Below are 57,671 nucleotides of genomic sequence, written 5' to 3'. Positions count from 1 at the left end.
AAAGTCATCGGCTTTCAGGTGGCCTTCCAGACGCTCACTTTTATCTGCGTCTTTAATGCTTGCCATATTGATGCTAAAGTTACCTCCGGTTAGTTTTTTGCCGTCAAATACCAAAGCACCTGATTGAAGGTCTATGGTTCCATTATGACTTCCTGTCAATTTTTTTCCTACCCAGGTGAGGCTGGATTTTGCAGGGTCAACTTTGTAAGAAACTGGTTTTACCGGCGCTTTGAATGCTGAAGTGGCGACTACAAGCAGTAGTACAGCTAATGATGTCAATTTTGATTTCATGGTCTTTTTTGGATTAGTGTATAAACTAAGAACCAGTCTTAGCCTTTTGATACATTTAGAAGGCAAATGTATCAAAAGGTTTAACTGGTTAAATTGATCGTCAGTATGATTTTTTTGTTACCTGAAGCTTAGGCGAAACTTTCTTCATAGCTCTCGATAGGAGGGCAGGCGCAAACCAGGGATCTGTCGCCAAAAGAATCATTTACCCTGCCTACTGAAGGCCAGAACTTGTAAGCCGCAACATACGGAAGCGGGAAAGCTGCTGTCTGTCTGCTATAGCTATGGTTCCATTCATCTCCGGTCACTACTGTAGCAGTATGCGGTGCATTTTTCAATGGGTTGTCTGTTTTGTCCAGGCTTCCATTCTCAACAGCTGTGATTTCATTTCTGATCGCGATCAGGGCATCACAGAAACGGTCCAGCTCATGCTTCGGTTCGCTCTCTGTAGGCTCGACCATCAATGTTCCTGCAACAGGGAAGGAAACTGTTGGTGCGTGGAAACCATAATCCATCAAACGTTTGGCAATATCAACGACCTCAATTCCGAAGTTTTTGAAACCACGGCAATCCAGGATCATTTCGTGTGCGCAACGTCCGTTTACACCTGAATATAGCACTGGATAATGCTGCTCCAGACGTGCCTTCATGTAGTTGGCATTCAGGATGGCATATTTAGTTGCGTTCGTAAGTCCATCAGCACCCATCATGGCAATGTAAGCATGAGAAATGATCAGGATAGAAGCAGATCCCCATGGAGCAGAAGATACCGCGGGAATAGATTTGCCTTTGTCAATGTCTACAACTGCATGTCCCGGAAGATAAGGAACCAGGTGTTTAGCTACGCCGATCGGACCCATACCAGGACCACCGCCACCGTGAGGGATACAGAATGTTTTATGTAAGTTCAGGTGACAAACGTCGGCACCGATGTTGGCCGGACTGGTTAGGCCAACCTGGGCATTCATGTTTGCGCCATCCATATATACCTGTCCGCCGTTCTCGTGAATGATGTTACAGATATCGATGATACTTTCTTCGAATACACCATGTGTAGAAGGGTAGGTTACCATCAGGCAGGAAAGGTTCTCTGCATATTGCTCAGCCTTCGCTTTCAGGTCATCTACATCAATGTTTCCATTTTCCAATGATTTTACCACAACGATCTTCATGCCAGCCATTGCTGCAGAAGCAGGATTGGTACCATGAGCCGAAGAAGGAATCAATGCGATGTTACGGTGATCGTCGCCACGATCCTGGTGGTAAGCCCTGATGACCATCAGGCCAGCATATTCACCCTGCGCACCGGCATTTGGCTGTAAGCTCATCGCAGCAAAACCGGTAATTTCACTCAGCCATCTGTCCAGTTCGTTGAATACAGTATAATAGCCAGCTACCTGATCTGCAGGAGCAAATGGGTGTATCTTACCAAACTCCGGCCAGGTTACAGGGATCATTTCTGTAGTTGCATTTAGTTTCATGGTACATGAACCTAAGGCAATCATCGAATGGCACAGAGAAAGGTCTTTGGTTTCCAGTGATTTGATGTAGCGCAGCATTTCATGCTCAGAATGATGTGCATTGAATACCGGGTGGCCCAGATAAGCAGAAGTACGTTGCAATGCAACAGGAATTACTGTTTCTATATTTTTAACATCTGCCAGCTCTACTGCATCAGCAGCGATTGCTTTTACTTTTGAAAAGATCTTAACCAGCAAAGCAACATCTTCGAGGGAAGTGGTTTCATCCAAAGCGATGGTAACAATGCTGCCATTGTAGTGCAGGTTGATCTCATTATCGATACATTCCCTGTGGATAGAATCTACCAGGTTACCTAAATCTAATTGTATGGTATCGAAATAAGCATTATTCAGTTGCTTGTAACCAATTTGCTCCAGCGATTTAGCCAGGGTAATGGTCAGACCGTGTGTACGTTCTGCAATCAGCTTTAAGCCTTTCGGACCATGATACACGGCATAGAAACCAGCCATGATGGCCAATAATGCCTGTGCAGTACAGATATTTGAAGTCGCTTTATCCCTGCGGATGTGTTGTTCCCTGGTCTGTAAAGCCATGCGCAGCGCATAGTTGTTATTGCTGTCGATGGTTACACCAATGATACGTCCCGGAATAGAGCGTTTGTATTCGTCTTTAGTTGCAAAGTAAGCAGCATGAGGACCACCAAATCCCATTGGTACGCCAAAACGTTGCGTGGTACCTACTACAATATCTGCACCCCATTCCCCCGGAGGAGTCAGCAGGGTCAGGCTCAGCAGGTCAGCTACTACCGTTACTTTTACATTACTTTCATGTGCTTTTTGAGCGAAGCCTGTATAATCAAACACTTCACCATTACCGGCAGGGTACTGGATGATCGCTCCAAAGAACTCTTCATTCAATACTGCAGACTCATGGTTACCGATGACCAGCTCAATTCCAAATGGATTGGCACGGGTTTTCAGGATATCGATAGTTTGAGGGAACAACAATTCAGAAACAAAGAATTTAGTCCCTTTTTGATTTTTACGCAAACTGTATTGCATGAACATGGCTTCAGCAGCAGCAGTACCTTCATCAAGCAAAGAAGCATTCGCGATTTCCATACCTGTCAGGTCGATAACCATGGTCTGGAAATTCAATAAGGCTTGTAAACGGCCTTGTGCAATCTCTGCCTGGTAAGGCGTGTATTGGGTATACCATCCCGGGTTCTCCATGACATTGCGCAGGATCACACCAGGAGTAAGGGTGTCATAATATCCCTGACCTATATAAGATTTGAAGACTTTGTTTAAAGAAGCCGTCTGTTTCAGGCTGCTCAGGTAATCTTTTTCTGATTTCGCTGCCGGCAAGTTTAAAGGCTGCTTCAACCTGATCTTTTGAGGTACTGTTTGTTCGATCAGCTCGTCAACAGAACCAACACCAATTGTAGTTAACATTGCACTGGTATCGTCCGAATTCGGTGCAATGTGACGGTCTTTAAAGTCTTCTTGATAATGAATGTTTAAGCTCATGTGGTCTTATGAATAAAAAGTTGCGCAAAGGTAATAAAAAAACCTTTTAACACCACATGAGCTGGCTGTATTAATGGTGTTGCAACTGCTTTAAATACATTTGAATGGTATTCTCCAGACCCAGGTAAAGTGCGTCGCTGATGAGCGCATGTCCGATGCTCACTTCCAGCAGTCCGGGAATGCTTTCCGCAAAGTATTTCAGGTTGTGGAGGTCGAGGTCATGACCTGCGTTGATCCCTATCCCGAGTTCATGTGCTTTATGTGCTGCTGCTACATATGGCACGATGGCTTTTTCCCGGTTGTCGTAATAATTGTGAGCATAAGCTTCAGTATACAGCTCGATGCGGTCTGTTCCGCTCAAAGCAGCGGCTTTTACCATGTCTACCACAGGATCTACAAAGATAGACACACGGATGCCGGCAGATTGAAACAGGGCAACCATTTCTTTCAGGTAGTCTGCATGTTTAATGGTATCCCAGCCATGATTGGAAGTGATCTGTCCTTCTGCGTCCGGTACCAGGGTCACCTGCGCGGGTTTATTGGCCAGTACCAGGTCTACAAACTTCTGTTCCCTGCAGTTGCCTTCAATATTGAATTCCGTGGCGAGCACTGATTTCAGGTCATAGACGTCCTGGTAGCGGATATGGCGTTCGTCAGGTCGGGGATGCACTGTAATGCCTTCTGCACCAAATCTTTCACAGTCCCGGGCTACCTTAACCAGATCAGGGTTGTTGCCTCCGCGACTGTTACGGAGGGTTGCGATCTTGTTGATGTTCACAGAGAGTTTTGTCATGCCGGTAAAGTTAAAAAATTAACATGTGTTTAAACTACAGGTTTTATCGAAAAATTATCTTGCTAGCCAAAGCAAGTTGGAATTTAAATTGTTGTATCCCTAAATGTTAAAAATGAAGATCACCGAATGTAAGCTGTATATATGGCTGATTGTTCTTATTGTTGTCCTGAGTGGTACTGCTCTTTTTGGTGAACTGATGGAACCCGATGCTGCCCTTTATGCGGCTATCGCCAAGACCATCGTATTGAAAAATGACTGGTTGAATTTATACGTACACGGCCTCGACTGGCTGGATAAACCACACCTTACCTTCTGGCTGGCTGCGATTTCTTTTAAGCTTTTTGGATTTTCTGCCTTTGCCTACAAGTTGCCTTCCTTCCTCATCACCCTGGTGGGAACCGGCTATCTCTATCTTTTAGCAAATGGGATTTACGGCAAAAAGACGGCGCTGATCAGTGTCATCATTTTCCTGACTTCCCTCCATATCCTGATCTCCAATTTCGATGTAAGGGCAGAGGGCTACCTGACTGCTTTTGCAACGGCTGCAATTTATCATTATTACCGGGCGCAACAGGCCAGCTTCCGGCACATTGTTTTGGGCTCTTTTTTTGCGGCCTGCGCGGTGATGATCAAGGGGATTTTCGTACTCATTCCGATCGCCATTGCTTTCATTGTGTATTGGCTGATGACGGGTAAAAAAGCCGAATTTTTTAAAATTAAATGGTGGCTGGCTGTATTGCTGGTCTTCGTCTTTATAGGTCCCGAGCTGTTTGCGCTGTATCAGCAGTTTGACCTGCATCCGGAGAAAGTTGTTTTTGGCGAACAGGGCGTATCGGGGATCAGGTTTTTCTTTTGGGATGCACAGTTTGGGCGTTTTTTTAACAATGGCCCAATAAAGGGCAAGGGCGATGTCTCTTTCTTCCTGCACACCAATATCTGGGCTTTCCTGCCATGGTCGATCTTGTTTTTCACAGCAGCATTCCAGCTTTTCAAAAAACGCATCCGTCAGGAAATGCCGGATGAAGCAATCTTGATCTGGACGAGCGCGACCGTGACTTTTCTCCTGTTCTCCTTTTCTAAATTTCAGCTTCCACATTACATCATTATCATTTTTCCGCAGTTTGCCATCATTACTGCAGTATACCTGGTCCGCCTGCAGGAAAAGGGGCTGCTGATTTTTTTGAAGATCCAGAATGCGCTGTTGATTATTGTATTTCTGTTGCTCGCAACAATTGCCTATTTCTTCGAGTTCTCTGGAAAAGACCTGTGTATTTTGCTGCTGCTGTCATTGGCGCTGATTGCCTTTGGCGTATTTAGGGAGAAGACAGTGCATACGGTTGTTGTGCGAAACAGCATCCTGGCGACCGGACTGATGTGTTTTCTTTACCTTTTCTTCTATCCAGCTCTTTTAAGATACCAGTCGGGTATGCATGCTGCCAGATGGCTGAACAAAAATAAACCTCAGGCAAATAGGGTCGTGTTCATGGACGCCCATGCTTTCGCTTTCGATTTTTACAGCGAAGGTGAGCTTAGCAATGCTTATGATGAAGCCACGCTCAGGAGATTAAATGACGAAAAGCGTGTAGTGGTTTATGCTTCTGCCACAGAACTCGACCGGTTGAAAAAAGCTTTCCGGGTGAGTATCCTGCAGGAATTCGAATATTTTCGCATTACGAAGCTGAAACCTAAATTTATCAATGCAAAGACCAGGTCGGCCGTTTTGGGGAAAACCTATTTGCTGAGCATTCAATAGACCGAAAAATCAATCTGTATACGCTTCAAATTTATTTAGCAAGGTCTGGATCTAAAATATTTTGTGCTGAACTGTGATTTTTTGCATGTTGCTGCGAATAATGTAGTATAGATAAAATGATAAAGACTTGGCGGATAAAAGAGAGCAATTCATTGAAGTATTGAGAGATCACCGAAAGATCTTGTTTAAAATCATCAATGCCTATTGCAAGGATAAAGATGATCAGCAAGACCTGGAGCAGGAGATCCTGATACAAATCTGGAATGCCATGGATCGTTTTGATGGAAGATCAAAACTGTCGACATGGATTTATAGAATTGCATTAAATGTGTCGATTTCACATTTTAGAAAAGACCATCGCCGTAAAGAGGGACAGATTGCTATAGATGAAAGCGTGTTGCAGCTTGTAGATGATGCCAGCCTGAATCCTGACCTGGAAGCGCAAGTACATTTTTTATATTGCTGCATCCGGGAACTGGATGGACTGAATAAAGCGCTGATCATCCTGTATCTGGAAGGTAAAAGTTATAAGGAAATTGCCGAAATACTCGGAATCACCGAGAGTAATGCCGGTACCAAAATAGCCCGGGTCAAAAAGATATTCAAAGAAAAATTCAAACAAAATAGTTATGGAAAAATCTGAAATGCACGATCTCTGGACGGATCACGGAAAGCAATTGGAGACAGCGCTTAAGTTGAATGAGACCCTGCTCAGGAAAATGAACCTGGATCAGGCAGTTGACGGGTTTAAGGAGTTGCTAAAGGTTTCTGTATTGGGAAGAAATATGGCTTTTGTCTATTTTTTAATCTCGATGCTGCTTGGAGGTACAATGATCAATCAACCGCAGTATTTTTTGAGCCTTCTTTTGGGTGGTTTAGGTATGCTTGGTTCTTTTGCATACCATCTTAAAAATACCGCTAAGTTTACGAGGCTAAATGTTTACGAAATTCCGGTTATTGAACTTCAAAAAGCGATCTCTGAATTTAGGATCAGTTCCATCTCAGCCGGGCGGTACGATTTTGGAATAGTAGTGTTGTGGCTGACAACCATACTTCCCGCCTGTTTAAAATTGATCACTCATGTAGATGTCTATGGAAATCATTTTTACGCAGGTTTTTATTTCCTTATCATAGCGGGCATGGCATTGGTCTTTTATCCACTGAATTTGCGGACTTACCATAAAATGTATGGTGAAAAACTTAGTCATGCGGAAAGATTACTTGCGGAAATCATGGCGTTCAAACGTTAATATACGTGATGCAGAATTGAAGCAAAAAAAAGGGGCAGCCAAATTTGACTGCCCCTTTTTTTAATTTCCGATACTTTAGTATCTGTAGGCTTCAGGTTTGAACGGACCTTCAACAGGTACGCCAATGTAATCTGCCTGGTGCTGATCAAGTACATCCAGTTCCACACCGATCTTAGCCAGGTGCAAACGTGCTACTTTCTCATCCAGGTGCTTAGGCAATACATACACTTTGTTTTCGTATTTACCTGGGTTCATCCAAAGCTCCAGTTGAGCTAAAGTCTGATTGGTAAATGAGTTGGACATTACGAAACTTGGGTGACCTGTAGCGCAGCCTAAGTTTACCAGACGGCCTTCAGCCAACAGGATGATGTCTTTACCGTCAATGGTGTATTTATCTACCTGAGGTTTGATCTCTACTTTAGTATCTCCGTAGTGGGTATTCAACCAGGCTACGTCGATCTCATTGTCGAAGTGACCGATGTTACAAACGATAGCTTTGTCTTTCATCACTTTGAAATGCTCAGCACGAACGATGTCACAGTTACCTGTAGTGGTTACGATGATGTCAGCTTCTAAAACCGCAGTAGCGAATTTCTTCACTTCATAACCTTCCATTGCAGCCTGCAGCGCGCAGATCGGATCAATTTCAGAAACGATCACACGTACACCCTGTGAGCTCAAAGATTCAGCAGAACCTTTACCTACGTCTCCATAACCAGCTACTACAGCTACTTTACCAGCCATCATGATATCAGTAGCACGACGGATCGCATCTACCAATGACTCACGGCAGCCATATTTGTTGTCAAATTTAGATTTGGTTACCGAGTCATTTACGTTGATTGCAGGTAAGTGCAACGTTCCGTTTTTCATGCGCTCGTATAAACGGTGAACACCTGTGGTAGTTTCCTCAGAAAGACCTTTGATGTCAGCAATCAGCTCAGGGAAGCGGTCAAAGACCATGTTGGTCAAGTCACCACCATCATCCAAAATCATGTTCAATGGCTGACGCTCAGGACCGAAGTGTAAAGTTTGTTCAATACACCAGTCGAAGCTCTCTTCATCAAGACCTTTCCAGGCATATACCTGGATACCAGCAGCAGCAATAGCAGCAGCAGCGTGATCCTGAGTGGAGAATATGTTACAGGAAGACCAGGTTACTTCAGCACCCAGGGCTACCAATGTTTCAATCAAAACTGCAGTCTGGATGGTCATGTGCAGGCAGCCGGCAATGCGGGCACCTTTCAAAGGTTGTGATGGACCGAATTCTTCGCGTAAAGACATCAGGCCCGGCATTTCTGCCTCTGCCAATCCGATCTCTTTGCGGCCCCATTCTGCCAGTGAAATGTCCTTAACTTTGTAAGGAACGTAAGTTGTCTCTACTGATGACATATGTTAATTGTTTTAAATTCAGCTGCAAAAATACTAAAATTGATCTGGTTTTATGTTTTTGGACGGTAATAAATTCTGGGGTTACATGATGGTGTTAATCCCGAATGCTACTGATTTTCAGTCATCAAAAAGTAAAGTATAAAAAATCAAACCCGTATTAATATTTCTTGTTATATTTTCATCACATATGAAGGGCTCGAAGGTTTTGCTAATTGAAGATACACCAGATCTGGTGTCGGTCATCCTAAGGGGACTTAGTGAGGAGGGGATTGAGATCAGCGTTGCTGCTGATGGGATAACGGGTTTGGAAATGGCCTTTAAGTATGATTTTAACCTTATTGTACTGGACATCATGTTGCCTGGTAAGAATGGGATCCAGGTCTGTAAAGAGATCAGAAGCCGAAATTCGGATGTTGCAATTCTCATGCTTACCGCGCTTGGGAGCACAGAGAACATCGTGACAGGATTGGAAAGTGGTGCGGACGACTATCTCGTAAAACCTTTTAAACTCGAAGAACTCATTGCCCGTATGCGCACCCTCATCAGAAGGAGCAGTAAACAAATCACAGTTACGGATCGCATCACTATTGCGGATCTGGAAATCAATACCGCATCCAAAACGGTGACCAAAGCTGGAAAACCTGTAAATCTGACTGCAACAGAATACCGTTTGCTGGAGTACCTCCTCAAAAATCAGAATAAAGTGCTGTCGAGAATCCAGATCCTGGAAAATGTATGGGACATCGATTTCAACATGGGGACCAATGTGGTTGATGTATACATCAACTACCTGCGGAAAAAGATTGACAATGGCAATGATATTAAGCTGATCCACACTGTATTCGGTATGGGTTATATCTTAAAAGAGGAAGTAGTGAATGAAGCTTCAAAATAAACTTACCCTTTTATTCTTCTCTATCGGGACCATTGGTCTGATCCTTTTCCATGCCGCCATCTTTTATTTTGTTTCGGAATTCAATTTTGAAGACTTCTTTAAACGTTTGCAGGCAAGGGCCAAACTCGCAGCAGAAATCAATATCTATCCCACTGAAAAGTCTGCGGCTTCGCAGGAGATGCGTAACCGGTACCTGGAGAAGATGGAAGATGAAGAAGATTTCGTCGTAAAGGTAGGCTCACTGGACCGAATGCAGTTCGACAGGCCGATCAGTTTACCGGAAAGCTTTTATAAGACGATTGCTTCTAAAGGTAACGCCCGTTACAATAAGGACAATCATTTCTATTACGGACAACTATTTAAGACACAACATGGCAATTACATCGTTATTGTCACGGCTTCAGACCCCTATGGTTTCCAGGAACTTGAAACCCTCAGAAAGGTATTACTGGTCGTATTTGCCATCTCGGTATTGCTGACTTATATCGGAGGAAAGGTCTTTTCTCATTATTCTGTGCGGCCGCTCCGGGCGGTGATCCGCAATGTTAAGAACATCTCCGCCAACAACCTCCACTTGAGGCTGGATGAACTCAAGGGTAAAGATGAGATGGCCGAACTGGTGCATACCTTTAACAACATGCTCAACAGATTGGAGACGGCCTTCTCCACACAGAATAATTTTGTCAGTAATGCTTCGCATGAATTGAAGACACCATTGACCATCATCACCGCTGAAATAGAGCTGATGCTTGCCCAGAAAGGAATCAGCCCCGAGACAGAAGCTTCAGCAAAAATGGTACTCTCACATGCAGAGAAACTGGGTCACATCATTACCAGTCTCCTCGGTCTGGCACAGACCGGATTCGATGGCAAAAAACAGAACTGGCAGAGGATCCGTATTGATGAACTGATCATGACCGTCGCCGATTCTGTAAAAAAGATTGATCCTGAAAGCGTGATCCAAATTGATTTTTCTTCTCTGCCGACTGACGAAGCCTTGTTATATACCGAAGGAAATTCGAACCTGCTCCAGCTCGCGTTGAGTAATATCGTAGGCAATGCCTGCAAGTACTCCAATAACCAACCAGTTGCGATCAGTGTGAAAGTTGAAAATAAACGCATCGTTGTTGCCATCAGCGACCACGGCATCGGTATCCCTGAAAATGAGCAGCAGCATATATTTGAACCTTTCTTCAGAGCCTCCAATACCAGCGATTTTGAAGGACATGGAATTGGACTGCCGCTGACTTTGAACATCATCAGGCTGCATAAAGGTTCCATTGGCATCCGCTCAGAAGAGCAGATCGGTACCGAAATGCAGATCATACTGCCTATCTCTAATGAGATTCTAATAAATGGGTAGTTTTTGAGGGCTAAACTCTAATGACATTCTAATAGGCTTCTTATAGGGCTTTAATGACTCTGGACTAATATTGTATCAATAAATAATTGATCATTAATCCTTTAATCAAAAGTCATGAAAACTATTCTTATTCCAACCGATTTTAATGCCTCAGCCTTAAATTGCATCCCGGAACTTTGTACCAGCATGAATGAAAAGGAATTAAATATAATTTTCGTTCATCTCTTCAGGCTTTCCGATTCCATCACGGACCTGCTCATGCTATCCAGAAGATCAAGAGAGTTCGAGCAAGTCAGCGACGATTTCCACAGCCAATGCTTTGAACTGAAAAAGCAATATCCCATGATCAAATCCATCAGGATTGAATTCTTCTATGGCAGTACGCTGAGTATGTTCAAAAACTTCCTGGAGGCCAATGACGTAGACTGTATCCTGCATCCGGATTTTTGCACCTGCGAAAAATTGAATAAAATGAGTATTGATCCCTCAAGCCTGGTGGCTAAATCGGGATTACCTACAGTAACCATTTTGAAGACACAAAAAGAAGTACGTCCTCAGCCCGCTCCTGCATTGGAAGAGGAGCGTTTGATGGCGGTTTAATATTGAATTGATCACCTTTTAAAACATTACCTATATGCTGTTAAAAGAAAATATACCCGCGAAATACATCTTTGGGAAGATCGGAAAGGAAATCATGATCGTAGCCGTGTACGCTACGCTGATCACGATGTTATACAGTAATTTTCACATCACGCGCATCTCCATCCCCATCGCTGTACCCACCATTTTGGGTACAGTAATTTCATTGCTCCTGGCTTTTAAGTCCAACCAGGCTTATGACCGTTGGTGGGAAGCACGTACACTTTGGGGCGCAATCGTCAACGACAGCCGCTCGCTTACACGGCAATTGCTCACCTTCGTCGACAATCCTTACGGGGCCGAAGACGAGAAAGCTTTCTGTGAGCGCATGGCCAGGAGGCAGATTGCCTGGTGCTATGCCCTGAGCAGGCACCTCCGCGGACAAGATCCATTGGAGGGACTGGGAAGACTCATCGGTGCCGATGACCTCGAATACATTCAGCGTTATAGCAACATCCCGGTGGCACTTCTCGAACTGCAGGGAAGTGATCTGCGCAATGCCTTCAAGCTGGGCTGGATCAACGAATTTCAGCAAGTACAGATGGATAAGACACTTACCAACTTTTCTAACCAAATGGGTGGCTGTGAACGGATCAAAAATACGGTCTTTCCGGTCACCTACAGTGTGTACATCCACTTCTCCATCATTCTGTTTGTCATGTTGTTGCCTTTCGGACTGATCGAGTTCTTTAGCTTTGCGACCATTCCTTTGGTGATTGCCATCGCTTGTTCGTTTTTCCTGATCGAAAAGATGTCCATTCACTTGCAGGACCCCTTTGAGAATAAACCTACGGATACCCCTACAACGGCCATTTGCATGACCATAGAGCGTGACATCAAGCAGATGCTGAAAGAAAATTACAGACAAGAAGAAAAGGTTGGAGCCCATGCCGGCAAGGCCAAGATGTATTATATCCTGTAAATGAGTACCCCCGCCTCATCATCCAAAGGTAAAAACTGGGGCGAGGGTCTTTCTATGCTTTGATGCTAATCAGCGGTATCCTATCTTTGTCGTGTTAAAGAATTAAAACAGAAGATATGTATCCAGAATATTTAGTTGAACCGATGCGTGCAGAACTGACTAAGGTAGGTTTTGAGGAATTGAAAACTGCTGAAGATGTAGATCAGGCCATCACTGGCGAAGGCACCGTATTTGTTGTAGTCAATTCGGTATGCGGTTGCGCTGCAGCCAATGCACGTCCGGCAGCAAGACTGGCGGCCGCAAATGAAAAACATCCTGACAAACTCGTTACCGTTTTTGCAGGTATGGAAAAAGACGCAGTAGACAGGGCCAGAGGTTATATGATGCCTTTCCCTCCATCTTCTCCATCAATGGCTTTGTTCAAAGACGGTAAGTTGGTACACATGATCGAGCGTCACCAGATCGAAGGTCGTCCGGCTCAGATGATTGCCGACAGCCTGATCGGTGCATTTGATCAGTACTGCTAGTCAGAAAACATAAAAAAAGGCGATCTGCATGCAGATCGCCTTTTTTATGTTCAGTTATCGACTATTGTTTTGCGGCTACACGCCAGATCGTACTGCTCACATCATCTGCGACCAATAGCGCACCATCTTTTGCCACAGCAACGCCGACCGGGCGGCCATAGACATCCCCTTTATCCGCATCAGCGATGAATCCGGTCAGGAAATCTTCCGGCGGACCACTTGGCTTGCCATTTTTAAAGGGTACATAGGCTACTTTATATCCTGAAAGCGCAGAGCGGTTCCAGGAACCATGCTGACCGATAAAAGCGCCTCCCGTATATTTCGCCGGAAACTTACCGCCTGTATAGAAAGTCAGTCCCAATGAAGCGGTATGAGCGCCAACCGGCACATCCGGTGCGATGCTTTTCTCTACCATATCAGGTTGCTTACCTTTCCACCTGGGGTCTTCGTTTTTACCAAAATAAGCATAAGGCCAGCCATAGAATGCGCCTTTCTTTACACTGGTGATGTAATCTGGTACAAGATCATCGCCCAATCCGTCGCGTTCATTTACGGCTGTCCACAATGCACCTGTACCTGGTGCCCAGGCCATGCCCACAGGATTCCTCAATCCGCTTCCGTAGATGGTTTCTCCAGTTCCATCCGGATTGATCTCCAGGATTGCAGCCCTGCGTACCTCGTGCTCCATGCCATTTTCACCCACATTGCTTCCTGAACCTACAGATACATAGATCTTGGAGTTATCGGCATTGGCAATCAGGTTGCGGGTCCAGTGGTTATTGTAGCCACCAGCAGGCAGCGTAAGGATCTTTGTCCCTTTTGCGGTAATCTTGGTGTCGCCTGCCTGATAAGGATATTTCCATACCCCATCTGTATTGGCTACATAAAAGGAGTTGCCGATGATCAGTACCCCATAAGGCTGATTGAGTCCGGTGAGGAAATTGCTTTGCAGATCCGGCACACCGTCATTATTGGTATCTCTAAGTAAGACTACGGTATTTGCACTTTCACCCGCAACTTCTGCTTTGGCTTTGCCGGTGATGGCATTGGCTACTTTCTCTTTTAAAGAGCGTTCGGAGTTGGACAGAACTACAAACACATCGCCATTTGCCGCCACATAGATGTTCCGTGGACTCTTATAATCTGTGGCAAACCGGGTCACGGTAAAGCCTTCGGGAGCCACAGGAGCTTTGTCGGCCGGCCAGCCGATCACCTTGCTGAACTTATTTTTAGAGGCATTGGTATCCGGAGCGGGCAGGCTGAGCGCTTGTGTGGTATCCATCGTGCTGCTATCTGTTGCCAGGCTATCTGATGAACCTTTACTGCTCTTATTGGAGTTGCAAGCTGCCAGCAATGCTGATGAAACTAATAAAATTGATGCTACTTTCATGTGATAAAAAAGATTGATTCCCCTTTATAACAGTAGCAAAGCCAAGTTGTTTAGCTTGTCCGAAAAGGATCAGTACTCCAGTGTGAGCATCAGCGCGTTGTTGCTCAGCGCCTCCAGTTCCAGGGTTTCGGTATCCCAAAGCGCCAGGCCATCCTGGGCATGCAAGAGCCTGCCTTCTACTTCAAAAGCGCCGGCTACAACATAACAGAACAGCAAACTATCTTTTTCTTTGCGGTAGATCGTTTCGGCGCGGCCATCAAACTGTCCTGCACTCAATTTAAAGGGTAGTCCGGCATCCACAACTGCGGCACTGAGCTCGACGAGCCGATTGGGCGATACCCCCGGTGCAAGATCCAGCATCAGCGTAGAGGACTGGGAAATGTCGGCCGCCGAGATCCAAATCTGGATCAGGCTGATGACTTCTTCGGTATAGGGATTGCCAATACGGAAAAGGTGATCGGCCGGACATTTACGGACCAGCACCTGGCCTACAGGGACGTTCATTTTTCCAGTCTCCACATCGGTATATTCCAGATCTCCGGTAACCGGGATCAGGATCACATAGCTGGGCTTGCTTACTTCCATTTCCAGCTGCGCTGTACCCGCGAGGTTTTCCTCATTGAAGAGGTAAAGCGGGCCCAATGCTGTTTTGTGGGCATTGAAATAGGAACCGAAATTAAAGATGCAGTTTCTTTGGAACAGCGGGCTTTCGATCTGGCCGCGCTGTTCACTCAGGTATATTTTTCCGGATGAATGTTCCATCTTGCTATACATTAATTTTCATGGTCAGTGCAAAGCCATCGGTCAGGCTTCCGGTTACGGATGCCACCTCAATTTTCAGCATGTCGTCACTGAACACATTATCATTGGCATTAGTGGTGTATCCAGACATCCCTTTTTTATAGCCGTTCACCAGTGTCACGGCCGAACCTGAACCTTCAGGAAAGGCAATCTGTGTTACCTTCAGGGAATTGCCCGCAGCGCTGTACACATGCACATGAATGTGGGTAGCCCTGCCTGTATACCAGCCGGGAAAGATACTGGTGAAGGTCACCAGCCCATTGGCATCAGTCACCTGTCTGCCCCTTAGAAAATGTACCGACTGGTAATTGGTCGACTGCATGCCGCTGCCGCCATATTCCGAGTAATTACCTTCTGCATCGCAATGCCAGATGTCTACAATAGCACCCGCCAGTGCAGCACAATTGCTCGCGGTATTGATCGTGATCTTTGCCGTCATTTTATAACCTGTGCGGCCGTCGGTGATGTCGCTCCTGGTATAAGAGGAAGGTACTTTTGTGGGAAAAGGTCCTTCAGTTTCCGTAGGTGCTACGGTACAGGTGGTATTTCCTGTTCCCGAATTCGTTACCGTACCGGTACCCGAGGGGTCGTCAATAGCAGATGAGCTGTATTTCTTGCAGGCTTCCAGTATGGCCGGTGAGGAGATGGCGCCAATGATGAGACTCTTTAAAAAAACCTTTCTTTCCATTTTCTTCTTGTTTAGATGTGTTGAAATCCCTTTTGATCAGTATCCGGTTTTGATTCCGGTTGATGAGCTAAAGATGAAAAAACACGCAGTCAAATGGAATGAGGTATCGATAAATGGCAGGTATGTGTCGATCAATCAGGGCTTCAGCCATTCCTGCATCAGCTGCATATAGCTGTCGCCAATGGGTAGTTCATTTCCAGCACGCAATTGGACTTTGCGGTTGTGCAGGGACTTGATCTGGTCTATGGACACAATAAAGCTGCGGTGGATTCTCCTGAACTGTTTTTCCGGCAGTTTCTCCAGGATCTTCTTCAAAGACATCAGGGTGGCGACCGGTTTTTCATTCAATTGATGGATGGTCACATAATCCCCAAAGCTCTCGATATAGCTGATCTCCTCCAGTACAATACGTACCAGTCGGTATTCCGAATGCACATAGATGCTGTCGCTGCTCGCCGATTTTGGGTTCTGTTTGTATTGATGATAATCGATGGCCTTATTGATGGTCCTGGAAAACCGCTCGAAGTCGATGGGCTTCAGCAGAAAATCCAGCGCATCAAGTTCAAAACCCTCATACGCGAAGTTTTTATAGGCTGTAGTAAAGATCACCATAGGCCGTACATCCAGTGACCTCACCAGGTCTATGCCGGTAATGTCAGGCATATTGATATCGATGAAAAGTAAGTCGACCACATGCTTCTTTAAGTATTCTGCACCATAGATGGCATCTTCGAAAGTATGCAGCAGCTGCAGGGCCGGAAATTTGGAGGCATAGGTTTTGATCAGTTCCAGGGCCAGGGGCTCATCGTCTATGGCGATGCATTTGAGTGGTGACATCAGATCTCTAGTTTTAGTTGAACGGTAAAAAGACCCTCGCCTTTTTCTATTGTCAGTTCGTGCTTTCCGGGATAGGCATGCTGCAGCCTTTGCCGGGTATTTTGTATGCCGATACCGGTACTGTTCAGCTTTGCATTTTCAGAGAAGTCCCTGTTTTGTGCAAAGAACACCAGGTGTTCATCAGCGATGCTGACTTTGATCAGGATGGGTGATGCGGTTTGCTTGCTGATGCCATATTTAAAGGCATTTTCCACGAATGTCATGAGGATCAGTGGGGCAATTTTATGCTGCAGGGCAAGGCCTTCCACCTGGTAATCGATGGGCGTTTTCGCCCCAAGTCGCAACTCCTGCAGGCCGATGAAATTGGCAATGCAGTCCAGTTCATCCCGAAGGGGTACCAGTTCAACGGTGATATCGTCGGTCATGTATCGCATGATGTTCGAGAGTTTCATGATGCTCGGCGCGGTATTCGGATGGTTGGTGACTGCCAGGGTATAGATGTTGTTTAAGGTATTGTACAGAAAATGTGGGTTGATCTGTGCTTTCAGGAAAGAAAGTTCCGCTTCAGCACGGTCGGCCTCTGCTTTGATCGCCTTTTTTTGGGTAAGGTGCAACTGCTTATTGATCTCAATAGCCATGGTAAGCGCAATGACCATAATGAAAAGGAACACACTCACGATGTCGAAACTGCGGATGTCCTTTTGCTGCGGGCCCGGAGCCCTGTTCCTGAAATGTTCGTTTGGAGCGGGGCTGCCTTCCGGATGTGGCATGGGCCGCGGAAAAGGCGCCGGTTGATTGTGAAACTGGGAAGGTGGGTGCAGATCTGTTCTGGGCGCACCTGGCATCTCCCTGTTGCCCCGGGCAGCCCTGGACTCTTGATGCAGCGACATGAGTTTGTCGAAGGGTTTCAACAGGTAGACCCCGATGAACAGCAGCGCCACGATGCTGAAGAAAAGGGTGTACCGGCCCTTTAAATACAAGTGGGGGATCAGTACAAAACTGGAAAGGTAAAAGATCAGGAGATAGGTGCTGCAAAAAATCCAATAGCTCGGAGTTCCCAGGACATTTAGGGAATTCTCGCCGACCTGTTGTTCATTAAACATAAAGACCACTGGCAGGCTGAAAAACAAGATCCAACCTGCCATCTGGGTAATCAGCTTTGCTGTTTTCAAATTATTCACCTTTAAAGATGACTAATAATACAAAAAAGATATCAAATGTTTCGGTGAATGAGCCGATTGTGCCGTTGAACCTCTATGTAGAGGGCTTGGTCTTCCAACTGAGTCGCTCAATACCATTCCCATAGCATTTGCGTGCCATCTTCGCAAGATCTTCGCTAAAAAGTACTTTTAGCGCGGATGCAGTGGGAATGCAGTGAGGATGGTGTGGAAATGACTGAAGGAAGCCCCGTTTTTCATTTACTTCAATACAGCAGGACCGGATGGTAGAGTAGGAAATTTTCACTAAATTAGTCCGGGGAATTAATCGAATGGCTGCTTATAGTGCGCTTACTGATCAGGAATTGATTGCTGCAATGCAGCACAGCGACGCCGCATTCGATGAAATCTACGAGCGGTATTGGTCGGTGCTTTACCGTTCAGCCTTCAATGTGCTCCGGGATAAAGAAGCCGCGATGGATGTCATTCAGGAGGTTTTCATCTGGTTCTGGGAGCACAAGGGCAATGTGCAGATTAATTCCATTAAAGCTTATCTGCTGACTGCCGTGAAATACAAAGTGGCCAATTATATCCGCAATGGAAAGGTTCGGGAATCCTTTTACGACCGCATTCCAAAGGTAGAATTGGACACGGAATTTCCAGACGAACAGCTTGAGCTGAAAGAATTGAAAGAAATGATCAATAATTTTGTAATGGAATTGCCCGAACGCTGTCAGGAAGTCTTTAATATGAGCAGAAATGAGCATTTGAGCAACAAAGAAATTGCGGAACGCTTAGGGATCAGCGAAAAAACGGTGGAAAATCAGATCAATAAAGCCTTGAAACGCATTAAGTCCAGTTTGGTCAGGTCTTCAGCCTTCATAAATCTCCTTTAATAAAAAAGTTTAAATATTTTGTGATTTGGCGTAGGTGTTGAGGGCTTGAGCAGTGCCTTACTCATATACAGCCAAAAAATGCAAAAAGAAGGACTAAGGGAACTGCTGAAAAATATTACTGAGGGAAAAGCAAGCGATCAGGAGATCCGCTTGTTCAATCGGTACTACCGCGCTTACCAGGATGAGGATTCCGAATGGGATTCCGTAGAGATGGGAGCACAGCAAGAAGTTCATGATGAACTGAAACGGTCGATCCTGCAGCGCATCAAACCGGTAAAAGTAGTGCCCTTCTGGAGAAAGCCGCTGCCGGTTGCAGCAGCAGTGGCGGCTGTGTTGTTGATCAGCTCTGCGCTATTCTTTACAAGAGGCGACGACCGGGATCAGATCCTTGCTGGTAAAAATACGGCCATCCTGACGCTGAGCAATGGAAAGAGCATTCCTTTAAGTGAAACTAAAAACGGATTGGTCATTGATGCTTCGAAAATCAGCTACAATGACGGTACATCCGTTGCGGCCTATGTCGGTTCAGACAGCATGTCCACTGCCGGATTGAAGATCAGTACCCCGAGAGGGGGAACCTACGAAGTCATTTTGGCGGATGGTACACACGTTTGGTTGAACGCTGCGAGTAAACTGGAGTTCCCGGCGCAATTCTCCGGTAAACAACGTCTCGTGTCATTGACCGGAGAAGGATATTTCGAGGTCGCCTCCAATAAGCAAAAACCATTTAAAGTACTTTCCGGCGGACAAGCTGTAGAGGTACTGGGTACGCATTTCAACATTAATGCTTATGAAGATGAGCGGGCGATCAAGACCACCTTATTGGAAGGCTCGGTCGTTGTCAGTTCGGATTCAGGATACGAATTGCTCAAGCCAGGGGAGCAGGCGGTCAATGCCAATAAGCACATCAGTGTTTCCAAAGTGAACGTCAGCATACCTGTGGCCTGGAAAAACAAACAGTTCCTTTTCGAGAGGGAAAGCATACAGTCCATTATGCGCATGGTAGAGCGCTGGTATGATGTGGAGGTCAGCTATTCGGCTGAAATTCCGGAGGAAACCTTCAGTGGCGGGGTGTCGCGCTTCGATAAATTGTCGGAAGTACTCAAATCCCTGGAATCAACAGGAAAGGTAAAATTTGAAGTAAAAGGAAGAACCGTCCATGTGTCCATGTAAGGACAGCTTAGCATTGATTAAACCTAGTAACAGTATATATTCACCTAAACCAAGACAAATGATTAAACCACTACGACAGAAAAACTAACCGAAAAAAAACCAGACTTCATGAAAAGCCTGGTTTAGATTGGCTACGGCCGATGAAAAAATCAACCGTTTAACCCGCATGATGCCCCTGCTTCGAAACTAAAGGCATCTGCATAGAACCAACAACAAATGTATAGAATTTATACCAGGAAACGCGGTGTACTATCACCCGTACGCCATAAAATTTTGCTAATTATGCGATTAACCACCGTAATATTACTAGCATCACTACTTCAGGTAAGCGCTTCAGGATTAGCACAGAAGGTTAGCATGACGAAATCCGGTGCTTCCCTGAAATCTGTTTTAAATGAAATCACCAGACAAAGCGGCTATATTTTTCTGTATAGCGACAATGTCATGAAGCAGGCGATCCCAGTGGATATCAAAGTGAGCCAAAAAGAACTACACGAGGTGCTGGATGTGATCTTTGACAACCAGCCATTGAACTACAGCATCAATAAAAATACGATCACCGTACGCGGAAAAGAGCAGCCATCTGTACTGGAGAGCGTCAGCGACTTCTTTGCCGACAGGCTCATACGAGGCCGTGTGCTGGATGAGACAGGAATGCCACTTGCTGGCGTGAATGTGAAAGCTAAGGGCAGTGGCAAGGGTGTGGTGACCAGCGGCAATGGGGCTTTTGAAATCAATGTAAGTGATGATAAGACCGTACTCGTATTCTCTTATGTGGGCTATGTGACGAAAGAAGCTGTTGCAAATACAGGAATGACCATAACCCTGGTTGCTGAAACCAATAAACTGGAAGACCTGGTTGTGGTCGGTTACGGCACGACAAAAAGGAAAGACCTGACGGGTTCAGTTGCCTCCATCAACCTCGCAGAAGTACGTGACGTACCTTTCGCTACAATAGACCAGGCGCTGACCGGTAAAGCAGCGGGTGTGCAGGTAGTACAGGCCGATGGCTCTCCGGGTGGCGTGGCCAAGATCAGAATCCGTGGCGGAACCTCTTTGATGGGCGGGAATGATCCCTTATACATCATAGACGGTGTACAGGTGCAGGTACAGAACCGCTTTCAACAAACAGCATCTGATATTGTGAGTCCTGTGGATAGAGGAGGCGATGACGATCCGAACAATACCATATCTGGAGCTTTTGCACGTGGCTTGAACAGTCTGGGCGGACTTAACATCAATGACATTGAAACTATCGATATCCTGAAAGACGCCTCAGCTACCGCAATTTATGGCTCCAGAGGAGCGAATGGTGTAGTGATCATTACCACAAAAAAAGGAAAGGCCAACCAAAAGCCCAGCTTTGAAGCAAATGTATACAATGGATTCAGTATGGCTGAGCATGAAAAAGTACTCAACCGAGATCAGTTTGTGATGATCATGAAGGAAGCAGCACAAAACTTGAACACTGCGAGGGCACTCGTTAATCAAGCGCCTGATGGAGTAGCTACTCAGATTGTAAATGATCCGAATTTTTTTGGTCAGGGCAGCACTGACTGGATGAAGCTGGTGACCCGTACCGGTCTTACTCAAAATGCAGATTTGTCTGTAAGAGGAGGTGGTACCGGTTCTCGATACTATACCTCACTTACCTACAATAAGAACGAAGGAACCGTATTGGGTACAGACTATAGAAGAATTGCAGGGAAGGTGAGTTTAGACAACGAGATCAGCGATAGGTTTAGGGTAAATACTAACTTAGATTATGGCTTTACGAGCAATAACATTACCAATGGGCTTTACACACAGGCACTTTTTGCCCCACCGACATTTGAACCTTACAATGGGGATGGTAGTGTTAAGATTCTTGATCCCGCTTCTGTTGGTGCTTACGCTTATCAGGGTTTCCAGAATCCATTGTTACTATTAAAAGGTATCAACCGCTCTAATGCAATTTTTGCAATCGGAAGTCTTGCCGGAGAATATGATATTTTTAAGGAATTAAAATTCAGAAGTTCTGTTGCCGTCAATTATAACAATTATCGTCAGAACAATTATGTACCCAGTACAGTAGCTGTAGCAACTCCAAACGGAAGTGGCAGCTCTGGGAATGGAACTGCGACCCTGTCCCAATCCGAGCAAGTCAATACTTTTTTACAGAATACCCTGACTTGGGATAAAGAGTTTAATGATGACAATAGAATCAATGTAATTGTGGGTACAGACTGGCAGATTACCAAGTCTAACACTTTTTCAGCTAGTGGTCAAGGTTTCCCTGATGATACTTATCTCAATAATCTTTCTTCAGCGGCTGTCACCCTGCCTGCAACAGGAACAGCGAATCAGAATTCCCTTCTTAGTTTTTACCTACGTGCAAATTACAGTTTGATGAACAAGTATTTGTTTACGTTCACCGGAAGGTCTGATGCCTCTTCTAAGTTTCCAAAAGCAAACCGCGTGGGGTACTTCCCTTCAGGTGGTCTGGGCTGGAGAATTTCTCAGGAAAAGTTCCTAAAGGATGTAAAATGGATCAATGAGCTCAAATTAAGGGCTAGTGCCGGTTATACGGGGACGCAAAATATTGCCGACAATCTTTTCTACACCTTGTATTCACCAGTTTCTTATGCAGGCCTAAATGGACTTTCGCCAACCCAACTCGGTAACTCCAGGTTGAAATGGGAATCGACCTTACAAAAAGACGCTGGTATTGATTTTTCATTGTTCAATTCACGGTTAAGCGGGGAGTTTGGTTACTATGAGAAAACTACCTCCGGGATTTTATTCCCAACTGCTGTAGCAGGTACATCTGGTTTTGGCCAGGTCACAGCCAATATTGCTAAAATCCGTAATAGGGGTTTGGAATTGTCATTAAGCGGTGACTTTGTTCGTGGCAAGAATTTTCAATGGTCAGGTACATTAAATGTGTCTGGTAATCGCTCGAAGGTATTGGCTTTGTCAGATGATATTGAAGATCCCGCAAATCCAGGTGTTTACCGCTTCGGAAATACAGTACTCAAGAAAGGTCAGCCTGTAGGCTTGCTATATGGACGGGTGTTTAAGGGAATTCTTAAAACTCAGGCAGATGTAGATGCCTACGCTGCTGCCAGCCCTTCTTATTACCCATACCTGGGCATTGGAGATGCAAGTTACGAGATCGTAGAGAATTACATGGGGTATCAAGGTTTTACCTATTTCAAAGACGACATTATTGGGCGTGCCGAACCAAAATTCTATGGTGGCTACACCAATCGTTTTGGCTATAAAGCTTTTTCATTGACTACCCTGACCACTTTTTCATATGGTAATGATATTTATTATCTCGCTGATATCCAAAGTCGTGATGTTTCTCAACGTCTGAATAAAAACGTTCGGATTCTGGATCGCTGGACACCAGAAAATCCTAACGCAAGTAGGCCACGACTGCTGATGGGACAGAGTTCGTATGCTTATGCCGCCAGCGACAATGTATATGACGCATCATTTATCAAATTAAAATCTGTCACACTGGCCTACCAGTTTCCGAAAAGCCTAACCGATAAATTGAAGATTAATGCTGTTTCTGCTTACGTCTCAGGAACTAACCTACTCACTATAACTAACTATCCGGGCGTAGATCCTGAGGTCAGCAATGATCCATATAGTCTGATAGGGGGATATAGCGATCCAGGAGGATACCCCTTTGTGAGACAGATTAGTTTTGGCTTAAGGGTTGGCTTGTAAATGAATTATTCTAACGATTAGATATAGAACAATGAAAACATTATATAGATTATTTGCCGCAGGTTTGGTCATCCTCAGCACTTACGGCTGTGAAAAAAACCTAAGTGCACCTCCAAAAAATGCTAAAGTAGAGGGCAACACCATTATAGATCAGGCGACTTCGCAAATTGCACTAAATGGTGCTTATTACAATTTTGCAAATGCAACAAATATCAAGACCGGATGGCAACAACATCAGCTCCTGCCGGCACAATTTGCAGGTTATATGGGCTATGGTTTCGGTAGCATGCCTAACGAAGTAAACATTACGGAACAAAGTTCTGGAACCTATTGGCAGGAATCTTATCAGGCATTAAATGCTGCAAACGGCGTGATTTCTGGCATAAACAAGTTATCTGATGCAGCATTTTCAGGTAACCGTAAAAAGGAAATGCTGGCAGAAGCAAAATTCATTCGGGCATATGCGCATTTCAAAGTATTGAGCTATTATGCAGAGTGGTACAAGATAAGCAGCACACAAGGCGTTCTCCTAAGGGATGAGCTATCCACCTTAACCAATATCCTCAAAAAGCGGAGTACGGTAAAGGAAAGTTATGATTTTATCCTGGCTGATCTGGATGAGGCGATTGCAAACGGACCCGAGAGCAATCCCAATTACTATGCAACTAAATGGGCGGCTATGGTTTTGAAGATGAGGGTGCTGATGAATCGTGGAGCTTCAGGAGATTATGCAACAATCATCCAGCTGGCAGATCAGCTGATCCAAAATCCAGCTTATGCCCTGGAATCCAGTCAGCAAAACTTGTTCCGTGTGGCTGGTCTAAGCAGCAAGGAGGTGATTTTGGGTGTGAAACCTCAGCAGTTGCAGGTAAGCGACCCTTACAGCAAGACCCGGCAATATACACCTGGTGCATCTGCATTATACGTAGCGAAGCAAGCGTTGAAGGATTTGTACAATGGAGATCCACGACAAAGCTGGGTAGTCGGTCCAGCTACACCATACCAGCAGTATTCACCCAATACTTATTTCTTCGCAAAATATGTACAAGCTGGCGGGGCGCCGAGTATAGTGACTGAGACAGACTATGTATTTCGGCTTACTGAAGTTTATTTGCTGAAAGCAGAAGCCATTGTGAGATCAGGAGGCAGTCTTGGTCAGGCAAAAACGCTGGTTCATACCATCCAGGAAAAAGGGGGGCTGACGATTGCAAATGCACCTTATCTGGCTGTTGATGCCGCGAATAGCGCAGCGACATTGCTGGTGGAGATCTATAAAGAAACTTCACGCAGTATGGTAGCTGAAGATGGTAGTGAGTGGATGGCTTTGCTGCGCCTTCCGTTTGAAACAGTAAAGCAGCTGAAGCCTTCGATCACCAATCAAATTCAGTACATCATCCCTGTTCCACAAACAGAATTTGTCTATAACCCACAGTTTGGAGAGCAAAATACAGGATACAGTGCCAATTAATCTTCACTATTGATATGAAACATCACATTTTAACATTTTTGTTGGCCAGCACTGCACTTACAGTGATTGGGCAGGACAGAGCATTTATACTCAAGGGCAGCATTAGCGGCCAAAAGTCGGGGCAGTTAAAAATTGCCTATGCTACCGGCAGCGATCAATACACTCAAGACAGTACCCTGATCAAAAATGGTACTTTCGAGTTCAAAGGAAAGCTAAAGGAGCCGGTGATGGTTTACCTGACGGGTGCAACCAAAAGCAGGAATATGGATGATCCCAATTCTGCAAGTTTTTTCATAGAGCCCGGCCAAATGTTATTGAGCCTGAAAGCCGGGGATTTTAGAAATTTAAAATTGAAGGGGTCTAAAACCCAGGATGAATACTTCGCATTGGAGCGCTTAAAGGCACCCATCAACCTGGAATTAAAGCCAATTTCATTAGCTTACGAAAAAGCCAATGAAGCTTATATGCAGGCAAGAAAGGATAAAAAGCCGGAGGCTGATCTGGATGCACTTAAAGAAAAAGCATCGGCTATACGTGATCAGTTTGAGCCTTTCAGCGAGCGTCAGGGTAAAATTGACATGGAATTCATCAAAACTCATCCCAATTCTTACCTTTCTGCTTACTTGTTACGCTGGAAAGTTTCTTCACTGGCGGTATCTGAGGCAAAAGCATTATATGCTCAACTGTCTGAAAATATAAAACAAAGCAGTTACGGTAAAGCAGTTCAGGATGAAATCAAAAATTTAGAGGGAGGCTCTCCGGGAGCCAAAGCAACCATGTTTGCTGCTACAGATATCAATGGTCAGCCTTTCAATCTGTCAGATTACAAAGGAAACAAATATGTTTTACTGGATTTCTGGGCCAGCTGGTGCGTACCTTGTCGTAAAGGAAATCCACATTTATTATCTTTATACAGCAAATACAAAAATAAGGGACTGGAAATCGTTGGTGTTTCAGATGACGACAGTAATGAAGCCGCCTGGAAAAAGGCAGTAGAACAAGATCAAATCGGAGTCTGGAAGCATGTTTTGCGTGGACTTAAGCGTGTTGGAAATGACTTTGACCGCTCAGGTGATCGCAGCGATGCCTATGGCATACATACTTTACCGACCAAAATCCTGATCGATAAAAATGGTATGATCGTAGGCCGGTATGGAGGCGGGGGTGAAAATGACGAAGCAATGGATAAAAAATTAGCTGAAATCTTTAACTAAAAATAATCATCATGAAAGCATTTAAAAAATTAGCACTCGCCGGCATCTTTTGTTTTGCCGGAACAACCTACGCTCAGCAAACTAAGCTTACTGGCGATATCACAGGCCTAGGAGATGTAGATTTGAAAATCTACTACTATGAAGGTGCTGAACAAAAAACTGGCGACATCAAAACCAAGGATGGAAAGTTCAGTTGGGTGGCCAACATGCCTGATGCCCAAAAAGTGACCATCATGTTCCCGCGAAGGGCGGCCTGGGTTTACCTGGAGCCTGGGAATATATCGATCACAGGAACGGCCGATTCATTGCATGCCCTTAAAGTGAAAGGTTCTAAAACACAGGCAGAGGCAGATGCATTCACGGCTTCGCAAAAGCCTATCGACGATCAGATGGATCCATTGTACCAGAAATATGGCAAAGGCAGTAAAGAAGAGCAGCTTGCGCTGGAGGAAAAACTGGCAGGTCTTAAAGCACAGAAACGAGAACTTACGAACAAATATATTGCCGTACACCCAGAGAGTATGCTGAGCCTCAGTATGGTGACTGACCGCGCTGGTATGGGCAGCTACAAAGATGTACAGTCTGTTTTTGAACTGCTGGGCCCTAAAGCCAAAGCAAGTGCAGAGGGCAAGCGACTGGCTGAACGCCTGACCGTATTGAAGCGCAGCGCTATTGGGGAGCCGATGCTGAACTTTACACAGAATGACACAGAAGGTAAGCCAGTTTCTTTTGAGGCATTTAAAGGTAAATATGTACTGGTTGATTTTTGGGCCAGCTGGTGTGGACCTTGTCGTGCCGAAAACCCGAATGTGCTGAAGGCTTACAACACCTATAAAGACAAGAACTTTACAGTACTGGGTATCTCACTGGATGATAAAGGCGAGAACTGGAAAAAGGCGATCAAAGATGATGGTATGCCCTGGACGCAGCTTTCCGACTTGAAAGGCTGGAAAAATGAGGTTTCCACCTATTATGGCATCATGGGGATTCCGAGTACCCTGCTGATTGATCCTCAGGGTAAAATCATCGCAAAAGACCTGCGCGGTGAAATCTTGAATAAGAAACTGGAAGAACTCTTTACCCAAAAATCTAAGTAATGAAAAGTACATGGATTTATTTGGCTTTGCTGATGACCATGCCATAAAACAAAAACAGGGTATTGAATTTCAATACCCTGTTTTTCGTTAGTAACGTTGCTTTTCCAGCTCCATCTGGAGTTCTTCCTTCGCATGTTTTACACGTTCCATCCATTCAGGAGCCTTCTCCTTGATGTTATCTACAACCGATCTTCCGGTTTCGTCTTTTTTTGTTACATATTTAATCGCTCCGTATACTGCGGCGCCAATTAACGCGGTTTTGAATAGTCCCATTTTTTCAAAGATTAATGTACTGGAATAACAAGCTAGAAAACAAAAGGTTTGAATAAACTATTTGCTAAGGCTCATTGTTGGATTCTATGAATAAGGCAATAAATTGCTAGGTTTACCACGATAAATAAACACACATGCTAAGTACCAACATTAAAGAAGCCACTAAGGCAGCCCATCAGGACCTTGAAAAAAAGGTGGTGCTGAAATTAAAAGCAGTGCGCAGCCATTTAGATTATGCCGATGTATTGAAACATTTTTATGTTTACTTCAATGCGGTGGAGCAGGCCATAGCTCCTTACATTACGACAGAACTGCTGCCTGATCACGCGGAAAGGCGGAATTCCTCTTATCTGAAAAAAGACATCGAAGAACTGGGCGCTGATACCAGTGATCTTCCTGAAGCTATAGCCCCTGAGATCAGCAATACCTTACAGGCATTAGGTGCCATGTATGTGATGGAAGGCTCCATCATGGGTGGGCCGATCATCGTACAGATGCTGGCCAAATACGGTGTAGATAAAGGTGTCTCCTTTTTCTCCGGTTATGGCGAGGCCACTGGTCAGATGTGGGGCAAGTTTGTAGCTGTAATGAATGCAACGGCACAAAACGAAGCTGATGAAGCCATTGCCATAGCAGCGGCCAATGAAACCTTCAGTAGATTTGGGGATGTGTTTACATCCACTGAGCAGCTGAGCTCTTAACAAAAATCAGATCTTTTCCACATTTGTTGAATTACTAACATATTTAGCATTAGTTTTGTTATAACAAAACTAATGCTAATAAAAGTAGTTTATTAAAATTGTGGTATATGGAAGCGAAATCAGAGATCCTGGACAAGCTAAAGCGGAACTTACTGCTTTGGCAAGGTTTTAAACCTGCTGAACTGGCCCGGGCCGAGCAGATCGGACTGGGTGAGATAGAGGACGCTTTCCCCGCTAAGGTATTTCCCAGAAAGGCCATCCATGAATTCATCTGCCTGTCGCCGGATCAGGCTTCGGCAACGGATGGCTTCATTGCAGGCTTATTGTCTGTTCTGATGGCAGATGGGGCGGCCTGCGTATGGGTAGGAACCCGGCGCAGACTTTTTCCATCTGCCCTGGCCGCTTTTAATGTAGCGGCCGACCGCATTATTTTTATTGATCTTCAGTCAGAGCAGGAAGTGCTCTGGGTGATGGAAGAAGCATTGAAGTGCGAAGGCCTGGCTGCGGTAGTGGCGGAAGTAGACGGCTTGAGCCTGGTCAATTCCCGCAGATTACAATTGGCAGTAGAGCAACATGGCATCCCTGGCCTCATCATCCGGAAAGATGAACGCCGGATGGCCAGTACGGTTTCTACTGCAAGGTGGCGTATTGCCCCCTTACCTTCCCAGGATGAAGAAGGTCTGCCTGGTGTTGGTTTTCCGCGCTGGCAGGTACAGCTGCTGAAAGTGAGGAGTGGTCAGCCCGGAAGCTGGATCCTCGAATGGCAGGGCGATGGTTTTGCACAATTACCCGCCTCTGCCCATCAAATCACTGCCCAGCCGCTTGAAAAAATCGGGTAAACATGCAAAAGCGTTTCATGTCCATATGGTTTCAGCACCTGCTGGCGGACTGGCAGTTGATCCGTCGCCCGGAACTCAAGGATCTTCCTTTTGTTTTTGCGGCGCCTGAACATGGACGTATGGTCATTACGGCTGTCAGCCCTTTGGCGGCGGGTTTTGGTGTGGAGACAGGGATGCGTGCTGCAGATGCCAAAGCGATCTGTCAGGAACTGGAAGTATTGGATGATAAGCCCGGACGCGCAGCGAAACTCCTGAATGGGCTGGGCGCCTGGTGCATCCGCTATTCGCCCATTGTTGCCCTGGATCCTTTTAGAATGGACGGGCTCTTTATGGACATCAGTGGCTGCGCGCACCTCTGGGCTGGTGAGCGGGGATACCTGAAAGAGATCGTTGCCCGTTTAAAAAGCAAGGGTTATGCGGTAAGGGTGGCGATAGCCGATACCCCCGGTGCTGCCTGGGCGATCGCCCGCTATGGCAAGTTGACGCCGCTGATTCCTCCCGGTGCTCATGTGGAAGCGATACAGGTCCTGCCGCCGGAAGCACTCCGGCTGGAAGCGGCCACTTTGGACAAGCTGCGTAAACTGGGCTTCTATCAGGTAAAAAGTTTCATTTCCATGCCGCGTGCTGTGCTGCGCAGGCGGTTTGGAGCAGGCTTCCTGCTTCGGCTGGCCCAGGCATTGGGTACAGAGCCGGACGTTTTACAGGCACTGCAATTGCCGGTGGAGTTCTCAGCCCGCTTAGCCTGTCTGGAACCGATCAGGACCCGTACGGGAATTGAACTGTCCATCGACAAATTGCTTGAAGAACTCTGCTGGCGCTTGCGGGCAGAAGGGCAGGGACTGCGCTCGGGCCTGCTTCGGGGGCACAGGATGGATGGCAAGATTGTACAGGTAAGTATAGGTACCAGTGCGGCTTCCCATAGTGTGAGCCATTTGTCGAAGCTTTTTAACCTGAAAATCGACCAGATCCGCCCCGGCTTGGGCATCGAGTTGTTTGAGCTGGAAGCCAGTAAAGTAGGGCCTGTAGCTGTTCCCCAGGAAGCGCTTTGGACCGTCAGTCCGGGCATCGACAGTCAGCAGCTCTTGCAGCTGATCGACCGCATAGCGGGTAAGGTAGGTGCGGCTGCCATCAACCGTTACATCCCTGCCAGCAGTTACTGGCCGGAGCGCTCCACAGCGGCTGCGGCCTCCATAACAGAAGTGAGGCTCGGCGATTGGAGTGTCGACAAGCCCAGGCCCACTGAACTTCTGGAGCGTCCGGAACCCGTACAGGTGATGGCACTCATCCCGGATCATCCACCCAGGTTTTTCATCTATAATGGCGAGCAGCATAAGGTCATCAAAGCAGATGGGCCCGAGCGCATTGAGCGGGAGTGGTGGCTCGATCAGGGTGAGCATAGGGATTATTACCGACTGGAGGATGAGCAAGGCCGGAGGTTCTGGCTCTACCGTTCCGGACACCACAACGCTGATAAAGGATATCAGTGGTTTCTACATGGATTTTTTGCCTGATGGTTATGGAGTACAGCGAATTACAGATCACATCCAATTTCAGCTTCCTGCGGGGTGCTTCCCATCCCCATGAACTGGCTGCACAGGCCGCTTTGCTGGGCTATAAGAAAATAGCGCTTACCGACCGCAACACCCTGGCGGGAATCGTACGCGCACATACCGCTGCAACAGAAAGCGGACTGGGCTTCATTCCTGCCTGCCGGCTCGACCTGCTGGATGGCCCCAGTCTCCTGGCTTATCCCACAAATAAAGCCGCTTATGGCAGGCTATCCGCCTTGCTGAGCCTGGGAAATCTGCGTGCAGAAAAAGGCGAATGCCGGCTCTTTAGGGCCGATGTCTATGCCCATAGTAAAGACATACTTTTTACCCTGATTATGCCAGATCAGCTGAACCGCAGGTTTCAGTTTGAGCCCGACTTTCTCAGTGCTGTGGAGCAGTACCATGAAGCCCTGTCCGATCAGCTGTATTTGTCGGCTTCCAGAACCTATTCCGGTTACGATGAAAAACTGATGTTCAGAATCGATCAGCTTTCCAGGCGTTACAACCTGCCTATGCTGGCTACAGGAGATGTGCATTACCACGAAGCTTCCAGGAGGGAGCTGCAGGATGTCCTGACTTGCGTGAGGGAAAAATGTACCATCCAGGAAGCAGGTTTCCGCTTGCACCGGAATGCAGAAAGGTATATGAAACCCGTGGAAGAGGTGCACCGCCTCTTCCGCAAATACCCTGAGGCTTTAAAAAACACCCTGGTCATCTCGGAGGCCTGCACATTCAACTTAACAGAATTGAAATATGTGTACCCAACCGAGATCAATAAAAGCGGGCGCACTCCGCTGGAAGAATTGGAATACCTCACCTGGAAAGGGGCACATGAATTTTACGGAGCTGTAATTCCGGAAAAGGTGGTCAATATGGTGAACCATGAAATGGAATTTGTGAAGCAGATGGATTATGCCAATTACTTTTTGTTCGTAGAAGACATTGTGAGTGAAGGCAAGAGACGGGGCATATTGTGCCAGGGCAGGGGATCGGCAGCCAACTCGGCCATATGCTTTTGCCTGGGCATCACCTCTGTAAATCCCATGAAATTTGACCTGCTCTTTGAGCGCTTCATTTCCTCTGAGCGGAATGAACCGCCCGATATTGATGTAGATTTTGAGCATGAGCGCCGTGAAGAGATCATGCAGTACATTTACCAAAAATACGGTCGGGACCGGGCGGCAATTGTGGCTACGGTGACCCAGATGCACCAAAGGGGCGCCATCCGAGATGTGGGTAAGGCAATGGGACTTTCTGTGGATACCATCAACCGGCTTTCCGGTTCCCTCTGGCAATATACTGACGAGTGGTTTGAAGGCAAGCGCATCACCGAGCAGGGGCTTAATCCTAATGACCCGCACCTGAAGAAGACATTGGAACTGACCGGGCAGATGATGGGTTTTCCTCGACAATTGGGGCAGCATACCGGAGGCTTTGTGGTGACCGATGGTAAACTCACAGACCTGTGTCCGATTATGAATGCAAGGATGGAAGACCGGACCAATATCGAATGGAATAAAGACGATATCGATGCCTTAGGATTCCTGAAAGTAGATGTGCTGGCCCTGGGCATGCTCACCTGTATTCGAAAAGGCTTTGATTTTTGCAAGCAAAAGTATGGACTGGAGCTGACTTTGGCCAATATCCCTGAAGACGATACGGAAGTATACAATATGATCTGTCTCGCCGATACCCTGGGTGTCTTCCAGATCGAGAGCCGGGCGCAGATGTCTATGCTGCCACGCTTACAGCCTCGGGAATTTTATGACCTTGTGATAGAAGTGGCCATTGTAAGGCCCGGACCCATACAGGGTGATATGGTTCACCCTTACCTGCGCAGGCGCAATAAAGAAGAGCCGGTTGTATATCCCTCAAAAGAACTCGAGGAAATATTGGGCAGGACCCTGGGTGTTCCGCTTTTTCAGGAACAGGCCATGAAGATCGCCATCGTAGCGGCAGGCTTTACGCCAGCAGAGGCCGATGGACTGCGCAGGAGCATGGCTACCTTTAAGTTCAAGGGCATGGTGAACCAATATGAAGAAAAGCTGATCACTGGCATGATGAAGAAAGGCTATTCAGAAGAATTTGCCAGGCGGATTTTTAAGCAGCTCGAAGGCTTCGGGAGCTATGGCTTTCCGGAAAGTCATGCCGCCAGTTTTGCTTTGCTGGTCTATGTGTCCTGCTGGCTCAAATGCCATTATCCGGATGCTTTTGCAGTAGGTTTACTAAACAGTATGCCGATGGGTTTTTACCAGCCTGCCCAGATCGTGATAGATGCCAAAAAGCATGGGGTAGAAGTCCGTGAAGTCGACATCAATTTCTCCGCCTGGGATAATCAGCTGGAAGAAAAATCCGGGAAGTATTTTGCGATCCGTTTGGGTTTCAGGCAAATTAAAGGGCTGAATGCAGAAGATATGGAGCGCCTGGTTGTAGGGCGGGTAAAAGCTTATCCATCCATTACCTCCCTGAGAGATGCAGGCGTTTCATTGGCTGCGCTGGAGCGTTTGGCGGATGCAGATGCCTTCAGGTCTATTGGCCTGGACAGGCGAAAAGCGCTTTGGGAAGTGACCGCCTTACAAGATATGCCAGTTGCTTTATTTAAAGGACAGGCCTCAGAGAGTAAACTGGAAACACAAGTAGAACTTCCTCTGATGAGCATGGGCGAGCATGTGGTACAGGATTATGCCACTGTAGGTTTGTCATTAAAGGCCCACCCCGTCAGTTTTGTACGCGCTCAACTGGATATGCTCAATATCAAGAGCTGCCATCACATCAACAGTGATGCTGTCAATGGACAGTTGGTAAAAGTGGCAGGACTGGTACTGGTGAGGCAGCGCCCCGGAACTGCCGGTGGGGTTTGCTTCATCACCATAGAGGATGAAACGGGTTATTCTAACCTGGTCGTGTTTGAAAAGCTTTTCGAAACTTATCGCAAGGAAATCCTGCATTCCCGTTTACTGATGGTAGAGGGGCGATTGCAGCGCGAAGGTATTGTTGTACACGTGGTGGTCAGCAAATGCTTTGACTTTACGAAGATGCTGGGTAAAATGGTGCAGAAAGAAGCTGATGATCTGCCGGTGTTGACGCTAGCAAGAGCAGATGAGAAAACAGCACCTTATCCCGCGCAGGATAAACGAACACAAATTAGGGAAGATGTATCCAAAACAGCATTTCACGGCGGGAGAAATTTCAGGTAACTATGCTCAATGATTCTGGCGTATAGATCAGCAGTAACACCGATGTAGCGCACCATATGGCTTTTGCAGAAAACAATTTATAAGAAAAGGCAGGTAGAATTTCTGCCGGCCCCGGCTCAGTATATGTCCTCTACTGCAAAGAACTCAGGCCTGTGCATAAGATGCATTTTGCGGAGCGAACTGATCACTATACATCTTTAGTTTTGCTTTCAATAGTTTACGCGCCACGTGAATCCTGGTTTTTACGGTTCCGATCGGAATTTGCATTTCCTCGGCAATCTCGTGGTATTTGAACCCCTCGAAGTACCTCATAAAGGTGACATAGTTTTCCTGAGGTAAAGTAGACATGGCCAGGTTAATGTCGGACTGTACAAATTTTCCTTCTCCCTGATTTCTTGAGGCACTTTCACGGAGTTGAAAAGAACTCAGGTCATCCGTCACCGTTACAACCGTTCTTCTCTTTGTCAATTGCCTGTAGCTATTGATAAAGGTGTTCCGCATGATGGTAAATACCCATGCCTGAAGATTGGTTCCTTCCTGATAAAGGTTGGCATACTTAATGGCTTTCATAAAAGTCTCTTGTACTAAATCTTCTGCGTCATTCAGATCTTGTGTGAACTGATAGGCGAAGCTCTTCAATTTTGGGCGCAGGCTGCAGAGCTGGTTGTCAAATGTGATGTTTTTCATGGCGATGTAGGGGCTAGGTGCCAAAAACATTACAAGGTGTATACCAATGCGTTTCGCTGCTCGTTGGAGGAACCGAAAACACCGTTTGCTGACAGCAGACTGTGATTTAATCAAAAGTTAAAATTCTGGCCGGATTTTTATATTCAATTAAAAGTCTTGTATATAGTTCAGTTTCTCTACTGTCTATTGCACAGTTAAGAATATTTAAGCGGGATCATAAAAAAGCGGTCAATAGTCCTTCCGACCATTGACCGCCATCTAAATTAACGCTCTCAATATATTATACGCTCAGAAAGCTGAGATATTGTGATTAAAGCTTTTCTATTTCTTCGGCTGATAGTTTAGTGAATTTTAGAATAAGCTCTAGTGTTGACCATCGGCTTTCATTTCGCGTGCAATTTCCAAGGCTTTATTGCGTTCGCCTCTTGCCTCGCCACTTTCCCTGGCTTCAGTCATCACTGCTGCGTTGTCCCATTTTCTTTTCAATGCTTCGTCGTACATGTCTTGTTCCTCCTTACTTAGTTTTGTGTACTCTGCTATGTTGTAGAGTAGTTCGAAGATGGTTTTTTCCAGTCCGTTTGGAAGGCTGGCCATATTCTGCAGATTTTTCAAATGGTAGAACCATTTGTCTAACTTGCTGCTGCACTGCTCCAACGTCAATGCAAAATTAGTTAAATCTATGTAGGTATAGCCCAGATGTTCGTAAAATATTTCACCTGTTGACCTGTAACATAAGCAAATATCGTGCAGGTGACGGCCATCGGAGATCAGTTTATCTGCGGTGTTATTGTTTTCCTTCTGATCCATGATGGCTACGAAGTACACTTCGGAGATGTTGTATGCCCATTCCTTCACTTTTCCTTTTGGTGCCTGTTCGCTGATGAGCCTGGACGTGTAAAAGATGCTGCGCTTCTTGAAATTACTGGGTTTGCTGTGCTGTATCTCGATCAGAAATTTTTCGCCCTTGTCGCCTGTGCAGAGCAGATCGAAGATGGCTGTGCCTTCTTCCTGGTTGTCGCCATGATGTTCGTTTTTGTTGTAGATGAGGTCTACGATGACCTTTCTGTCCTCGAATATGGTGTTGAGCAGATCGATGAGGACTGCTTTATTGGTGTCAGTACCAAAGATTTTCTTGAAAGAGAAGTCGACCAGCAGATCGACGTAACGGTTTTTATCCATAAACAATTGAATTGGTTAGGACGAATAGAGCCAGATTTTGAGAGACTGGCTAAATGTGAGATGGATTTAACCGTTGATTCTATGACTAAGTTTAAATTGATACCAAAACGGTTAATCATCTCCAACAATTTATCCAACCGGCAACATACCGGTGTCGCGACCCTGTCGCCACCATGTCTCAGGATGTAAATGGATTTCTCTATATTTTACCTAAGCATCAAAAAGGACTAGACGCCCCAGTCTTTGCCCAGGCTGTGGCGGATTACCTGTTTCATTTGCTCGATGAATTTACCCACAAGCTCATTACGAAGAAGGAAACAAGAACCCGATTGGTGCTGTTTAGTTGATAATATGCATCAATATGGAAAATAGCGAAAACATCATTCTGACGCCAGCAGCTTTGGCCAGGTTACTGAAAACAGAATTCCCGGAGATCAGCGAGGTAGAGGGGCTGGAGGACAGGTTTGACTACCGGATCAAGATCGATTATCCTGATAATGCCGCGAATCTGGTGAAGTCCATGGACGCTTACCTGAAAGACCTCATCCTACGGCATGGGGATGTTGCGGAAACCTATTATTTCCACATCCAGCGGGAAGGGGAGACCCTGGATAAACTGGTCTACAACGATCCTGATCATTGCATCCGGCTGGAGATCCAGATAGATGGTGTAGACAGGCAGTTGCGGATCATCAATCTGGTTCATGCAGATCAGTTTTCCGTTTATGATGAAGACTTTAACCTGATCGGGGATTTGTACAACGATGAAGGAAGCCGCTTTTTTGATCCAAAAATCAACTGGAAAACCAACATCCCAGGTTTTGAACCATATGTGGAACTGATTGTTCTAACCCTGCGCGATAGTTTTGAAGAAGAATCGGGTGAAGTAACAATCAATGTAGATGTCAATGATCCGGATGACCTGTCATTCTGGACTGCCCAATTTGCGATCAGTGAAGGGGAGCTTAAAGCCGCCATAGAAATGGTCGGCCCGGATGTGGATGCACTGACTGCATATTTGCAGAAATAGGTAGGATGCCGGTGATCCTGCATAAATCTGATGAATATGTATGGCTGGATAAAAAGCATTCGGTTGATTAACTGCTTGCACTTTGCGTGCCTTTCCCGAAGGAAAAGATGCACCGGTATAGGGTGAGTAAGAAAGTGAATAAGGTCTCAACCAAGAAGAACCCTAACAAGGGGATAAACCTAACCCTACCGCTCAATACGGATGAAGAGCCCAGGAAAACTTTGCCACCGACAGAACCGGGTCAGTTATTTTGAATTCCGGAATTGTTAAAATAAGTTAAATAGCTGGTTTAAAGTCACTTCGTTGCTAACTTGCAGTTAATGGACTTTTACCTCTCACTCAGACTTACCCTCGTACTCATCGTTGGCTCCATGGGTTGTTGCCTTGGTCAAAGTGCCAAAATTATCCGTGGCGTTATTGTGCAGTATGGTACAAAAGCCAGAATAGAAGAGGTAACAGTCAGTAACCAGCGAAGCGGCCAGCGGGTATCGTCAGACAAACTGGGCTTATTTGAAATCATCTGTAAAATAGGGGATACCTTAATGATTGAACGAATTGGTTATCAGGACCTGAAAGTTGCAATTCAAAACCATGCTGACTTGACCATACCTCTTAAACCCTCCAATCGTCTGAAAGAGGTGAAGATCAGCGGTCAGCTTGCTTCACAGCAATTCCGGGATATCAGCACAGCATATAGCAAGGAAAAAGGTGTATTTTATGGAGGAAAGCCACCACTTAAGCTGCTGTCGCCTTTCGGGGGCAGTCCCGTCACTTTTTTTTATGAACTTTTTGGCAAGGATGCGCGCCGTGTCAAACGTTTGAACCAGCTCGCTAAACAAGCCGCTGAAGCGGAAGAAATAGGCAAATACTTTAACGACCTGATCATTCGTAATGCTGTGCCGATAGATAGTAACCAGCTGGAACCGTACAAACTGATGTATACCCCAAAACTGGATCAGCTTAAGAAGTGGTCTTCATATGAGCTTGCAAATTACATTAGAAGCTCATATGAAGAATTCCAGAAAAAATAGGTAATCATTTCTGTTGAAATAGTTTATGTAGTTTTGACAAAAGATAAACGAATAATAACCGTTTATCTTATTGATATTTTACAATGGATATTCAAGTAGCACTAAGAGAGCTATCGAATGACCCACTTGCTATTGACTGGCCTTTTGAAGACTATAAGCCGTTCTTCCTGTTCGATAAGGAAATAACCCTGGCGCATTTGGTCATTGGTACTTAGCTTCACATCCTTCAGGCTATGCGTTTTGGGATTTGAAATTTCAGTTCGTATATTCATGAAAATAAAAAGTTATGAAAAGGACTTTTATCATAGTGACTTTATTACTATTTGTAGGTGTTGTCAAGTCAGCGTTTTATGATTTCAGAAAAGTTACCTTTGCAGGTATTCATTTGAACAACGCAGAGACTCTTTCTGAAAAGATTAATAAATTGAAAAGTAATGGCATTCGTGATCTTTTTACCTTTAGAATCCATAATGACGGTGCATCTCATGTGATTATTTTGGGTGGATGCTCTAGCAATATCACTAAATTTTTAGTTTGGTTTACTGATAGGAAAACGTACGTTCAAGCCTTTGATGAATGTTATACCTATAATCCGAAAGAGATTGATGCTACTGAGCTTTTTAATTTGTATACGAAAAATTCTGCTTTAATTATTAAAGAAAATGTGCTTCCAGCATTGGCCAAAGGTTCACATATGGATATCTTTACGTTCGAAATCTTGGATCGAGATACGTTAGTAAAAAAGCAATTCGATTATGAATATGATTTGGACTCTCCGAAATTTTTTCCAGATGCCTACTCCACACCCGAGTACAAGAAAGCTCTAGGGATCTATAAAGCGAATATTCAGACAAATCTTAGTAAGTTGCTTCCCTTGATGATTAAGGCTCGAATTCAGTATTACAAGAATTTGGAATCCGATAAAATCCAGAAAGTTAGTGGAGGTTTATAAGAATAAGTCAATTAATGTCCATGATTCCTTGTCTTGATCTAACCATTTGTCTTCTTATTGGGGGTTTCGCCAATAGTGTCCAGTATTCGACGAAGTAAACTGTTCGCTTAATTCGTTTTAAATTAGCCACCTGGATTCAATCAAAGTGTTCGTTTGGTTTAATTTCCGCTTATTTTAAGGACTTTAGTAAGCTAGCAGTATGTCTATATGATTTACCAGCGTTCGCCTGATTTGGAAAGTCCTGGCGTGCATTCCTAAACAAACCAATTCCAGCGACCAAGCAGTATCGGCAAGCCGAGCAACAGGTCGGAATTGAGCATCATAACGTCCGACCAGCATGGCTTAGTGACTGGCTAGAAATTTATAAAGTGAATTACTTGGACTTATGAATTTGGGATAGGTCAATTTGAATTGCAAAAAGGTACTGGGCAGTTTGACCCGAAAAGGGGCGATCAGTATTACCGAAACCTACACTTTACATCTGTATCTGTTTTATGTGCGCAGTACCGGTGATGAAATCAGTACTACGCAGTATTTGGGATTGTTCCCTGCCTCGCAATGACGTGTAGCCTATTTAAATACCAGGGTTTTGGCCAGCTCAATCTCTCTTGGGCTAATGGTATGTGGTCTGCCAGTAAAGACCTTACTGCTTACATTGGCATTCATTTTTTTCAAAATGCCTTCGCTCATTTCTACACGGCGGACGGGGACATGCGGATCAGGATCGCCAGTGGTGATCAGTACCGGTGTCTGTTTGAAATCGCCCTTGTAATTGTTCAGGTTGATCTCTTTGCCGATCAATCCGCCTGTGAAGGCAACTACACCCCCATATTGCTGTGCATTTCTGCTGACATATTCCAGCGTGAGACAGGCGCCCTGAGAGAAGCCTACAAAATAGATCTGCTCAGCCGGGATGCCAGCAAGGGTGATGTCCTCGACAAGCGATTTCAGTACACTCAAGGCCGAGTCCAGCGAGGGCTGGTTTTCTGCTACCGGAGCCATGAAGCTATAGGGATACCAGCTATGGTTGGTCGCCTGTGGGGCGAATAAAGCGGCATCTTCCAGGTTCAGGTGTTTGGCCAACCCTAGTATGTCTTCCGCAGAAGCACCGCGGCCGTGTAAGAAAATCACTGCTTTTTTAGCATCAGCTGCCGGCACCCCGGCAGTGATGATTTGTTTATCGTGTGTGTACATCTTAGATCAGTTTAGGTAAAACAGCCTCAATTTTTGCCCTTGAGCTTTCATACTGCTGTGGCAATTTCAAATTGGTACCCAATTCCTCCAGAGCTTCGTCTACGGTAAATCCGGGATTGTCGGTCGCGATCTCAAACAATACGCCTCCTGGTTCCCTGAAATATAAGGAGTAGAAGTAGTTTCTGTCGATTTTTTCAGTGATGTGTAAGCCCATGGCCAGCGCCCTGTCCCTATACTGCAACAGGGTTTCTTCATCTTTTACCCTGAAGGCGACATGGTGTACAGAACCTCCGGCTACATGACCTACTGCTTCACCTGGTGCCTCTACTAAATCTACAATTGCAGCATAAGCCACCGTATCGGTCTGGTACCTGTAGCGGTTTACCTCAGTAGCTTTCAGCTCGTAGCCCAACAATTCGGTAAGCACTTTTTCTGTCAGCTCTTTTTTATTGGTGGTAATGGTGATGTGGTGAAAACCATATACGGCATTTGCTTCGCTGATCTCTGAGGTAGTCCATTGTTTCCTGGTATCTGTTTCTACTTCTGTGAGCTCAAATTTCAAACCATCAGGATCCAGGAAGGTCAGGTATTTCTGTCCGAATTTCTCTGCGGTTTTATTGTAGATCACGTTGTTTTTCTCTAAACGCTCCTGCCAAAAGGCCAAACTGCCTGCTGGTACACTATAGCCGATTTCAGTGGCTTGTCTGGATCCTCTTCTGCCTGTTTGTATGCCTTCCCATGGGAAAAATGTCAAGATGGTGCCAGGGTTTCCCTGCTCGTCGCCATAATAAAAGTGATAGGTATTCGGATCGTCGAAATTGACCGTTTTTTTAACCAACCTTAATCCCAAAATCCTTGTATAGAAATCGTAGTTTCTTTTGGCATTACCTGCGATTGCAGTGATGTGGTGTATTCCTAAAATTTGTGTTTCCATGACTTATTTGTTTAATGACAATACAAATGTACAGGGCTGTACATTCATAAATCTTACCATAGAATAAGAAATGAAAGGGGGGCTAAAAATCTTTGTTCAGCAGCTTTTCCAATTCGCCAAAAGAGACATTCATGCGTACACGGCCCTGCTTGGCATAGGCAATTTCGCCGGTTTCTTCTGAAATAATGACCGCTACGGCATCTGTAGTTTCCGATACACCGATGCCGGCACGGTGACGCAGGCCGAACTGCGGAGGCAGTTTGTCGTTGTCTGTCAGGGGAAGGATACAGCTCGCACTCTTGATCTTGTTCTCTGCGATGACTACGGCACCGTCGTGTAGCGGACTGTTTTTCTGAAATATACTTTCGAGCAGTCGCTTGGAGATTTTGGAGTCGATGACCTCGCAGCTGTTGGCAAACAACTGGTCATCGTAAAATTTGACGAATACCATTAATGCGCCTGTGCGGGATTTCTTCATGCTCTTGCAGGCATCTATGATGGGTTTGATGCGAACAAGATTGTCACGTTCGATATTCTTACTGCCGAAGAGGTAGCCCCACCAGGCTTTATTCTGCTGTAAGAACGTATTTTTGCCAATGAGCAGCAGGAAACGCCGGATCTCCGGTTGGAAAATAACAATCAGGGCAATGATCCCGACACTCATGAACTTCTCGATGATGGTAGTGAGCAGTTCCATATGAAGCTGTTTCACCACAAACCAGATGATCATGATGATGAGCATCCCCAGGAGCAGGTTGACCGCAAGGGTATTCTTGATCAGGTTGTAGATGTAATAGATGAGGAGCGCCACAAATATAATGTCGACCACATCAGTTACGGTTATTTTCAGGAAATCAAAATCAAAGCCATTCATCTATGCCAAGGTAAGGATTTTTATACATTCTACCGCTTCCCTTACATCATGCACCCTCAATATAGCAGCACCTTTTTGCAAGGCCAGTGTGTTCAGCACAGTCGTTCCGTTTAGTGCGGCTTCAGGCGTGGTGTCCAGGAGTTTATAGATCATCGATTTTCTGGAAATGCCGACCAGCATGGGCAAGCCAATCACCTGCAGATTGTCCATTTGACGGAATAGTTCGTAGTTCTGTTCCAGGGTTTTGGCAAAGCCAAATCCGGGATCTATGATGATGTCTTTGACGCCCAGTTTTTTCAATGCAGTTACTTTTGCAGCAAAATAACTGACCACTTCCATGCCGATGTCCTGGTATTGCGTATGTTGCTGCATGGTCTGGGGTGTTCCTTTCATGTGCATGATGACATAAGGAACCTGGAGTTCTGCCACGGTTTCGAACATGGCTTCGTCCATACTGCCTGCAGAGATGTCGTTGATCATATGTGCTCCTGCAAGGATAGCTTCTTTTGCAACGCGGGCCCGGAAAGTGTCGATGGAAAGGATGGCTTCCGGTAACTTTTTTGTGATGGCTTCGATGACTAGAAGCAGTCTTTGCAGCTCCTCATCAGGGCTCAGTTCTGCTGCTCCCGGACGGGAAGAATACGCGCCGATGTCTATAAACTTTGCCCCATCGTTTAAAAAGCCTTCTGCCCTGCGTAAAGCATCATCTACAGTGTTGCTCCGGCTTCCGGCATAGAAGGAATCAGGAGTGATATTGAGGATTGCCATCACCGCGGGAACTGCCAGATCAAGGAGCTTGCCTTTCAGGTTTACTGTAGTCTTTCCGTTTAAAAATGTATCTTTAGCCATTGTTTGAGTACAAACTTAGATAAATGTTCTATATAAATTAATATTCTTTTGGCAACAAATACTTCACAGGAATACGATTCAGTTATAGCGGTTTGCAAATCGCTTTTTTTAAAGAAAACCAATGACTACGGCACGGCCTGGCGCATCCTGAGACCAGCTTCGATTACCGATCAGATCTTCATCAAGGCACAGCGGATTCGTACACTGGAGGAGAAAAAAGTCTCTAAAGTAGGGGAGGATGTGACTTCAGAATACATCGGCATCATCAATTACTGCATCATCGGTATGATCCAGCTGGAAATGGGGCCCGACGAACCCAATGAACTGGATCCTGCCCGCGTACAGGCCTTGTTTGAGGAAAAAGCGACAGCCACCAAAGAACTGATGTTTGCTAAAAACCACGACTATGGTGAGGCCTGGAGAGACATGCGCATTAGCTCCCTGACCGACCTGATCCTGATGAAGATTTTAAGGGTGAAACAGATCGAAGACAACGAGGGACAGACGCTGGCTTCGGAAGGCATAGATGCCAATTACCAGGACATGCTGAACTATTCGGTTTTTGCACTGATTAAACTAGGACTGAAATAGAAACGAGGAACATGAAAAAAAGCTTACTTAACTTTTCAAGAATATTTGTTGGGGTCCTGTTTATTTTTTCAGGACTGATCAAGGCCAATGATCCGCTGGGATTTGGCTATAAACTGCAGGAGTACTTCGAAGTATTCCATATGGATTTTCTGAGTGGCTGGGCTACGGGTATTGCGATCCTGCTCTGCGTGCTGGAGATTGTGTTTGGCGCCTTATTGCTTTTTGGTTTTTGGCGCAAACAAGTGACTGCCGGTCTGTTGCTGGTCATCATCTTCTTTACATTCCTGACTTTCGTATCGGCTGCTTTCAAGGTGGTGACCTCATGCGGCTGTTTTGGTGATGCCATTCCTTTGACGCCCTGGCAGTCCTTCTCCAAAGATCTGGTCCTGCTGGCACTGATCGTCTACTTGTTTAAATATAAAGAAGGCATACATCCGGTTACAGAAAACAAGGGCTGGCAAAATGCTTTATTGTTTATTGTGCTCGCGGGTTCAATGGCTTTTAGTCAATATACCTACAGCCGCCTGCCTGTACTGGATTTCCTGCCTTACAAGGTGGGTGCAAACCTACCGGAACTTATGACCATCCCTCCAGGGGCCGTGCCTGATGAATACCAGATCATGTACAACCTGAAGCACAAAGAGACTGGTGAAAAAAAGGTCATGAGTGATAAGGATTACCTGAAAACCGAGATCTGGAAAGACGACAACTGGGAGATTATAGGCACGCCGGAAAGTAAGCTGGTAAAAGAAGGCTATAAACCAAAGATCAAAGACCTGCTCATCACTGATGCCTCCGGTACAGATTATACCAAGGAACTGATTGAAAATCCTTACTACAACCTGGTGGTAGTGGCTTATAACCTTAAAGAAACGAATGATGATGGCATGGCCAAAATCAATGCTTTGGCGCTGAATGCAACGGAGCAATTCAACATCAGGCCGGTATTGCTGACTTCCAACTCTGCCCAGGACGCAGATGCTTACAGCAAACGCATGAAGCTGTTTATGGAGATCTTTTATGCCGATGCCGTTCCCCTTAAAAGTATGGTCAGGGCGAATCCGGGTGTATTGCTCCTGAAGAATGGAGTAGTGATCAATAAATGGCATTACAATAGTGTACCTTCCATAGATGAACTGGCGAAGGAATATTTTGCTAAATAGAAAATATGCTGCAATATGCCCTTAAAAAACTCCTGTATGGATTTGCCGTAATGGCGGGGGTGGTTGTGGTGGTCTTTCTCTTATTTAATATTTTACCGGGAGATCCGGCAAGGATGACCCTTGGTCAACGCTCCGATGTACAGTCGCTGGAAGCTGTTCGCAAGGAGTTTGGACTGGATAGGTCGAGGCCTGTACAGTTCTTGCTCTACATGAATGATCTTTCGCCCCTGGCGCTGCATGAAAACAACGCGGAGGCGGCTGAAAAATACTACTATGTACGTCTGATTCCCCTGGGCGCTGATGCTCTGGTGTTGAAATGGCCTTATTTGAGGCGTTCCTATCAAACGAAAAGGGATGTAACGACCATTTTGGCAGAAACAGTGCCCAATACATTTGTCCTGGCTTTTACAGCGATCATTTTCGCTACACTAATCGGCGTATTTTTGGGCGTACTTTCTGCAGTCAACAAAGACACCTGGATTGATAAATCGGCGAATGCTTTTGCCATATTGGGCATCTCTGCGCCATCCTTTTTCGCGGGCATCATCATCGCCTGGTTGTTCGGTTTTGTGCTGAGCGATTATACCGGACTAAGTATGTCTGGCAGCCTCTACAGCTACGACCCCTTTGAGGGAGAGGTTATGACCTGGAAAAACCTCTGGTTGCCCATGGTTACCCTTGGGCTCCGTCCCTTGGCCATCATCGTGCAACTGACCAGAAGTGCCATGCTGGATGTACTGGCACAGGATTACATCCGCACGGCGAGGGCAAAGGGCCTGAGCAGGAATGCAATCATTTACAAACATGCCCTGCGAAATGCCCTAAACCCGGTCATCACTGCGATCTCCGGCTGGTTTGCTTCGCTACTTGCAGGCTCTTTCTTTGTAGAATACATTTTTGGCTACAATGGGCTCGGGCGAACCACTGTAACAGCTTTAGAGATGTCTGACTTTCCCGTAGTGATGGGTGCTATTCTTTTTATCGCCTTTGTATTCGTAATTATTAATATTTTAGTGGATGTATTATACGCCTTTGTAGATCCAAGGGTAAAACTGGCTTAAACAATGAAGATATTCCTGATCGGATTTATGGGTTGCGGTAAAAGCACACTGGGTAAAAAACTGGCGGCTAAAATGGCTTATGATTTTATAGACCTGGACCATCAGCTGGAAAAGGAAGTGGGAACTACAGTAGGACGTTATTTCGCCGAGCACGGAGAAGCTGCATTCAGGGAGCAGGAAAGGAAAACCCTGCAGAACTATGCGTATCCAGCTAATGTAGTGGTGGCTACCGGGGGTGGTGCGCCCTGCTATTTCGACAATATGGACTGGATGAATGAAAATGGCACAACGGTTTACATTTCACTTTCTCCTCTAGCCCTGGCCAAACGCCTGGAAAACGGTAAGGATAAGCGTCCCCTGCTGAAAGATCTGGATGAAGCGCAGATGGTCTCCTTTATCGAAGGGAAACTGGCTGAGCGGGAGGATTTCTATCAGCGTGCGACAATAATAGCCAATGGCATCAGCCTGACTGCCGATACCTTACGTGCGCAACTGCTTGCCGAAGGCTGAGTAGTTACCTGTAGATGCGCTGTTTCTTTTTCATGGCCTGATCTACAGAATAAGGTCCTGAGCCAACTACCCAAAACAATACCAACAGAAAGAGGACGATGATCGATAACCAGAGTTCTGAATTCAGTGCCGAGAAGCCTTGTGCAAGGTTGACAAACAATACGGCACAAAGCAGGATCGGGATCTGGATCACCACAGCAAAACGGGTAACCAGGCCAATGGCGATCAGAATACCTCCAACCAAATGTACAAAGCCTACAATATGTATGGCTACACTGGCCATCATGCCGGAAAAGCCAAATACATTGTTTTGCAGCAACAGGTTTTGCAGGACTTCGGTATTGCTGACGATAGCAATACCCTTACTGAAAATGAGAATCCCTAATACGATCCGGACTACATCTAGCCATTTGGCATGGTGCACATCTCCCCAGTGTTCAATTTTTTGAATGACAGTCATAATGATGCCTCCTATTTTTATATTGGTCATATTAAAGCTAATGAAAATCCAGAAGAATATCAATAGCAATATGCTGACAATAAATAGCTTATAACTCCTGCCAGGAAATATCAGTCTGCTTTTGGAGGATGGAAGAAAATTCAGTACGTGGCGGAAGGTTCAGGTAGGGATAGGTTACCTTTGAGAGGTAGAGCCCCTGCGGATGTGCGGGCGTGATGAGTTCTGGTGTGGTATTGGTATATAGGTAATTTTCAAATTCATCCACACTCAGCTGGCCTTTGCCGATCTTCAGTAGTTGCCCCATGATGATTCGAATCATCTTGCTGAGGAAGCGATTGGAAGAAATCTGGAAGCGCAATCGATCTCCGGTCTGGTCCACAGCCAGCGAAGCCGACATGACATTGCAAATGGTATGCTCATATTTATCCGGACTGGTGCAAAACGCACGGAAGTCTTTGTATTTCGGTAAGATGGCTGCTGCGGCTTTCATCCGATCGTAGTTTAGCCCATCTAGCAGGTAAAAGGAACTCAGACCGTTTAGGAAGGGGTCTTTGTAGGTATGGAGAAAATAATCATAAGAACGCAATACGGCATCAAACCGGGCATGTGGCTGTCCTTCCATAGGAAGGATGTCGAAGACAGCAATGTTCGGGGGAAGGATCTTGTTGAGCCTGAACATCAGGTCGAAATCCCAGTCCTGTTCAATGTCCATATGGAAGAAGAACTGACTGGCATGGACATGTGCATCCGTTCTCCCGCAACCATTGATAAAGACTTCTGTTTTGAGGGCCTGGCTCAGGAATTTTTCGATGACACCCTGCACGTTCATCACCCCTGGCTGTTTCTGCCAGCCGTTGTACTGGAGGCCATTATAGCCGATATGTACAAAATACCTCATGCTATTTCTTTCCCGCTCTTTTATTCAGTTCCTCAATGGGCATCACCATCATGCGCCCAACTGGATTTTTACCCCTGTAAGTGATTACCTTTAACGTGTTTGCATCCTTGGGCGGTATGATCTTTTCTGTGTACTTCGGATAAAAACGATCCGGGAAGGAATTGTCGAAACTGTAATAAATGTCCAGGCCTTCGACTTCTGTGCTGAGCTCTACCAGGAGCTGGCGGTCGGCCGAACGGCTTACGCTGAATATTGGATCGTATGCACTAGGCGCATATTTGGTTTCTGCGACATCCAGCCTTTTGAAATGCTGTTCTACGCGGGCAAAGAAGTTGTTCCAGTTTTTCTTTTCTGCCGGTGACCATACTGACTCTGCAATCGCCATTCCCCTCGGCCAGGTCATATATTCCGCCTGACGGATGTTGTAGACCTGCTCGGTCCAGAGGTTGGCCTGTCCGCCTTTGATGTATTTTGGGTCTACACCGGCGGGTATCGGGTCAAATTCATAAGATTTGCTCAGTCTGAGTGAAGCATATACTTTAGGTTCGGTGATGACATCTGCCTGCATGTAATCCAGATAGGCATAGGTAGTAGGGCTCATCACCACTTCGTGTTTTTTCTTAGCAGCTTCTGTGCCGTATTTCATCCCTCTCCAACTCATGACAGCAGCACTCGGAGACATGTCGCCGTCCAGGATTTCATCCCATCCCATGAATTTCTTGCCTTTGGACTCTACGATCTTTTGTACACGCTTTTCGAAATAGCCTTGTACCTGGTGCATATTCTTTAGGTTTTCCTTTTTCATCAGGGCCTTGATCGCATCGCTCTTTTCCCAGAAATTGAAAGGTGCTTCGTCACCGCCCATGTGGATGTAATCAAATGGAAACAACTGTGCAACCTGCGTGATAATGGTATCCAGGTAACTGTAAACAAGTTCATTGGCAGGGCATAAGGTATTGTCGACCAAGGCTGTTGGAGGTGCACCCCTCGACCAGTCCATGATGCGTTCTCCCGAACGGACTCGGTAGTTTGCTGCGGCAGGAGTGCAGGAAAGTTCCGGGTAGGAAGCGATAAAGGCCAGGCTATGTCCGGGAACGTCAATTTCCGGCAAGATGTTTACGAATCTTTCTTTCGCATATTGTACCAATTCTTTGATGTCTTCCTGTGTGTAAAAACCACCATAAGTGCGTGGTTCTTCAGGTGATGGGGGACTAAAATTACCGAATTCACCTACCTTTTTTACGCTCCAGGCACCCACCTCTGTCAACTTCGGCAAGCCTTTGATCTCGATCCTCCAGCCTTCATCATCTGCCAGATGAAGGTGCAGGATGTTGTATTTATAGCGAACCATAGCATCGATGTATTGCTTTACTTCGGCCTTGGTAAAAAAATGCCGAGCCACATCAAACATCAGGCCTCTCCAACCTACACGGGGATAATCGGTGATGTCTACGCAGGGGGCGGTCCATTCGATAGTTTCTATCAATTCTTTGCTTTCGATTTCCTTTGGAAACAGCTGGATGAGACTTTGCACGCCGTAAAATAAACCTGCAGGTTTATTGGCTTTGATAGTGACCTGAGCAGGGCTAACACTGAGCTGATAACCCTCAGCACCCAATATGGGATTGACTTTGTCATTCAGGATCAGCTTGATGCTGGCATTACTGTTTGCGGTACTGACGACTGAGACAAAGCTGCCGGTAGGAATAGATAATCTTTCCTGAAGAAAAGTGATGACCTGCTTCAGTTCGGCACCACCGACGGCCTGAATCACAATATTTTCCGGAAGGATGAAATGCCCCTCGTTTTTCATCAGGGAGACAGGTTCTGGAATGATGGCTATTTCCGGGACAGGATTAGGCGTTAAGGGTTTAGTGATGATGCTGTTTTCAAAAACAGCGGTCTGACTAAAACTTGGTTGGGCCAGCAGGCCAAGGCTTAGAAGCAGGAAGTATCTTTTCATAAAGCTGCAATTTACCAATTCTTATTTTAATGCGTCGAGTGCACGGAACAACTTTTTGTTGATACCACTGCCCGAGTAATTATTGATGTTGATCACGATGACATATTTACGGCCGGAGGGATCTGTATAATATCCTGCAAAAGCAGAAACGTCGTTGATGGTGCCGCTTTTTAGACGCATGCCATTATTTTCGGGAAGGGAATCGTAGCAGTCGGCAAACCATGGTTCTTTTTGAGCCTGGAATAAGATGCTGGCCATGGCTGCGCTGGTGACGCGGGTACCTGGCGACAGGCCACTCCCATCCAGTATATTCAATGCGTTACGGTCAATGCCTTTCGCAGCCCAATAGTTGATCACCACTGCCGCTCCATTTTTGGTGCTGGCTTCTCTACCCGACTTCCAGGCGAGTGTTTTGAGCAGGTGCTCACCATATAAGTTTACACTTTTTTTATTGAACCAATAGATGATCTGGCTTAGGCTTGGGGAACTGATGGTGCTGATTTTTTTGGCCAGGGGAGGCAAAGTCTTCTTTTCTGCAATCAGTTGTCTGCCACTGACGGCCGCTTGTGTGGCCGGGATTCCAATTCTTTTTAGGGTATCCTGCAAGCGGAATGCGGCATCAAATGCGGGGTCGGGCAATGCTGCGGATATCCCTGATTTTGAAATGCCCAGTGCCCAGGTGCCACGTAGATAGGCCGTATTCCCCAGAGGTGGAAGATAAGCGTAAACCCGGTCGCCCGTTCCTTCTGCACCCGCCTTTAGTTCATTGACGATCGCCAGATAAGGCATCTCCGGAACGGCTTTCAATACAGTGACATCAGCTGTGGACCGGTTGGCCCGCAGGTGCAGGTCAAATTGATTTTCCCGCCAGCTGAGCGCAGAAGCACCTGCACCGTAATAATTGCCAATGTCCTGCCAGATCCATCCGTCCGGTGTAAGCTGGGAAGCCCATGCGGTGTCGTCGCCAATTACTCCACCCTCAATCTTTTTAATGCCTGCTTCCCGGATGGCTTTCGTCCATTGATTCAGTACAAATCCTTCCTTGGTATTGGCATACCTCCATGACCCTAAGGTGGGGTCGCCACCACCTACAATGATCAGGTTGCCTTTCAGCGTACCATCGGCAGTAATGGTTCCACTATAAGCCAAAGTGGTTTGGTACTGGAAGTCTTTACCCAGCAGGCTAAATGCTGTTGCAGAAGTAATGGTTTTTAAGGTCGATGCCGTTGCTACACCGATGTTTTCGTTTTTCGCAAACAGGGTTTTTCCTGTATTTGCATCCAGTACGCAGATGGAAGTAATGGCGTATTTGGCCTGGGGATCTGCTACCAGGGTTTGGAAAGATTGTTCCAGTTTCTGTATGGGAGTCTGTGCAAATGAGATCGCCGCGTTTAGAAGAAGGAGTAGCAATAGCGGAATTTTTTTTAGCATATGTTTGGCAATCGGGTTTAAATAAAACGGTCGTCACCCCAGGTTTATTTCAGGGATGACGACCGTGATACTATTTGAATCTAGTTGATGACAGTTCTATATCAGTTCTTTGCTGACCAAATATTCTGCGATCTGAACGGTATTGGTTGCTGCGCCCTTACGCAGGTTGTCAGCCACGATCCACATGTTCAGTGTGTTAGGTAGTGATTCATCACGTCTGATCCGGCCCACAAATACTTCATCTTTTTCATGAGCATCCATTGGCATTGGGTATTTCAGGTTGGCGATATCATCTACAACGATGACACCTGGAGTTCTTTCCAGAATTTCTCTTACTTCAGCCACATCGTACTCGCTTTCAAATTCGATATTGACCGACTCAGAGTGCCCACCCATGACAGGGATACGCACGGTTGTCGCTGTTACTCTGATGCTGTCGTCGCCCATGATCTTACGGGTTTCCAGGATCATTTTCATCTCTTCTTTGGTATAGCCGTTTTCTGTGAAAACATCAATCTGAGGGATTACATTCAGGTCGATGGGGTAGGCATATGCCATAGGACCATCAGTGATGCCCTTGCGTTCGTTCATCAGTTGTTCTACTGCTTTCACACCGGTTCCGGTTACGGACTGGTAAGTAGAAACGACAACGCGTTTGATCCTGTATTTATCGTGAAGTGGTTTTAAGGCCACAACCATTTGAATTGTTGAACAGTTCGGGTTGGCAATAATCTTATCATCTATTGACAAGGTATGACCATTAACCTCCGGTACTACCAATTTTTTTGAAGGATCCATTCTCCATGCAGAAGAATTGTCAATCACTGTGGTGCCTGCCTCAGCAAAGCGTGGGGCAAATTCCAGAGAGGTACTACCACCAGCAGAAAACAAGGCAATATCCGGTCTCATCGAAATGGCAGTCTCCATGTTTACAACAGCAAACTTCTTACCCTTGAAGCTGATTTCCTTGCCAACGCTCTTTTCAGAAGCTACAGGGATCAATTCGGTCAATGGGAAGTTACGCTCTTCTAATACTTTTAACATCACGGTACCTACCAGTCCGGTGGCACCTACTACTGCAATTTTCATGTTTTCTTTAATTGTTTGTTTTACTTATTTGTTCTTAATTATTTAATATGGTGTATTTTATGGTGAATAGTAAGTTCCGCAAAGATGCAGATTATTTCAGTCATAAAAAAAGGGGAGTGGCTTTTTGTAAACCACTCCCCCTGTTATCTTTAAGATGATATCTTAGATCAGTTCGCGATTTACATAATCGAAGCTTTGCTTAATGCTCACAAAAGGATCCTTAGCGAAGTTCTCTTGTTCCACAATCAGGTGCTTTAGTCCAGCCAGCTTAGCTTCCTTATAGATTGCCTTGAAATCGATGGTTCCGGTACCAACTTCAGTATTGATTCCGTTATTTACCTTATCCATATCTTTAACGTGCCATAATGGGAAACGGCCAGAATGCTTAGCAAACAGATCCTGGGGCTTATTGCCGGATCTGACTACCCAGTACAGGTCCATTTCGAACAAGACATTTTTCTTGTCGGTTTCTGCCAGTAAGATGTCATAACCTGTGGTGTCACCGTATTTCACAAACTCGAAATCGTGGTTGTGATAAGCAGTTTGCAGGCCTGATTTTTTAGCCAGTTCGGCGATGACATTCAGTCTTGCCGCTACTTTTTTGAAATCATCAGCACTGTTTCTTAAGGATCCGTCCAGGTAAGGGCAAATGAAATACTTCATGCCGATGGCAGCAGCGCCTTCGATCAAGGGTTTGATTTCATCAACATTTCCACTACGGATAAAGCCGTCCATACCAAAGTGTCCGCTTGGTGCTTTCAGCCCATTTTCGTCCAGGAGCGCTTTGAATGCTTTTGCATTCAGCCCCCAGTAGCCGCCGTCAGCTGAATATCCGTATGTTTCTACTTCTTTATATCCAGCGCCAGCAACTTTGGCGATCACACCTTTGACGTCTTTAGGCAATTCATTTCTTAGGGTATACAACTGGATGCCTACTGCTTTTCCTTTCGCCGGACTAAAGGCAAAAGAAGGCAGTAATGCTGCTCCGGCGGCAGCAAGGCCTGCTTGTTTTAAAAAATCTCTTCTTGAGTTCATATGATTCGAATGTTATACGTCACAAATTTTCACTGCATCGCTCAGCGATTTCAGTTTGTCCTTATACCTCGGAATAAATTCCTGGGCAAGATAACCTTTAAATCCTGTAGCTACAATGGCTTTAACAATTGCCGGGTAATTGAGCTCCTGCGTATCGTCTATTTCCGCTCTGCCCGGTACACCGGCAGTATGGTAATGCGAGATGTATTGGTGATAGGTTTTGATGGTGGTGATGACATCCCCTTCATCGATCTGCATGTGATAGATGTCATACAGCAACTTGAAGTTTTCAGATCCCAGCCTTTTGCAAAGTTCTGCACCCCAGGCGGTATGGTCACATTGATAATCCTTATGGTTCAGTTTGCTGTTCAATAGCTCCATGACCAAAACCACACCATGTTTTTCGGCCAGGGGCAAGATCTGCTTTAAGCCGTCCACACAGTTTTTTAGTCCGGTTTCATCATCTTTTCCCCTCCGGTTTCCGCTGAAACAGATCAATTGCTTGTATCCGGCTTCGGCTACTTTGGGGATCATCTCTGAGTAGTTTTTGAGGAGTCGCTCGTGGTATTTCGGTTCATTCCATCCTTCAGTCAGGCTGATTTCTGCACCATTGCACATGGAAGAATCGATTCCATGTTTTTTTAAGGTAGCCCAGTCGGCCGGACCAACCAGATCAATGGCTTTGATGCCTATTTTCTTTGCCTCAATACAAAGGGTGTCCAAATCAATGTCTTTAAAACACCAACGGCATACGGCATGATTTACATTTCCTTTTAACATGCTTGATTGTTGTGGATCTAAAGCAAAAGAAGGCAAGGTTGCCGACACGCCTAAAGCGGCAGTCCCGGCAACGATTGTTTTTAATGCAGATCTTCTACTTAATTCTGTTTTCATAACTATTGCTTAATGGCCACCTTCTACCGCAATCTTCTTTTTGTCAGTAAAGAATACAGCAAAAAGTAAGAACACCACGAATGCAATACCAGAAGGAATGATCCAGATCATTTTCCAGTCAAATGCGCCATCTGCAGTTTTATAGCTGTCGGTAATCATACCTGCAACTTCAAAGCCGATAAGCATACCCACACCGTAGGTAGCCAGGGTAATCAGTCCCTGAGCAGCACTTTTATACTTTTCACCAGCCGCGGCATTGGTGTAGATTTGACCAGATACGAAGAAAAAGTCATAGCAGATACCATGCAGGGCGATGCCGATGATGAGCATGAAGCTCAGGTCACTGGCATTTCCATAGGCAAATAATGCATAACGAACACCCCATGCGAGCATGCCAACCAAGATGGTTTTTTTGAAACCAAAACGGGTAAAGAATACTGGTAAAAGCAATAGGAACAACACCTCTGAAATCTGACCTATGGTCATCTTTCCTGTTGGATTATCCAAGCCTACGCTATGTAGGAAGGGGTGTGCATTCTGATAGTAAAACGCCAATGGAATACAGATCAGGATAGAAGAAATGAAGAAAACAGCGAAGTTTTTGTCTTTTAGCAGTTTCAAGGCATCTAATCCCAGGATATCTGTGATTTTAAGTTTTTCACCGGTAGCTCCCTTTGGTGGAGTTTTAGGCAGCATGAAGCTGAACAGGCCTAGTACAGCAGAGGCGATACCGCCCATTGCAAATGTATTTTTAAGCATTCCTGCTGCAGTGTTCTCTGCCGTATCCCAGTGGAATACATAACTGATGATCAAACCAGCTGCGATCCAGCCAAGAGTTCCGAATACCCTGATGGTAGAGAATTCTTTCTCAGGATCCTTCATTTGGTTAAAAGAAACTGAGTTTACCAATGCGAGCGTAGGCATAAACAGGATCATGTAACCCAATACATATGGATAAAATACAGAGATGTCTGTTGCATTGTACATCTGATACATCAAAATGGCGCCAATGATGTGCAGTACACCCAGGATGCGCTCTGCATTGAAATACCTGTCGGCAATCAATCCAATGATAAACGGAGCAACAATAGCTCCCCAGGACTGGGTAGAAAATACGGAGCCAGTCTCTGCTCCGGTCGCCTTCAGGTTATTTCCAAGGAAAGTACCTAAGGTAACAAACCATGATCCCCAGATGAAAAATTCCAGGAACATCATGAATGATAGTTTGATGCGGTTGTTTGAGTTCATATTCGGTTTTTGATTAATCCCTAAATGTATAAATTACAGTTCTTTAATCATAATGTTCCGATACCAAACATCATCTCCGTGATCCTGAAGTGCAATCTTTCCGCTTTTGAATGTGCCCCAGTCTTTCCAGCCTTTGAATTTACTTTGGTTGATCAAAGCTGTCCAGTTGTCGTCCCACAGTGTAGTAGAAACTACTTTTACTCCGTTTAGGTATTGTTCCAGTTTACCATCTTTGCTGATGATTTCTGCAGTATTCCATTCACCAACCGCCTTTACCGGCTCTGAAGTACTTTTAATAACGTCATAAAGATCGCCTGCACGGTGTTTAGGATATTGTCCGTCCGGGTGACCTTCATTGTCAATTACCTGCATCTCTAATCCAGTACTATAAGTTGCACCATACTTGGCTTTATCTTCATGTACATAATAGATGAGACCACTGTTAGCTTTCGGAGAAACTTTCCAGTCATATTTCAAATGGAAGTTGCTGTATTCTTTATCTGTTACCAGGTCACCGCCACCATCTTGTGGACCTTTCGAATCCAGCCATAGTGCACCGTCCTGGATTTTCCACTTGCCGCCGGCAGTAGTTTTTCCATATGTATGCCATCCTGTAGTCGTTTTACCATCAAATATTTTGGTAAAACCTTTTGATCCGGTTTGGCTTTTTGTACTGCTGCAGCCAACCATCGCTGTAATTGCCAATGCAGATAAGGCTGAGAAAAGGTATTGTTTCATTTGTATGTGTTTAATTGTTTTTTAAGTATTTAAATTCCAAGTGTCCAGCCTTTGCGGTATTCACGTTTTACGAATTGATTGACGTCATCCAGGTTGGTTACTTTCATCTGGTCATTGTCCCAAAGTAATTTGATGTTTCTGCCCGGATAAGAGATTTTACCTTCGGCATTTTTACGTTGTACATCCACACCACGAATGGCCAGGTTGGCCATCAGTAAAGCTTCGGTGAGTGGTCCGGCAATTTCAAAAGGTGAACTTACTTCCTGTTTACCATAACCTGCAATTGCAGCTTCTATCCATTGCTTATAATGACCGTTTGCTCCACCAGATACCCTTGCGAATTTCTGTGCTACTTTAATGTCCTTGTTACGGCTCAATGGCAACAGTTTAGGATTAGCACTATAGGTTTCCGACATCATTTTGCCCTTTGTTCCGATAAATAAGGTTCCATTGCCACCGTCACCAAAGGTTTCGTTTGCTTGTAATTCCTCTGGCCTTTCAGGTTGGATACCACCGTCCATCCAGTGAACAGTTACATCGCCTTTTGTCTTATTGGTTTTGGGGAATTTCAGGGTAACGTGGCTTGAAGGAGGACAACTGTCCGGGAAATAACCCCTCTTGAATTCATCTACGTAAACAGAACCTACACTTGCCTGCACTTCGCTTGCATATTTTAGGTTCAGCACACTAAAAGGAGCTTCAAGCAGGTGACAACCCATATCGCCTAATGCACCAGTCCCATAATCCCACCAGCCTCTCCAGTTGAAGGGAACAAGTTTACTGACATAATCTTTATAAGGAGCTGTACCTAACCAAAGGTCCCAGTCCAGATCGGCAGGAACCTGGGCTTTGTTAGCAGACCATGGAATACCCTGCGGCCAGACCGGACGGTCAGTCCATGCATATACAGTATGTACGTCGCCGATCAAGCCTGCATCGTACCATTCCTTCATTTGCCTTGGCCCATCATTGGATGCGCCCTGGTTTCCCATTTGAGTGACTACTTTATATTTCTTAGCCGCAGCGGTCAAGGCTCGGGCTTCATAAATGTCGTGAGTTAAAGGTTTTTGCACATAAACATGTTTACCCAATTGCATTGCAGCGAGGGTTTGCACAGCGTGGTTATGATCCGGAGTAGAAACCGATACTGCATCAAAGTTCTTCGATTCCTTATCAAACATTTCGCGCCAGTCTTTATAGTACTTTGCTTTTGGGAATGCTTTTACACTTTGTGCCGCTCTTGAATCGTGCACATCACAAAGAAAGGCAATCTCTGCTTTTCCACTATCGTAAAAGGATTTGATGTCAGATTGTCCTTTGCCACCCACACCAATACCAGCGATTACCAGCTTGTCACTGGGGGCCAGAAATCCTTTTCCACCCAGCACATGACGTGGAACGATCATGAATGCTGAGGCTGCAACTGCTGTTGTTTTTAAGAAACTACGTCTTGATGTAGCTGATTGGTCTTTTTTTACTTCTTCCATGGTTCTTGGTAAGGTTAATTTGGTACTAAGATATACCTAATATCTTATTGTTGAAATCATCATTGCCACCTGAAGCTGCAAAATCGTCGAATGCTTTATCAGTAACCTTGATGATGTTCTTTTTGATGAATTCTGCACCTTCGGCAGCACCTACCTGTGCATCTTTAATGCAGCATTCCCATTCCATTACTGCCCAGCCCTGGTAATCGTATTGGGCAAGTTTGCTGAAAATGGTTTTGAAGTCTACCTGGCCATCTCCGGGCGAGCGGTAGCGGCCAGCACGGTTTGCCCAGCTTTGGTAACCACCGAAAGTGCCTTGTCTACCCGTCGAATTGAATTCAGAGTCCTTCACGTGGAATGCCTTAATGCGTTCGTGGTAAAAATCGATATACTGGATGTAATCCAGTTGCTGTAATACAAAGTGTGAAGGATCATATAACAAACATGCACGAGGGTGATTGTTCACTTTTTCCAGGAACATCTCATAAGTAATGCCGTCAAAAAGATCTTCACCGGGGTGAATTTCATAGCATACGTCG

Annotated in this window: 54 protein-coding genes (2 of these 54 cut by a window edge); 25 read left to right on the top strand and 29 right to left on the bottom strand. The window is 45.5% G+C overall.

Translation table 11 applies throughout. The features are described from left to right. The 3 genes from WAE59_RS24470 to WAE59_RS24460 form a co-directional block, all read right to left on the bottom strand. A protein-coding gene (locus WAE59_RS24470; RefSeq protein ID WP_337858639.1) for a YceI family protein crosses the window boundary here: on the bottom strand, positions 1 to 291 show its 5' end (the start). 297 nt of this gene lie to the left of the window's left edge; 291 of the gene's 588 nt are visible here — the first part of the coding sequence; it begins with the start codon at positions 289 to 291; the stop codon falls past the left edge of the window. Positions 292 to 419: 128 nt separating this feature from the next. Then, positions 420 to 3,299, bottom strand: coding sequence for an aminomethyl-transferring glycine dehydrogenase (gene gcvP, locus WAE59_RS24465; RefSeq protein WP_337858638.1), 2,880 nt, complete (start codon positions 3,297 to 3,299; stop codon positions 420 to 422). A 70-nt stretch (positions 3,300 to 3,369) separates the two neighbouring features. Then, positions 3,370 to 4,092, bottom strand: coding sequence for a pyridoxine 5'-phosphate synthase (locus tag WAE59_RS24460; protein WP_337858637.1), 723 nt, complete (start codon positions 4,090 to 4,092; stop codon positions 3,370 to 3,372). A gap of 112 nt (positions 4,093 to 4,204) precedes the next feature. Between WAE59_RS24460 and WAE59_RS24455 the strand changes: the two genes are divergently transcribed. The 3 genes from WAE59_RS24455 to WAE59_RS24445 all read left to right on the top strand — a co-directional run bounded on the left by WAE59_RS24455 (position 4,205) and on the right by WAE59_RS24445 (position 7,095). Then, positions 4,205 to 5,845: an ArnT family glycosyltransferase gene (locus WAE59_RS24455; RefSeq protein WP_337858636.1), complete on the top strand. Its 1,641-nt coding sequence runs from the start codon at positions 4,205 to 4,207 to the stop codon at positions 5,843 to 5,845. Between the two features lie 127 nt (positions 5,846 to 5,972). Next, complete coding sequence (locus WAE59_RS24450; RefSeq protein ID WP_337858635.1) at positions 5,973 to 6,488, top strand: RNA polymerase sigma factor; 516 nt, start codon at positions 5,973 to 5,975, stop codon at positions 6,486 to 6,488. Next, complete coding sequence (locus tag WAE59_RS24445) at positions 6,475 to 7,095, top strand: hypothetical protein (protein ID WP_337858634.1); 621 nt, start codon at positions 6,475 to 6,477, stop codon at positions 7,093 to 7,095. Before WAE59_RS24450 ends, WAE59_RS24445 begins: the two co-directional genes overlap by 14 nt. A gap of 75 nt (positions 7,096 to 7,170) precedes the next feature. Here WAE59_RS24445 and ahcY read toward each other — a convergent pair whose 3' ends face one another. Beyond that, positions 7,171 to 8,487, bottom strand: coding sequence for an adenosylhomocysteinase (gene ahcY, locus WAE59_RS24440; RefSeq protein WP_337858633.1), 1,317 nt, complete (start codon positions 8,485 to 8,487; stop codon positions 7,171 to 7,173). A gap of 187 nt (positions 8,488 to 8,674) precedes the next feature. On the opposite strand from ahcY, the gene WAE59_RS24435 reads away from it, so the two are divergent. The 5 genes from WAE59_RS24435 to WAE59_RS24415 all read left to right on the top strand — a co-directional run bounded on the left by WAE59_RS24435 (position 8,675) and on the right by WAE59_RS24415 (position 12,833). Next, positions 8,675 to 9,382 (top strand): response regulator transcription factor, encoded by a 708-nt coding sequence (locus WAE59_RS24435; protein WP_337858632.1) that lies wholly within the window; start codon positions 8,675 to 8,677, stop codon positions 9,380 to 9,382. Continuing rightward, the gene (locus tag WAE59_RS24430; protein WP_337858631.1) at positions 9,366 to 10,745 is read left to right on the top strand and encodes a HAMP domain-containing sensor histidine kinase; all 1,380 of its coding nucleotides are present in this window, start codon (positions 9,366 to 9,368) and stop codon (positions 10,743 to 10,745) included. The genes WAE59_RS24435 and WAE59_RS24430 overlap by 17 nt, the downstream gene beginning before the upstream one ends. Positions 10,746 to 10,859: 114 nt before the next feature. Continuing rightward, positions 10,860 to 11,345 carry a hypothetical protein gene (locus WAE59_RS24425; protein ID WP_337858630.1) on the top strand — a complete coding sequence of 162 codons (486 nt, stop codon included), beginning with the start codon at positions 10,860 to 10,862 and terminating at the stop codon, positions 11,343 to 11,345. Positions 11,346 to 11,379: 34 nt separating this feature from the next. Continuing rightward, positions 11,380 to 12,306, top strand: coding sequence for a bestrophin family protein (locus WAE59_RS24420; RefSeq protein WP_337858629.1), 927 nt, complete (start codon positions 11,380 to 11,382; stop codon positions 12,304 to 12,306). Between the two features lie 116 nt (positions 12,307 to 12,422). Beyond that, positions 12,423 to 12,833 carry a BrxA/BrxB family bacilliredoxin gene (locus WAE59_RS24415; RefSeq protein ID WP_337858628.1) on the top strand — a complete coding sequence of 137 codons (411 nt, stop codon included), beginning with the start codon at positions 12,423 to 12,425 and terminating at the stop codon, positions 12,831 to 12,833. Positions 12,834 to 12,894: 61 nt separating this feature from the next. Here the strand turns inward: WAE59_RS24415 and WAE59_RS24410 are convergent, their stop codons facing one another. The 6 genes from WAE59_RS24410 to WAE59_RS24385 all read right to left on the bottom strand — a co-directional run bounded on the left by WAE59_RS24410 (position 12,895) and on the right by WAE59_RS24385 (position 18,013). After that, complete coding sequence (locus tag WAE59_RS24410) at positions 12,895 to 14,223, bottom strand: PQQ-dependent sugar dehydrogenase (RefSeq protein WP_337858627.1); 1,329 nt, start codon at positions 14,221 to 14,223, stop codon at positions 12,895 to 12,897. Between the two features lie 69 nt (positions 14,224 to 14,292). Next, positions 14,293 to 14,985, bottom strand: a complete 693-nt coding sequence (locus WAE59_RS24405) for a pirin family protein (RefSeq protein ID WP_337858626.1) — start codon at positions 14,983 to 14,985, stop codon at positions 14,293 to 14,295. 4 nt (positions 14,986 to 14,989) lie between these two features. Beyond that, positions 14,990 to 15,712, bottom strand: coding sequence for a dioxygenase family protein (locus WAE59_RS24400; protein ID WP_337858625.1), 723 nt, complete (start codon positions 15,710 to 15,712; stop codon positions 14,990 to 14,992). Between the two features lie 135 nt (positions 15,713 to 15,847). Further along, positions 15,848 to 16,549 carry a LytR/AlgR family response regulator transcription factor gene (locus WAE59_RS24395; RefSeq protein WP_337858624.1) on the bottom strand — a complete coding sequence of 234 codons (702 nt, stop codon included), beginning with the start codon at positions 16,547 to 16,549 and terminating at the stop codon, positions 15,848 to 15,850. Beyond that, positions 16,549 to 17,721, bottom strand: coding sequence for a sensor histidine kinase (locus WAE59_RS24390; protein ID WP_337858623.1), 1,173 nt, complete (start codon positions 17,719 to 17,721; stop codon positions 16,549 to 16,551). Before WAE59_RS24390 ends, WAE59_RS24395 begins: the two co-directional genes overlap by 1 nt. Before the next feature lie 82 nt (positions 17,722 to 17,803). After that, positions 17,804 to 18,013 (bottom strand): hypothetical protein, encoded by a 210-nt coding sequence (locus WAE59_RS24385; RefSeq protein ID WP_337858622.1) that lies wholly within the window; start codon positions 18,011 to 18,013, stop codon positions 17,804 to 17,806. 25 nt (positions 18,014 to 18,038) lie between these two features. Between WAE59_RS24385 and WAE59_RS24380 the strand changes: the two genes are divergently transcribed. The 6 genes from WAE59_RS24380 to WAE59_RS24355 all read left to right on the top strand — a co-directional run bounded on the left by WAE59_RS24380 (position 18,039) and on the right by WAE59_RS24355 (position 27,274). Next, the gene (locus tag WAE59_RS24380) at positions 18,039 to 18,602 is read left to right on the top strand and encodes an RNA polymerase sigma-70 factor (protein ID WP_337858621.1); all 564 of its coding nucleotides are present in this window, start codon (positions 18,039 to 18,041) and stop codon (positions 18,600 to 18,602) included. A 78-nt stretch (positions 18,603 to 18,680) separates the two neighbouring features. Continuing rightward, positions 18,681 to 19,775 (top strand): FecR family protein, encoded by a 1,095-nt coding sequence (locus WAE59_RS24375; RefSeq protein WP_337858620.1) that lies wholly within the window; start codon positions 18,681 to 18,683, stop codon positions 19,773 to 19,775. A gap of 282 nt (positions 19,776 to 20,057) precedes the next feature. Then, positions 20,058 to 23,495, top strand: coding sequence for a TonB-dependent receptor (locus tag WAE59_RS24370; protein ID WP_337858619.1), 3,438 nt, complete (start codon positions 20,058 to 20,060; stop codon positions 23,493 to 23,495). A gap of 31 nt (positions 23,496 to 23,526) precedes the next feature. Continuing rightward, entirely contained in the window at positions 23,527 to 24,963 is a 1,437-nt protein-coding gene (locus WAE59_RS24365) for a RagB/SusD family nutrient uptake outer membrane protein (RefSeq protein WP_337858618.1), read from the top strand. 14 nt (positions 24,964 to 24,977) lie between these two features. Beyond that, entirely contained in the window at positions 24,978 to 26,177 is a 1,200-nt protein-coding gene (locus WAE59_RS24360) for a TlpA disulfide reductase family protein (protein ID WP_337858617.1), read from the top strand. 11 nt (positions 26,178 to 26,188) lie between these two features. Beyond that, positions 26,189 to 27,274 (top strand): TlpA disulfide reductase family protein, encoded by a 1,086-nt coding sequence (locus WAE59_RS24355; protein ID WP_337858616.1) that lies wholly within the window; start codon positions 26,189 to 26,191, stop codon positions 27,272 to 27,274. Positions 27,275 to 27,361: 87 nt separating this feature from the next. Here the strand turns inward: WAE59_RS24355 and WAE59_RS24350 are convergent, their stop codons facing one another. Continuing rightward, positions 27,362 to 27,547: a YtxH domain-containing protein gene (locus WAE59_RS24350; RefSeq protein ID WP_337858615.1), complete on the bottom strand. Its 186-nt coding sequence runs from the start codon at positions 27,545 to 27,547 to the stop codon at positions 27,362 to 27,364. Positions 27,548 to 27,681: 134 nt separating this feature from the next. Here WAE59_RS24350 and WAE59_RS24345 point away from each other — a divergent pair, with 134 nt between their 5' ends. The 4 genes from WAE59_RS24345 (at position 27,682) to WAE59_RS24330 (ending at position 33,834) form a co-directional block, all read left to right on the top strand. Continuing rightward, positions 27,682 to 28,248: a biliverdin-producing heme oxygenase gene (locus WAE59_RS24345; protein ID WP_337858614.1), complete on the top strand. Its 567-nt coding sequence runs from the start codon at positions 27,682 to 27,684 to the stop codon at positions 28,246 to 28,248. Between the two features lie 107 nt (positions 28,249 to 28,355). Continuing rightward, positions 28,356 to 29,087, top strand: coding sequence for an ImuA family protein (locus WAE59_RS24340; protein WP_337858613.1), 732 nt, complete (start codon positions 28,356 to 28,358; stop codon positions 29,085 to 29,087). Positions 29,088 to 29,089: 2 nt separating this feature from the next. Next, a complete protein-coding gene (locus WAE59_RS24335; RefSeq protein ID WP_337858612.1) occupies positions 29,090 to 30,598 on the top strand; it encodes a Y-family DNA polymerase in 1,509 nt (502 codons plus the stop codon). 5 nt (positions 30,599 to 30,603) lie between these two features. Further along, a complete protein-coding gene (locus WAE59_RS24330; protein WP_337858611.1) occupies positions 30,604 to 33,834 on the top strand; it encodes an error-prone DNA polymerase in 3,231 nt (1,076 codons plus the stop codon). A 144-nt stretch (positions 33,835 to 33,978) separates the two neighbouring features. Here WAE59_RS24330 and WAE59_RS24325 read toward each other — a convergent pair whose 3' ends face one another. Together WAE59_RS24325 and WAE59_RS24320 are read right to left on the bottom strand one after the other, a co-directional pair. Further along, a complete protein-coding gene (locus WAE59_RS24325; protein WP_337858610.1) occupies positions 33,979 to 34,521 on the bottom strand; it encodes a sigma-70 family RNA polymerase sigma factor in 543 nt (180 codons plus the stop codon). Positions 34,522 to 34,884: 363 nt separating this feature from the next. After that, entirely contained in the window at positions 34,885 to 35,700 is an 816-nt protein-coding gene (locus WAE59_RS24320) for an Rpn family recombination-promoting nuclease/putative transposase (RefSeq protein WP_337858609.1), read from the bottom strand. A 361-nt stretch (positions 35,701 to 36,061) separates the two neighbouring features. Between WAE59_RS24320 and WAE59_RS24315 the strand changes: the two genes are divergently transcribed. Together WAE59_RS24315 and WAE59_RS24310 are read left to right on the top strand one after the other, a co-directional pair. Further along, the gene (locus tag WAE59_RS24315; RefSeq protein WP_337858608.1) at positions 36,062 to 36,730 is read left to right on the top strand and encodes a DUF3606 domain-containing protein; all 669 of its coding nucleotides are present in this window, start codon (positions 36,062 to 36,064) and stop codon (positions 36,728 to 36,730) included. Positions 36,731 to 37,050: 320 nt separating this feature from the next. Next, positions 37,051 to 37,761 (top strand): hypothetical protein, encoded by a 711-nt coding sequence (locus WAE59_RS24310; RefSeq protein ID WP_337858607.1) that lies wholly within the window; start codon positions 37,051 to 37,053, stop codon positions 37,759 to 37,761. 110 nt (positions 37,762 to 37,871) lie between these two features. Here WAE59_RS24310 and WAE59_RS24305 read toward each other — a convergent pair whose 3' ends face one another. Further along, a complete protein-coding gene (locus WAE59_RS24305; RefSeq protein ID WP_337858606.1) occupies positions 37,872 to 38,033 on the bottom strand; it encodes a hypothetical protein in 162 nt (53 codons plus the stop codon). 14 nt (positions 38,034 to 38,047) lie between these two features. Between WAE59_RS24305 and WAE59_RS24300 the strand changes: the two genes are divergently transcribed. Then, positions 38,048 to 38,713 (top strand): hypothetical protein, encoded by a 666-nt coding sequence (locus WAE59_RS24300; protein WP_337858605.1) that lies wholly within the window; start codon positions 38,048 to 38,050, stop codon positions 38,711 to 38,713. A gap of 570 nt (positions 38,714 to 39,283) precedes the next feature. On the opposite strand, the gene WAE59_RS24295 is transcribed toward WAE59_RS24300, so the two are convergent. From WAE59_RS24295 to folP, 4 genes are all read right to left on the bottom strand, one after another. Continuing rightward, positions 39,284 to 39,907 carry an alpha/beta hydrolase gene (locus WAE59_RS24295; RefSeq protein ID WP_337858604.1) on the bottom strand — a complete coding sequence of 208 codons (624 nt, stop codon included), beginning with the start codon at positions 39,905 to 39,907 and terminating at the stop codon, positions 39,284 to 39,286. 1 nt (position 39,908) lies between these two features. Then, positions 39,909 to 40,841, bottom strand: a complete 933-nt coding sequence (locus tag WAE59_RS24290) for a ring-cleaving dioxygenase (protein ID WP_337858603.1) — start codon at positions 40,839 to 40,841, stop codon at positions 39,909 to 39,911. Between the two features lie 82 nt (positions 40,842 to 40,923). Beyond that, positions 40,924 to 41,715, bottom strand: coding sequence for a diadenylate cyclase CdaA (cdaA, locus tag WAE59_RS24285; protein WP_337858602.1), 792 nt, complete (start codon positions 41,713 to 41,715; stop codon positions 40,924 to 40,926). Then, positions 41,716 to 42,564 carry a dihydropteroate synthase gene (gene folP, locus WAE59_RS24280; RefSeq protein WP_337858601.1) on the bottom strand — a complete coding sequence of 283 codons (849 nt, stop codon included), beginning with the start codon at positions 42,562 to 42,564 and terminating at the stop codon, positions 41,716 to 41,718. Between the two features lie 48 nt (positions 42,565 to 42,612). On the opposite strand from folP, the gene WAE59_RS24275 reads away from it, so the two are divergent. The 4 genes from WAE59_RS24275 to WAE59_RS24260 are packed head-to-tail and all read left to right on the top strand — an operon-like array spanning position 42,613 to position 45,889. Beyond that, positions 42,613 to 43,155: a DUF1599 domain-containing protein gene (locus tag WAE59_RS24275; protein ID WP_337858600.1), complete on the top strand. Its 543-nt coding sequence runs from the start codon at positions 42,613 to 42,615 to the stop codon at positions 43,153 to 43,155. A gap of 11 nt (positions 43,156 to 43,166) precedes the next feature. Next, positions 43,167 to 44,318, top strand: coding sequence for a BT_3928 family protein (locus tag WAE59_RS24270; RefSeq protein ID WP_337858599.1), 1,152 nt, complete (start codon positions 43,167 to 43,169; stop codon positions 44,316 to 44,318). A 5-nt stretch (positions 44,319 to 44,323) separates the two neighbouring features. Continuing rightward, positions 44,324 to 45,379, top strand: coding sequence for an ABC transporter permease (locus WAE59_RS24265; protein ID WP_337858598.1), 1,056 nt, complete (start codon positions 44,324 to 44,326; stop codon positions 45,377 to 45,379). A gap of 3 nt (positions 45,380 to 45,382) precedes the next feature. Then, entirely contained in the window at positions 45,383 to 45,889 is a 507-nt protein-coding gene (locus WAE59_RS24260; protein ID WP_337858597.1) for a shikimate kinase, read from the top strand. Between the two features lie 4 nt (positions 45,890 to 45,893). On the opposite strand, the gene WAE59_RS24255 is transcribed toward WAE59_RS24260, so the two are convergent. From WAE59_RS24255 to WAE59_RS24205, 11 genes are all read right to left on the bottom strand, one after another. Continuing rightward, positions 45,894 to 46,379 (bottom strand): DoxX family protein, encoded by a 486-nt coding sequence (locus tag WAE59_RS24255; RefSeq protein ID WP_443147271.1) that lies wholly within the window; start codon positions 46,377 to 46,379, stop codon positions 45,894 to 45,896. Between the two features lie 58 nt (positions 46,380 to 46,437). Further along, entirely contained in the window at positions 46,438 to 47,247 is an 810-nt protein-coding gene (gene truA / locus WAE59_RS24250; protein WP_337858596.1) for a tRNA pseudouridine(38-40) synthase TruA, read from the bottom strand. A 1-nt stretch (position 47,248) separates the two neighbouring features. Then, the gene (locus WAE59_RS24245; protein WP_337858595.1) at positions 47,249 to 49,210 is read right to left on the bottom strand and encodes a beta-N-acetylhexosaminidase; all 1,962 of its coding nucleotides are present in this window, start codon (positions 49,208 to 49,210) and stop codon (positions 47,249 to 47,251) included. Positions 49,211 to 49,231: 21 nt separating this feature from the next. Then, positions 49,232 to 50,641 (bottom strand): D-alanyl-D-alanine carboxypeptidase/D-alanyl-D-alanine endopeptidase, encoded by a 1,410-nt coding sequence (gene dacB / locus WAE59_RS24240; RefSeq protein ID WP_337858594.1) that lies wholly within the window; start codon positions 50,639 to 50,641, stop codon positions 49,232 to 49,234. Positions 50,642 to 50,737: 96 nt separating this feature from the next. After that, positions 50,738 to 51,730, bottom strand: coding sequence for an aspartate-semialdehyde dehydrogenase (locus WAE59_RS24235; protein ID WP_337858593.1), 993 nt, complete (start codon positions 51,728 to 51,730; stop codon positions 50,738 to 50,740). A gap of 162 nt (positions 51,731 to 51,892) precedes the next feature. Next, on the bottom strand, positions 51,893 to 52,765 hold the full coding sequence (locus WAE59_RS24230; protein WP_337858592.1) for a sugar phosphate isomerase/epimerase family protein: 873 nt from the start codon (positions 52,763 to 52,765) through the stop codon (positions 51,893 to 51,895). A gap of 12 nt (positions 52,766 to 52,777) precedes the next feature. Continuing rightward, positions 52,778 to 53,659, bottom strand: coding sequence for a hydroxypyruvate isomerase family protein (locus tag WAE59_RS24225; protein WP_337858591.1), 882 nt, complete (start codon positions 53,657 to 53,659; stop codon positions 52,778 to 52,780). Positions 53,660 to 53,668: 9 nt separating this feature from the next. Next, entirely contained in the window at positions 53,669 to 54,907 is a 1,239-nt protein-coding gene (locus tag WAE59_RS24220) for a nucleoside permease (protein ID WP_337858590.1), read from the bottom strand. Between the two features lie 33 nt (positions 54,908 to 54,940). Continuing rightward, entirely contained in the window at positions 54,941 to 55,645 is a 705-nt protein-coding gene (locus tag WAE59_RS24215) for a 3-keto-disaccharide hydrolase (RefSeq protein ID WP_337858589.1), read from the bottom strand. 29 nt (positions 55,646 to 55,674) lie between these two features. Then, a complete protein-coding gene (locus WAE59_RS24210) occupies positions 55,675 to 57,132 on the bottom strand; it encodes a Gfo/Idh/MocA family protein (RefSeq protein ID WP_337858588.1) in 1,458 nt (485 codons plus the stop codon). 25 nt (positions 57,133 to 57,157) lie between these two features. Continuing rightward, on the bottom strand, positions 57,158 to 57,671 hold the end of the coding sequence (locus WAE59_RS24205; RefSeq protein ID WP_337858587.1) for a sugar phosphate isomerase/epimerase family protein. Its footprint extends 542 nt past the window's final position; 514 of the gene's 1,056 nt are visible here — the last part of the coding sequence; its start codon lies beyond the right edge, outside the window; it ends in the stop codon at positions 57,158 to 57,160.

The sequence above is a fragment of the Pedobacter sp. GR22-6 genome (assembly GCF_037402555.1).
GTDB lineage: Bacteria > Bacteroidota > Bacteroidia > Sphingobacteriales > Sphingobacteriaceae > Pedobacter.
The sequence above is the reverse complement of the archived record's forward strand: the minus strand, read 5'-3'. Positions and strand labels throughout refer to the sequence as shown.

Bases quoted from the DNA above. Each gene is read 5' to 3' on its own strand.
- gcvP (WP_337858638.1), bottom strand. From the start codon at position 3,299: ATGAGCTTAAACATTCATTATCAAGAAGACTTTAAAGACCGTCACATT.
- WAE59_RS24460 (WP_337858637.1), bottom strand. From the start codon at position 4,092: ATGACAAAACTCTCTGTGAACATCAACAAGATCGCAACCCTCCGTAAC.
- WAE59_RS24455 (WP_337858636.1), top strand. From the start codon at position 4,205: ATGAAGATCACCGAATGTAAGCTGTATATATGGCTGATTGTTCTTATT.
- WAE59_RS24445 (WP_337858634.1), top strand. From the start codon at position 6,475: ATGGAAAAATCTGAAATGCACGATCTCTGGACGGATCACGGAAAGCAA.
- ahcY (WP_337858633.1), bottom strand. From the start codon at position 8,487: ATGTCATCAGTAGAGACAACTTACGTTCCTTACAAAGTTAAGGACATT.
- WAE59_RS24435 (WP_337858632.1), top strand. From the start codon at position 8,675: ATGAAGGGCTCGAAGGTTTTGCTAATTGAAGATACACCAGATCTGGTG.
- WAE59_RS24430 (WP_337858631.1), top strand. From the start codon at position 9,366: ATGAAGCTTCAAAATAAACTTACCCTTTTATTCTTCTCTATCGGGACC.
- WAE59_RS24425 (WP_337858630.1), top strand. From the start codon at position 10,860: ATGAAAACTATTCTTATTCCAACCGATTTTAATGCCTCAGCCTTAAAT.
- WAE59_RS24420 (WP_337858629.1), top strand. From the start codon at position 11,380: ATGCTGTTAAAAGAAAATATACCCGCGAAATACATCTTTGGGAAGATC.
- WAE59_RS24415 (WP_337858628.1), top strand. From the start codon at position 12,423: ATGTATCCAGAATATTTAGTTGAACCGATGCGTGCAGAACTGACTAAG.
- WAE59_RS24410 (WP_337858627.1), bottom strand. From the start codon at position 14,223: ATGAAAGTAGCATCAATTTTATTAGTTTCATCAGCATTGCTGGCAGCT.
- WAE59_RS24405 (WP_337858626.1), bottom strand. From the start codon at position 14,985: ATGGAACATTCATCCGGAAAAATATACCTGAGTGAACAGCGCGGCCAG.
- WAE59_RS24400 (WP_337858625.1), bottom strand. From the start codon at position 15,712: ATGGAAAGAAAGGTTTTTTTAAAGAGTCTCATCATTGGCGCCATCTCC.
- WAE59_RS24395 (WP_337858624.1), bottom strand. From the start codon at position 16,549: ATGTCACCACTCAAATGCATCGCCATAGACGATGAGCCCCTGGCCCTG.
- WAE59_RS24380 (WP_337858621.1), top strand. From the start codon at position 18,039: ATGGCTGCTTATAGTGCGCTTACTGATCAGGAATTGATTGCTGCAATG.
- WAE59_RS24375 (WP_337858620.1), top strand. From the start codon at position 18,681: ATGCAAAAAGAAGGACTAAGGGAACTGCTGAAAAATATTACTGAGGGA.
- WAE59_RS24370 (WP_337858619.1), top strand. From the start codon at position 20,058: ATGCGATTAACCACCGTAATATTACTAGCATCACTACTTCAGGTAAGC.
- WAE59_RS24365 (WP_337858618.1), top strand. From the start codon at position 23,527: ATGAAAACATTATATAGATTATTTGCCGCAGGTTTGGTCATCCTCAGC.
- WAE59_RS24360 (WP_337858617.1), top strand. From the start codon at position 24,978: ATGAAACATCACATTTTAACATTTTTGTTGGCCAGCACTGCACTTACA.
- WAE59_RS24355 (WP_337858616.1), top strand. From the start codon at position 26,189: ATGAAAGCATTTAAAAAATTAGCACTCGCCGGCATCTTTTGTTTTGCC.
- WAE59_RS24350 (WP_337858615.1), bottom strand. From the start codon at position 27,547: ATGGGACTATTCAAAACCGCGTTAATTGGCGCCGCAGTATACGGAGCG.
- WAE59_RS24345 (WP_337858614.1), top strand. From the start codon at position 27,682: ATGCTAAGTACCAACATTAAAGAAGCCACTAAGGCAGCCCATCAGGAC.
- WAE59_RS24340 (WP_337858613.1), top strand. From the start codon at position 28,356: ATGGAAGCGAAATCAGAGATCCTGGACAAGCTAAAGCGGAACTTACTG.
- WAE59_RS24335 (WP_337858612.1), top strand. From the start codon at position 29,090: ATGCAAAAGCGTTTCATGTCCATATGGTTTCAGCACCTGCTGGCGGAC.
- WAE59_RS24330 (WP_337858611.1), top strand. From the start codon at position 30,604: ATGGAGTACAGCGAATTACAGATCACATCCAATTTCAGCTTCCTGCGG.
- WAE59_RS24325 (WP_337858610.1), bottom strand. From the start codon at position 34,521: ATGAAAAACATCACATTTGACAACCAGCTCTGCAGCCTGCGCCCAAAA.
- WAE59_RS24320 (WP_337858609.1), bottom strand. From the start codon at position 35,700: ATGGATAAAAACCGTTACGTCGATCTGCTGGTCGACTTCTCTTTCAAG.
- WAE59_RS24315 (WP_337858608.1), top strand. From the start codon at position 36,062: ATGGAAAATAGCGAAAACATCATTCTGACGCCAGCAGCTTTGGCCAGG.
- WAE59_RS24310 (WP_337858607.1), top strand. From the start codon at position 37,051: ATGGACTTTTACCTCTCACTCAGACTTACCCTCGTACTCATCGTTGGC.
- WAE59_RS24305 (WP_337858606.1), bottom strand. From the start codon at position 38,033: ATGAATATACGAACTGAAATTTCAAATCCCAAAACGCATAGCCTGAAG.
- WAE59_RS24300 (WP_337858605.1), top strand. From the start codon at position 38,048: ATGAAAAGGACTTTTATCATAGTGACTTTATTACTATTTGTAGGTGTT.
- WAE59_RS24295 (WP_337858604.1), bottom strand. From the start codon at position 39,907: ATGTACACACACGATAAACAAATCATCACTGCCGGGGTGCCGGCAGCT.
- WAE59_RS24290 (WP_337858603.1), bottom strand. From the start codon at position 40,841: ATGGAAACACAAATTTTAGGAATACACCACATCACTGCAATCGCAGGT.
- cdaA (WP_337858602.1), bottom strand. From the start codon at position 41,715: ATGAATGGCTTTGATTTTGATTTCCTGAAAATAACCGTAACTGATGTG.
- folP (WP_337858601.1), bottom strand. From the start codon at position 42,564: ATGGCTAAAGATACATTTTTAAACGGAAAGACTACAGTAAACCTGAAA.
- WAE59_RS24270 (WP_337858599.1), top strand. From the start codon at position 43,167: ATGAAAAAAAGCTTACTTAACTTTTCAAGAATATTTGTTGGGGTCCTG.
- WAE59_RS24265 (WP_337858598.1), top strand. From the start codon at position 44,324: ATGCTGCAATATGCCCTTAAAAAACTCCTGTATGGATTTGCCGTAATG.
- WAE59_RS24260 (WP_337858597.1), top strand. From the start codon at position 45,383: ATGAAGATATTCCTGATCGGATTTATGGGTTGCGGTAAAAGCACACTG.
- WAE59_RS24255 (WP_443147271.1), bottom strand. From the start codon at position 46,379: ATGACCAATATAAAAATAGGAGGCATCATTATGACTGTCATTCAAAAA.
- truA (WP_337858596.1), bottom strand. From the start codon at position 47,247: ATGAGGTATTTTGTACATATCGGCTATAATGGCCTCCAGTACAACGGC.
- WAE59_RS24245 (WP_337858595.1), bottom strand. From the start codon at position 49,210: ATGAAAAGATACTTCCTGCTTCTAAGCCTTGGCCTGCTGGCCCAACCA.
- dacB (WP_337858594.1), bottom strand. From the start codon at position 50,641: ATGCTAAAAAAAATTCCGCTATTGCTACTCCTTCTTCTAAACGCGGCG.
- WAE59_RS24235 (WP_337858593.1), bottom strand. From the start codon at position 51,730: ATGAAAATTGCAGTAGTAGGTGCCACCGGACTGGTAGGTACCGTGATG.
- WAE59_RS24230 (WP_337858592.1), bottom strand. From the start codon at position 52,765: ATGAACTCAAGAAGAGATTTTTTAAAACAAGCAGGCCTTGCTGCCGCC.
- WAE59_RS24225 (WP_337858591.1), bottom strand. From the start codon at position 53,659: ATGAAAACAGAATTAAGTAGAAGATCTGCATTAAAAACAATCGTTGCC.
- WAE59_RS24220 (WP_337858590.1), bottom strand. From the start codon at position 54,907: ATGAACTCAAACAACCGCATCAAACTATCATTCATGATGTTCCTGGAA.
- WAE59_RS24215 (WP_337858589.1), bottom strand. From the start codon at position 55,645: ATGAAACAATACCTTTTCTCAGCCTTATCTGCATTGGCAATTACAGCG.
- WAE59_RS24210 (WP_337858588.1), bottom strand. From the start codon at position 57,132: ATGGAAGAAGTAAAAAAAGACCAATCAGCTACATCAAGACGTAGTTTC.